This is a genomic window from Paenibacillus sp. B2(2019), from assembly GCF_008370385.1.
In the GTDB taxonomy this organism is placed as follows: domain Bacteria; phylum Bacillota; class Bacilli; order Paenibacillales; family Paenibacillaceae; genus Paenibacillus_AQ.
In genome coordinates this window covers 173,015-230,685 of record NZ_VTZR01000020.1, presented here as the reverse complement: position 1 = coordinate 230,685, position 57,671 = coordinate 173,015, and the positions used below count along the sequence as shown (strand labels likewise).

The 57,671-nt window shown below is 44.1% G+C and carries 47 protein-coding genes (2 of these 47 running past the window's edge); 32 read left to right on the top strand and 15 right to left on the bottom strand.

From position 1 onward, the window contains the following. The 5 genes in view from PAENI_RS18730 to PAENI_RS18710 are tightly spaced (at most 34 nt apart) and all read right to left on the bottom strand, a layout consistent with a single transcriptional unit that may run on beyond the window. On the bottom strand, nt 1–109 hold the start of the coding sequence (locus PAENI_RS18730) for a DMT family transporter (protein WP_262495648.1). The gene continues 233 nt to the left of window position 1, outside the view; 109 of the gene's 342 nt are visible here — the first part of the coding sequence; it begins with the start codon at nt 107–109; the stop codon falls past the left edge of the window. Further along, nucleotides 106–894, bottom strand: coding sequence for an HAD family hydrolase (locus tag PAENI_RS18725; RefSeq protein ID WP_149646300.1), 789 nt, complete (start codon nt 892–894; stop codon nt 106–108). The genes PAENI_RS18730 and PAENI_RS18725 overlap by 4 nt, the downstream gene beginning before the upstream one ends. Before the next feature lie 14 nt (nt 895–908). Beyond that, a complete protein-coding gene (locus PAENI_RS18720; protein WP_149646375.1) occupies nt 909–2,255 on the bottom strand; it encodes an ABC transporter substrate-binding protein in 1,347 nt (448 codons plus the stop codon). A 34-nt stretch (nt 2,256–2,289) separates the two neighbouring features. Then, nucleotides 2,290–3,135, bottom strand: coding sequence for a carbohydrate ABC transporter permease (locus tag PAENI_RS18715; protein WP_149646299.1), 846 nt, complete (start codon nt 3,133–3,135; stop codon nt 2,290–2,292). Nucleotides 3,136–3,160: 25 nt separating this feature from the next. Next, on the bottom strand, nt 3,161–4,042 hold the full coding sequence (locus PAENI_RS18710; protein ID WP_149646298.1) for a carbohydrate ABC transporter permease: 882 nt from the start codon (nt 4,040–4,042) through the stop codon (nt 3,161–3,163). A gap of 218 nt (nt 4,043–4,260) precedes the next feature. Between PAENI_RS18710 and PAENI_RS18705 the strand changes: the two genes are divergently transcribed. The 3 genes from PAENI_RS18705 to PAENI_RS18695 all read left to right on the top strand — a co-directional run bounded on the left by PAENI_RS18705 (nt 4,261) and on the right by PAENI_RS18695 (nt 7,400). Continuing rightward, a complete protein-coding gene (locus tag PAENI_RS18705; RefSeq protein WP_149646297.1) occupies nt 4,261–4,818 on the top strand; it encodes a GbsR/MarR family transcriptional regulator in 558 nt (185 codons plus the stop codon). Nucleotides 4,819–5,030: 212 nt separating this feature from the next. Further along, nucleotides 5,031–6,215 (top strand): polysaccharide deacetylase family protein, encoded by a 1,185-nt coding sequence (locus PAENI_RS18700; protein ID WP_149646296.1) that lies wholly within the window; start codon nt 5,031–5,033, stop codon nt 6,213–6,215. A gap of 168 nt (nt 6,216–6,383) precedes the next feature. Next, nucleotides 6,384–7,400, top strand: a complete 1,017-nt coding sequence (locus PAENI_RS18695) for an AI-2E family transporter (RefSeq protein ID WP_042184192.1) — start codon at nt 6,384–6,386, stop codon at nt 7,398–7,400. 122 nt (nt 7,401–7,522) lie between these two features. Here the strand turns inward: PAENI_RS18695 and PAENI_RS18690 are convergent, their stop codons facing one another. After that, nucleotides 7,523–7,912: a hypothetical protein gene (locus tag PAENI_RS18690; protein ID WP_149646295.1), complete on the bottom strand. Its 390-nt coding sequence runs from the start codon at nt 7,910–7,912 to the stop codon at nt 7,523–7,525. 255 nt (nt 7,913–8,167) lie between these two features. Here PAENI_RS18690 and PAENI_RS18685 point away from each other — a divergent pair, with 255 nt between their 5' ends. From PAENI_RS18685 to PAENI_RS18670, 4 genes are all read left to right on the top strand, one after another. Further along, entirely contained in the window at nt 8,168–14,023 is a 5,856-nt protein-coding gene (locus tag PAENI_RS18685; RefSeq protein ID WP_149646294.1) for an S-layer homology domain-containing protein, read from the top strand. Between the two features lie 414 nt (nt 14,024–14,437). Next, nucleotides 14,438–16,198, top strand: coding sequence for a CHASE2 domain-containing protein (locus tag PAENI_RS18680; RefSeq protein ID WP_149646293.1), 1,761 nt, complete (start codon nt 14,438–14,440; stop codon nt 16,196–16,198). Then, nucleotides 16,195–17,880 carry a FecR family protein gene (locus PAENI_RS18675; protein WP_149646292.1) on the top strand — a complete coding sequence of 562 codons (1,686 nt, stop codon included), beginning with the start codon at nt 16,195–16,197 and terminating at the stop codon, nt 17,878–17,880. The genes PAENI_RS18680 and PAENI_RS18675 overlap by 4 nt, the downstream gene beginning before the upstream one ends. Before the next feature lie 34 nt (nt 17,881–17,914). Beyond that, on the top strand, nt 17,915–19,384 hold the full coding sequence (locus tag PAENI_RS18670; RefSeq protein WP_149646291.1) for a stalk domain-containing protein: 1,470 nt from the start codon (nt 17,915–17,917) through the stop codon (nt 19,382–19,384). A gap of 62 nt (nt 19,385–19,446) precedes the next feature. Here PAENI_RS18670 and PAENI_RS18665 read toward each other — a convergent pair whose 3' ends face one another. The 3 genes from PAENI_RS18665 to PAENI_RS18655 are packed head-to-tail and all read right to left on the bottom strand — an operon-like array spanning nt 19,447 to nt 21,939. Then, entirely contained in the window at nt 19,447–20,364 is a 918-nt protein-coding gene (locus PAENI_RS18665) for a metal ABC transporter substrate-binding protein (protein WP_149646290.1), read from the bottom strand. Beyond that, a complete protein-coding gene (locus PAENI_RS18660) occupies nt 20,361–21,203 on the bottom strand; it encodes a metal ABC transporter permease (RefSeq protein ID WP_149646289.1) in 843 nt (280 codons plus the stop codon). The genes PAENI_RS18665 and PAENI_RS18660 overlap by 4 nt, the downstream gene beginning before the upstream one ends. Further along, complete coding sequence (locus PAENI_RS18655; protein ID WP_218640868.1) at nt 21,196–21,939, bottom strand: metal ABC transporter ATP-binding protein; 744 nt, start codon at nt 21,937–21,939, stop codon at nt 21,196–21,198. Before PAENI_RS18655 ends, PAENI_RS18660 begins: the two co-directional genes overlap by 8 nt. Before the next feature lie 406 nt (nt 21,940–22,345). On the opposite strand from PAENI_RS18655, the gene PAENI_RS18650 reads away from it, so the two are divergent. From PAENI_RS18650 to PAENI_RS18585, 14 genes are all read left to right on the top strand, one after another. After that, nucleotides 22,346–22,897 carry a MarR family winged helix-turn-helix transcriptional regulator gene (locus PAENI_RS18650; protein ID WP_149646374.1) on the top strand — a complete coding sequence of 184 codons (552 nt, stop codon included), beginning with the start codon at nt 22,346–22,348 and terminating at the stop codon, nt 22,895–22,897. A gap of 28 nt (nt 22,898–22,925) precedes the next feature. Beyond that, complete coding sequence (locus PAENI_RS18645) at nt 22,926–24,380, top strand: aryl-sulfate sulfotransferase (RefSeq protein WP_149646288.1); 1,455 nt, start codon at nt 22,926–22,928, stop codon at nt 24,378–24,380. Between the two features lie 22 nt (nt 24,381–24,402). Beyond that, nucleotides 24,403–25,434: an ABC transporter substrate-binding protein gene (locus tag PAENI_RS18640; protein ID WP_262495647.1), complete on the top strand. Its 1,032-nt coding sequence runs from the start codon at nt 24,403–24,405 to the stop codon at nt 25,432–25,434. A gap of 11 nt (nt 25,435–25,445) precedes the next feature. Next, the gene (locus PAENI_RS18635) at nt 25,446–26,222 is read left to right on the top strand and encodes an ABC transporter ATP-binding protein (protein WP_149646287.1); all 777 of its coding nucleotides are present in this window, start codon (nt 25,446–25,448) and stop codon (nt 26,220–26,222) included. 18 nt (nt 26,223–26,240) lie between these two features. Beyond that, nucleotides 26,241–27,017, top strand: a complete 777-nt coding sequence (locus tag PAENI_RS18630) for an ABC transporter permease (protein ID WP_149646372.1) — start codon at nt 26,241–26,243, stop codon at nt 27,015–27,017. A 194-nt stretch (nt 27,018–27,211) separates the two neighbouring features. Next, a complete protein-coding gene (locus PAENI_RS18625) occupies nt 27,212–28,324 on the top strand; it encodes an ABC transporter substrate-binding protein (RefSeq protein ID WP_149646286.1) in 1,113 nt (370 codons plus the stop codon). A 92-nt stretch (nt 28,325–28,416) separates the two neighbouring features. Beyond that, nucleotides 28,417–29,340 carry an ABC transporter permease gene (locus PAENI_RS18620; RefSeq protein WP_149646285.1) on the top strand — a complete coding sequence of 308 codons (924 nt, stop codon included), beginning with the start codon at nt 28,417–28,419 and terminating at the stop codon, nt 29,338–29,340. Then, nucleotides 29,337–30,140, top strand: coding sequence for an ABC transporter permease (locus PAENI_RS18615; protein ID WP_149646284.1), 804 nt, complete (start codon nt 29,337–29,339; stop codon nt 30,138–30,140). Before PAENI_RS18620 ends, PAENI_RS18615 begins: the two co-directional genes overlap by 4 nt. Further along, nucleotides 30,137–31,180, top strand: a complete 1,044-nt coding sequence (locus PAENI_RS18610; protein WP_149646283.1) for an ABC transporter ATP-binding protein — start codon at nt 30,137–30,139, stop codon at nt 31,178–31,180. The genes PAENI_RS18615 and PAENI_RS18610 overlap by 4 nt, the downstream gene beginning before the upstream one ends. A gap of 5 nt (nt 31,181–31,185) precedes the next feature. After that, entirely contained in the window at nt 31,186–32,061 is an 876-nt protein-coding gene (locus tag PAENI_RS18605) for an alkaline phosphatase family protein (RefSeq protein ID WP_149646282.1), read from the top strand. Nucleotides 32,062–32,154: 93 nt separating this feature from the next. Next, the gene (locus PAENI_RS18600) at nt 32,155–32,472 is read left to right on the top strand and encodes a hypothetical protein (RefSeq protein WP_060623858.1); all 318 of its coding nucleotides are present in this window, start codon (nt 32,155–32,157) and stop codon (nt 32,470–32,472) included. A gap of 109 nt (nt 32,473–32,581) precedes the next feature. Then, the gene (locus PAENI_RS18595) at nt 32,582–32,818 is read left to right on the top strand and encodes a DUF6953 family protein (RefSeq protein ID WP_042123499.1); all 237 of its coding nucleotides are present in this window, start codon (nt 32,582–32,584) and stop codon (nt 32,816–32,818) included. A gap of 15 nt (nt 32,819–32,833) precedes the next feature. Then, the gene (locus PAENI_RS18590) at nt 32,834–33,106 is read left to right on the top strand and encodes a helix-turn-helix domain-containing protein (RefSeq protein WP_262495646.1); all 273 of its coding nucleotides are present in this window, start codon (nt 32,834–32,836) and stop codon (nt 33,104–33,106) included. 171 nt (nt 33,107–33,277) lie between these two features. After that, a complete protein-coding gene (locus PAENI_RS18585; protein WP_042184221.1) occupies nt 33,278–33,859 on the top strand; it encodes a 50S ribosomal protein L25 in 582 nt (193 codons plus the stop codon). A gap of 66 nt (nt 33,860–33,925) precedes the next feature. Here the strand turns inward: PAENI_RS18585 and PAENI_RS18580 are convergent, their stop codons facing one another. Further along, a complete protein-coding gene (locus tag PAENI_RS18580) occupies nt 33,926–36,229 on the bottom strand; it encodes a UvrD-helicase domain-containing protein (RefSeq protein WP_262495645.1) in 2,304 nt (767 codons plus the stop codon). A 481-nt stretch (nt 36,230–36,710) separates the two neighbouring features. Between PAENI_RS18580 and PAENI_RS18575 the strand changes: the two genes are divergently transcribed. Both PAENI_RS18575 and PAENI_RS18570 read left to right on the top strand, forming a co-directional pair. Continuing rightward, nucleotides 36,711–37,547 carry a DUF6492 family protein gene (locus tag PAENI_RS18575; protein WP_042184227.1) on the top strand — a complete coding sequence of 279 codons (837 nt, stop codon included), beginning with the start codon at nt 36,711–36,713 and terminating at the stop codon, nt 37,545–37,547. 11 nt (nt 37,548–37,558) lie between these two features. Further along, nucleotides 37,559–38,920 carry a sugar phosphate nucleotidyltransferase gene (locus PAENI_RS18570; protein WP_262495653.1) on the top strand — a complete coding sequence of 454 codons (1,362 nt, stop codon included), beginning with the start codon at nt 37,559–37,561 and terminating at the stop codon, nt 38,918–38,920. 103 nt (nt 38,921–39,023) lie between these two features. Here PAENI_RS18570 and PAENI_RS18565 read toward each other — a convergent pair whose 3' ends face one another. Together PAENI_RS18565 and PAENI_RS18560 are read right to left on the bottom strand one after the other, a co-directional pair. After that, nucleotides 39,024–40,745 carry a sensor histidine kinase gene (locus PAENI_RS18565; protein ID WP_188114614.1) on the bottom strand — a complete coding sequence of 574 codons (1,722 nt, stop codon included), beginning with the start codon at nt 40,743–40,745 and terminating at the stop codon, nt 39,024–39,026. Beyond that, a complete protein-coding gene (locus PAENI_RS18560; protein WP_149646278.1) occupies nt 40,723–42,291 on the bottom strand; it encodes a response regulator in 1,569 nt (522 codons plus the stop codon). The genes PAENI_RS18565 and PAENI_RS18560 overlap by 23 nt, the downstream gene beginning before the upstream one ends. A 253-nt stretch (nt 42,292–42,544) precedes the next feature. On the opposite strand from PAENI_RS18560, the gene PAENI_RS18555 reads away from it, so the two are divergent. The 4 genes from PAENI_RS18555 to PAENI_RS18540 all read left to right on the top strand — a co-directional run bounded on the left by PAENI_RS18555 (nt 42,545) and on the right by PAENI_RS18540 (nt 48,360). After that, the gene (locus PAENI_RS18555; protein WP_149646277.1) at nt 42,545–44,257 is read left to right on the top strand and encodes an extracellular solute-binding protein; all 1,713 of its coding nucleotides are present in this window, start codon (nt 42,545–42,547) and stop codon (nt 44,255–44,257) included. Nucleotides 44,258–44,279: 22 nt separating this feature from the next. Beyond that, nucleotides 44,280–45,170, top strand: coding sequence for an ABC transporter permease (locus PAENI_RS18550; protein WP_042184236.1), 891 nt, complete (start codon nt 44,280–44,282; stop codon nt 45,168–45,170). Between the two features lie 18 nt (nt 45,171–45,188). Beyond that, nucleotides 45,189–46,067: a carbohydrate ABC transporter permease gene (locus PAENI_RS18545; RefSeq protein ID WP_042184238.1), complete on the top strand. Its 879-nt coding sequence runs from the start codon at nt 45,189–45,191 to the stop codon at nt 46,065–46,067. A gap of 64 nt (nt 46,068–46,131) precedes the next feature. Then, the gene (locus PAENI_RS18540; protein WP_188114613.1) at nt 46,132–48,360 is read left to right on the top strand and encodes an amylo-alpha-1,6-glucosidase; all 2,229 of its coding nucleotides are present in this window, start codon (nt 46,132–46,134) and stop codon (nt 48,358–48,360) included. A 100-nt stretch (nt 48,361–48,460) separates the two neighbouring features. Here PAENI_RS18540 and PAENI_RS18535 read toward each other — a convergent pair whose 3' ends face one another. Continuing rightward, nucleotides 48,461–49,324 (bottom strand): Cof-type HAD-IIB family hydrolase, encoded by an 864-nt coding sequence (locus tag PAENI_RS18535; RefSeq protein ID WP_149646275.1) that lies wholly within the window; start codon nt 49,322–49,324, stop codon nt 48,461–48,463. A gap of 273 nt (nt 49,325–49,597) precedes the next feature. Between PAENI_RS18535 and PAENI_RS18530 the strand changes: the two genes are divergently transcribed. After that, entirely contained in the window at nt 49,598–50,839 is a 1,242-nt protein-coding gene (locus PAENI_RS18530; RefSeq protein WP_076285116.1) for a DUF445 domain-containing protein, read from the top strand. A gap of 58 nt (nt 50,840–50,897) precedes the next feature. On the opposite strand, the gene PAENI_RS18525 is transcribed toward PAENI_RS18530, so the two are convergent. Then, nucleotides 50,898–52,001, bottom strand: a complete 1,104-nt coding sequence (locus PAENI_RS18525) for a glycosyltransferase family 4 protein (RefSeq protein ID WP_149646274.1) — start codon at nt 51,999–52,001, stop codon at nt 50,898–50,900. Between the two features lie 181 nt (nt 52,002–52,182). On the opposite strand from PAENI_RS18525, the gene PAENI_RS18520 reads away from it, so the two are divergent. Further along, complete coding sequence (locus PAENI_RS18520) at nt 52,183–52,959, top strand: YheC/YheD family protein (RefSeq protein ID WP_256716337.1); 777 nt, start codon at nt 52,183–52,185, stop codon at nt 52,957–52,959. Here the strand turns inward: PAENI_RS18520 and PAENI_RS18515 are convergent. After that, nucleotides 52,952–53,767, bottom strand: a complete 816-nt coding sequence (locus tag PAENI_RS18515) for a hypothetical protein (protein ID WP_149646273.1) — start codon at nt 53,765–53,767, stop codon at nt 52,952–52,954. The two genes, PAENI_RS18520 and PAENI_RS18515, sit on opposite strands and share 8 nt — an antisense overlap. A 280-nt stretch (nt 53,768–54,047) precedes the next feature. Between PAENI_RS18515 and PAENI_RS18510 the strand changes: the two genes are divergently transcribed. From PAENI_RS18510 to pulA, 3 genes are all read left to right on the top strand, one after another. Continuing rightward, entirely contained in the window at nt 54,048–56,249 is a 2,202-nt protein-coding gene (locus tag PAENI_RS18510; RefSeq protein WP_149646272.1) for a PAS domain S-box protein, read from the top strand. Next, nucleotides 56,249–56,872: a C39 family peptidase gene (locus PAENI_RS18505; protein ID WP_149646271.1), complete on the top strand. Its 624-nt coding sequence runs from the start codon at nt 56,249–56,251 to the stop codon at nt 56,870–56,872. The genes PAENI_RS18510 and PAENI_RS18505 overlap by 1 nt, the downstream gene beginning before the upstream one ends. A 121-nt stretch (nt 56,873–56,993) precedes the next feature. Then, nucleotides 56,994–57,671 carry the 5' end (the start) of a type I pullulanase gene (pulA, locus tag PAENI_RS18500; RefSeq protein ID WP_149646270.1) on the top strand. It continues 1,278 nt past the right edge of the window, so 678 of the gene's 1,956 nt are visible here — the first part of the coding sequence; its start codon is at nt 56,994–56,996; its stop codon lies beyond the right edge, outside the window.

Genomic DNA, 57,671 nt, shown 5'->3' with positions numbered 1-57,671 from the left:
GCCAGAGCTGAGTGAGCCCCTGAGATATTTTCATTGAGATGGTCCCTGAGAGTTCGAACACAATAGCTAGCATCAGAAACATCCATGCCCATATTCCTTCTATTTTCACAGGGAAGTAACCTCGATGCTGAGTTCAGCGTAAGATCGCACAATGAGATCTGCATCCGGGAGAATATGCGACGAAGCACTAATGTCTTCATTTTCAGTGATACCTATAGCTACCTGCACACCCGCTGCTTTAGCCATTCGCATATCCCCATTAGTATCACCGATAACTACTGTGTGCGCGGGTTCAACGGCCAACCTTTCGCAGGCAAGCTGCACCATGTCGGGGAAAGGTTTACCCTGATCCACAAGGTCTGTTCCAATTACCTCGGAGAAATAGTGCCGTATGCCGAGCCATTGGAGATGTTTCTCTGCAGCATCTGTTTCATCTGCGGTCACCACGGCGAGAGGGATACCAGCACTCGCACACTCATCGAGAAAACGATGAATACCCGGCAGCGAGTGAACGGGGCGTTTCTCTTCCAACATAACATCCGCTTCCAGACGGCACTGATGAACAAGCTCCATGGACTCCGCCCACGATAAACCTTGCAGATAACCCTGCCATGATAGGATGGCATAGAGATCACTCATAGTCCCCATAGCCAGGGGTCCGTTCCGATCATAATCGGTAATGCTTCCTTTGGCATTGTGTATAGTTCCCATTAATGCAGGGAGCTGTTCTTCTGGAATCTGTAGTCCTCTTTGCTTCATATCCTTCGTGAATCGCTCTAAAAAACACTCGCCCCAGCTGCCCCAGAGGGATACGAACTGGAGCAGCGTACCATCCTTGTCGAATAGAATAGCTGCTACAGCGTATCTGCCTTGTGGCGTGATGAGCTCAGACATGAACTCCACCGCCTTTATTTTAGTTTATCAAGCGCTGCTTGCGCCGTTTCCTGTGCTTCCTTAAGTGCCTGTGCTGCAGGAATATTCTCAATTTGCACCTTATCAGCGGCGATTTTCAGCGCATCGTTGATTTTGCCGCCAGTAGGATCTTGGAATGGTGCAGAGCCATGAGAAGCTTGCATCAACGGAACCTTAATCTGTGGATTGCTTTCACTGAATGACACAAACGCCGGGTCTTGCAATGCGGATTGGCGCACCGAAATATATCCAGTATTAATGGACCAAGAGGCAGTATTCTCGGCATTTGTGAAGTAGGTTAGCCATTTCATAGCCGCTTGTTTCTCACTGTCGCTAGCTTTAGATAGAATGCCGGCCATCAGTGCTTGGGCTACGGGTTTGCCCTCGCCAATCCCTGCCCAGCCTGGCTGCTCCATAGCAGAAACAATGCTAAAGTCGAGGTCACCTTGATCGCCACTGGAGCCGGTGTAGCCTGCGGATTGATTCTTCATTACATCATCAATTGTTTTGTACCAATATTCCCAGCCTTGACCCCCTGAATGAATCCGCATGATCTTATCCTCGTGGATCCATTTGCGGAACAAATCCCAGGTTTCGATCCACTCTTTAGAGTCGATCATGACTTGTTTCCCATCCTCGCTAAGAATAGTGCCTCCTTTGCTGAGCACGGCATCAATCATGTTCCCTGAACCCCACATAGGCTCCCAACCGAAGAAGGTGGTTTTGCCGCCGTCTTTCACGGTCATTTTCGCAGCTGCGGCAGCTAGGTCTTCCCAAGTCTTCAATGTGCTCGCATCAATTCCGTTCTTCTCAAAAGCATCTTTGCGATAGTACATAACCTGTGTTGTTCCATACATCGGCAAGAAGTATTGCTTGCCATCAACCTGGCCCTGATTTAGAAAGGTTTGGACAAAATCCTCTTTATTAAAATCTGGCTGCAATGCCATAAGCTCATCTATCGGAGCGAAATATCCTTTGCGGGCCCAATCTACGTTTGAGGAGAGAGCAGCAGCAGGCACTTTTCCTGTAGCAATGGCCGCTTGCAGCTTCTGCTCGGTTTCAGTGTAGTCTGCCTGCGCGATACCTTTGACAATGACCTCTTGCTGAGAGGCATTAAATTTCTGAATCAGTGCCTCCATATTCTCACCAAGCTTACCGCCGAGACCATACCAGAACTCAATCGTTACCGGTGCATTTTGTGTAGGCGCAGCCTCTGCGGAGGGGGAGGAAGAAGCTCCATTTGCCGCTGTAACATTACCTGTACTCGCATTTCCTCCACAAGCGGTTAACATTGTAAATCCGGCAACCAAAGATAGGGCGGACAGTCTCTTCAATACGTTCATCATCATTCTCCTCTTATTAAATAGAATAGTTAACTTATCCTTTGCTGGAACCAGCGGTCATGTTGACGCTTTGCATGATCGTTTTCTGAGCTAGTAGAAATACTAGCAGCAACGGGGCGATGGTGAATGCGCTAGCGGCCATGATCAGCGGCCATTTCAATCCGTAAGCACCTCCTTGAGTGAAGAAACTACGCAGACCGGCCGAGACCAGCTGTAGATTAGGATCTTTGGTGATGAGCATTGGCCAGAAATAGTTATTGTACTGATCGATGAAGGTGATCAGGGCTAGCACAGCAAAGGAAGACCGTGTAATGGGGACAAGAATGGTCCAGAGAATCCGCATATGCGAGGAACCATCCACTTCTCCAGCCTCTACCAGCTCATGGGGAACCTGAAGGAAGGCTTGCCGAATTAGAAAGATGGAGAAGACACTTACACAGTTAGATAGAATCAACCCAGCGTATGAATCCAGTAGATGAAGCTGGGACAATACCAGATATCCGGGAAGATAAACGGCGGTGGCAGGGACCATATAGCCGAAAAGAATGACACCTGCGAACAGCCCTCTGAAGCGGAATTTCATATGCGTAAGCGCATAGGCCATCATCCCGGAATTTATCACCTGCAAAATAACAATAGAGACGGCGACAAATACGCTATTGCCCATATATCTAAAGAAAGGGGCTTCGTGCCAGGCGGCTGAAAAGTTACTCCACAGCGGCTCTTTCGGCCAGATCGTCGGCGGAGACTGCCAGATTTCATCATTGGTTTTTAAGGCGCTGGTGACCATCCAATAGAAGGGGAAGGCCATGATCAGTGCAATAGCTGCAAAAAATAGATGGCGGGCCAGTTTGCCCACTCGTACGGTCGTTGCATTCATCAGTCGTTCTCCTTTACAGCTGTAGTTATTGATAATGGGTTGTCCGTTTACTAACCTCTAGTGAGATTACGGAGAGCAGCATACATATAAATACCAGAATCATTGCGACACTAGAGGCTTCTCCAATCTGAAAGGCTTCAAAGGCAGACTGATAATACATATAGAGCAAGGTACGTGTTGATCCCGACGGTCCACCTTGTGTGAGTACGTTAATCTGGTCGTATGCCTGTAAGGCACCAATGATCTGTACGATGAACAGAAACAGTGTCGTTGGCGAGATTAGCGGTAAAGTAATACGGCTGAATTTTTGCACAGCATTTGCTCCATCCAGTTCAGCGGCTTCCAACAGATCGGTAGGGACATTGCGTAGTGCCACCAAGTAAAAAATCATCGCCCAGCCTACCGATTTCCATATCGTCACGAGCAGAACGCCGAGCAGTGCCCATTTAGGATCTTGAAGCCAACCGATTTTTTCTAGACCTAAGAGGTCAAGTACAGTATTAGCAAGGCCAATTTCGGGTTCATAGATCCAGGACCAGACAATGGATACCGCCACGGTCGGTGTGACCCAAGGGGAGAAAAGCAATACCTGATAGAGGGTGGAGCCTTTCAGCTTCCCATTCATCAGGAGTGCTAGTCCAAGTCCGATCAGAATAACGGGCAGTACACTGCCCGCACAGAATAACAAGGTTACTCTTAGCGCTTTATAGAAGGCGGGATTGCTGAACAGATCCAGATAGTTGGTTAGTCCGACAAAGGTTTTCTCGGGGCTCATGAAGTCCCATTCAGTAAAGCTGAGATAAAATACATAAAGTAATGGCGCGAGCCAAAATACCACGAATGGAATCATTGCCGGCAAGGTGAAGAGCACCGGTTTCAACTCACCTATAAATCTTGTGCGTTTCATTATTTTGTCGATACCCCATTCCATCTTCTGTTTTTTACGGTATAATTCTGAGGAAAGCTCCTCCGTTCAAAAAAAATTGTACACTCATCGAGCAGCTGCGTGGTCAAGCGGGCGTAAAGATCGATGCGAGATTATGTAAAAATTTAAGAGATTAGCGAAAGTAGTTGCTATTTTGTGTAAAATAGAAGGTAGATTCTAAGTGGAATGAAGGTGCAGCTATGAAACAGGTAGCCTTTGGTGAAGAGAATAGAGACTTATCTCCACGCGAGCAGCTGCTGCGTCCGATGATTGATGCTATTGCTCAGACGATGGACTTATATGGCGCCAATTACTCATTCGGGCAGCTGTATGGAATTATGTTCTTTGAAGACCGGCCGATGACGCTTGAAGAGATGAAGAATGTGATGAATATGAGTAAGAGTAATATGAGCTATGGAGTTCGTTCTTTGATGGCTTCCAAGATGGTGACCAAGCTGGAGGAGAAGCGGGAGCGAAAGGATCTGTATGCAGTGGAAACAGATTTCTTTCAGACCTTTAAGAATTTTTTTGGAATGAAGCTGCAGCGGGAGATTGATGTCATGAGGCAAGCCTTGGATGTTGTTATTCCTGAGCTGGAGGGATTGGTTCATGCCGTGGATACGCCTGAGGAGGAGCGGCACTTCTGTCTGAAGGATCTGGAGAAGCTGGAGCATGCCGTTCAATATTATGATTGGCTGCAGCAGTTTGTGGACGAGCTAGGGGAAGAAAATTACTTCGTAGACAAGAGAAGATCCTAGACCGTCTATAATTACACATAGATGTACATAATTATATATAGATCTCCATGTGAGGGAGGTGTTCCTTAAGCCAGTTCAGGCATAGGGTTCGCCTCCTATTTTTATTATAAGAAACAAAATTAAAAAGAAAATGTAACCAAAAGTAGGTGGAACTGTCACCAAATATGTAGTTACATAGTGAATAAAAGATCTTTTTTAAGGAGATTCAGAGATTGCATACGAAAAAATATATGATACTTTTAGCCATTGTTCTGCTAATAAGTCTTGCTGCTATTTTCAACAATCAACACGAGTCTTCTGCAGTTACTATAGATGTGAACGGTCAAATCATTAAGACAGTAGCTACATATCCGGGCTCGCCTGATGAGCTAATGATTCCCAAGGCTGCCGCGGAACAGGCCCTTAATATGCATATCGGCTGGCAGAAGCAGGGGCCACTTCCGAAAGGTATTTACTATAGAGACCATGTAGCTGTGCTGATGTACCATCATCTTTCAGAGAAGCCAATGCCGCAGTTTCCTTGGATCTTATCTGCCGATCGGTTTGATGATCAAATGAACCTGCTGAAGCAAGAAGGGTTTCACGTGATTACGATGGAACAATATCGTGAATTTATGCTGAATGGCGGCACGGTTCCAGATAATGCGGTGCTGCTGACTTTTGATGATGGATATGAGAGCTTTTATGAATTGGCCTTTCCTATTCTCAAAAAATATGGCTATACGGCAGTGAATTTTGTTATCGTATCTACGATTGATCACCCAGATCCGAATAGTGTGCCGAAGCTCAATTGGGAGCAGATGCGGGAAATGAAGCGGGACGGGATGGGATTCTATAGTCACACGTACGATTTACACCATTATGGTATCGTGGATGCTGAGGGTGGGGAGCGGCCAGCCGCCAGTGCTTTGTTATATATCGATGATGAGAACAGAAACGAAATGAATACGGAGTACTACAGCAGAGTTACTCGTGATTTAGCCAAGGCGGAGCAAAGACTGAAGGAAGAGCTGGGGAATACCGATTCAGCGATTGCCTTTCCTTATGGATCATACAATGATCGATTGCTATCGGCATGTGATTCACTCGGAATTTCGCTAACATTTAAAATCCAGGATGGGATCAATGCGAGAACGGACCGGAATGCCTCCCGGATCAACGGGGGAAGTCAGAGTCTAACTGCAGTCCAAACTCTTGAGCAGGTTAAACATATAGATTCACCTATGGAATTAACCCTGAATAACCAAAGAGTAGCTCTGATAGGAAGTGCGCCCGAAATGAGGAAAGGGACCCTGATGGTTCCGTTTATACAATTATGCAAGGATCTACATATTGATCTCAACTACGATCAGAAGAGTCGAATCGTTAAGTTAATGAACACAACGGGAGGCTCATAAACGGCTAAGGAAATGTATGGAATGGATATCAGCTTTCCCTATGTTCATTAGGAGTTTACAAAAAGTGAGAAATTTCGCCAATTTGGGCGAATCACTAGTTGCTATAAGTGAATTCCTTACTGTAGACTATAATTAGAGTACTAATTGGTAGGCGAATGGAGAGAACAGATGGAAGTATTTAAGCGTTATTACGCGAATTTAACGGTCCGGCGTTTTTTTATTTTGGGGCTGGTTGCCCTGCTGCTATTCAGTATTAGAGATATGCTCAATTTAGTACTGTTAACATTTCTGATTGCTTATGTAATGAACAGCTTTCAGGTGCTGCTCACGAAGCGAATCAATAAATATGTTGCGGTCAACAGTAAAGTCATTATTGTTATTTTGTATTTAGCTCTGATTGCTCTGATCGTAGTGACCTTAGTGAATTATTTACCGAAGGTCTTCACACAGATAAAGCAGTTAACTAATTTTCTGACCAGTTTAACCCCTGCAAACATTCCGCAGAACGAAATCGTGCAGTATTTATTTGCCCAGCTTAAGGATTTGAACTACCAGTCTTATGTGAAAGATGGTCTTGAATACGTCCTGAAAATAAGTAATTGGGGCACAAGCTTCGTATTATCCACCATTCTGAGCTTTGTCTTTATCCTTGAGAAGAACAGAATTGTCAGTTTCACTGCCCGTCTTAAAGAGAGCAAGATTTCTTGGTTCTATGTTGAGCTTGAGTATTTCGGTAGAAAATTCATCTCATCGTTTGGTAAAGTGATCGAAGCGCAAATTCTGATCGCGCTGTTTAATACATGCTTTACGGTGATTGGACTCTGGATCTTAGGTTTTCCGTATCTATTCGCCTTATCGATTATGATCTTCCTGCTTAGTTTGATTCCAGTTGTAGGCTTTGTGATCTCCTTAATACCACTTTGTATTATTGGTTACAACATTGGTGGTATAGCAATGACGATATATGTATTGGTTATGATCGCCATACTACATTTTGTTGAGGGTTACTTCTTAAATCCAAAACTGATGTCATCCAAAATGAACCTGCCTATGTTCTACACTTTTATCGTACTTCTCTTCTCTGAGCACTATATGGGCGTATGGGGTCTAATTCTCGGTATTCCAATTTTTGTATTTTTCCTGGATATACTGGAGATCAATAGAGATAACAAGATAGAGACTTAGGAATTCAGTTAAATAGCGTTGAATATACGAAGAGGGTGATCCGATAGCCATTCAATGGCTTTCGGATCACCCTCTTTATTTTGGCGCGGAGAAATGTTATACGGCCACTATATGTATCTTTCTTAGCCGAAAGAAGTGAGAACACTCTCCGTAACGATGTCCCTCAGCTCCGCTTTGTGTGCTGCATACTGCTCGGCTGTAATGCTTCCAGAGGCTAGTCGTGAATCTAGCTGTTCCGTTAGCTGGGTTACCTGTAGATTGATCACATCTTCAATATCTGTGTTTTGTTCTATTGCAATATCTTGAAGTGATTTGCCGTCATATAAGGCGTCGTACAGATCATCATCTGTGGGTTGGTTAAGGGCTTTCAATAATAATTCGTCTTTATCCGCAACACTTGTGGTGGACCATTGAGTTGACGAGCTTGCGTTAGCAGTAAGGCTACTCCAAGCATTTCCGAAAGACATTACTATAACTACGGTTCCTACTATAATCACTCTTTTTATATCCATTAGAGTCCTCTTTTCTTATTTTACGAATAACGTTCTATGGTTTCTGTTGAAAGTGTCTGTGATGGTTGTGGTTTAACTTATTTCTATTATAACCCGGAAAGCTGAGCTGAAGCTTAAACAATATTTAAGATAACCTAAAGATTTAACATTGAAATGATATAGCGATAATATACCCCTAGTATAATTTCCAGATGATCTAAATTGCATATTTATGCAGAAGGGTCACAATCAAACTTACGGGGAGTGTTCGGAGTTTTGAGAATAACAGCAAAAGCTAAACGTTTTCTATCCAGCGTAATTGCAAGTAGTTTGATGTTGGGGATCATGGTTCCAGCAGGATTTGCGGAAGAACAGCAGCCGGATACAGAGCAGACATCTTCCGAATTAGGAGCACATTTTGATGAACAGGTTGAGCTCAACACGCTTTTAAGTCAACCGACTGTAATGACAGATGTATACGCGACACCAACCAATCCAGGCTCTTTACTTATTACAGAGGTTGTTCCGGATACTAAAAATGTAAAAGGCGCGGATGGTAGCTCTGTAGATGGATACGAATTTGTTGAGGTTTACAATAATACGGACGAGCCGGTTAACTTTAAGGATTATTATTTCTTTTATAATGACAAAGATACTTGGACACCAAATGGCGATGCGGTCATACCGGCGCATGGAAATATCGTCTTCTGGATTATGAACGGCAATAATCTGAGTGTTCCTGCCGAAGATTTCATCAAAAACTTTAATCCTTCAGCATCTCTGCAGGAAGGTGTAAACCTGTTCCGTATTAACGGTGGCGGTGGTATGGCAAACACTTCTCCGCGCAACTTACAAATTAAAAGTAAAGCAGGAGATGCTCTTATTGTCTCTGCTTCTTATGGAAAAGAACAGGTGAAGGAAAACAACGGGATTTTCTATAAGTATTCGCAATCCGACAGCTCTATGATGAGTCTCATGGCGATTTCGGGAACGGTTGCGGCTACACCAGGAACCGTAGATCCAGAGCAACTGCCTGAGCTAGTGCCTGGAGACAAGCAACCGGTAATTGAACACCACTCGCAGAGCAGTGTGGATCCAGCGGATCTTCCCATTGCTGCGAAGATTACGAACCTAGAGATTGGACCAGACGGAACGCTACCGGTAGTGAAGTTGCAATACGGCTCTCCTTCTCAGGTGAAAGATACGGTAATCACCATGACCTCAAAAAGCGAGGGGGAATATACGGCCGTGATTCCTGCGGCTGCACTGGAAGAACCAGAACTGCACTACAGCATTCGTGTAAACAATGTAACAGAGAGCTATTCTGTTCATGTAAATCTGCCTGCATTCGATTCGAATAATGTGCCGCCGCTGTTAATTACAGAGCTTCTGCCCAATTCGACGAATGTAAAAGGAACGAGCAGCGATGCTTTTGAATTCATTGAGGTATATAACAATACTGATGCACCGATTGATTTTAAAAACTACAAGATCTATTATCGCTATCCTGATAAAGGAAATGCTTCCGATGTGAAGTGGCCCTCTACGAAAGAGAGTTTTGTAATTCCTGCACAGCAGTCCGTAGTGTTCTGGGTTATTAATAGTGCTAACAGTACATACACCGCTAGTGATTTTAATACAGAATTCAACACTAATCTGATGGATGGCACAAATCTCTTTCAAATCAAAAGCGATGGGATGGCGAACTCTGGCCGCCGGGCCGTCGTAATCAAAAGTAATACCGAGAAAGAAATTTCCTCTGCGTGTTATGATGCTGATCTTACCTATGATGGTGGGGCTAAAGGTGACGACACCAAAGAAAATAAAGCCCTTCTATACAAGTATCCTGTGAATGGGCAAAGTAAAATGCTCAAGATTAGTACAGGATCAGCGGTTCCGTCACCAGGGCAGGTAGATGTTGCACTGCTTCCTAACACACCGATCCATGTGGATCCGGATACCGAAAATCCGACGGTAAATGATCTGACTGCTGTAACGGAGATTGATCAATCGATGAGTCTGGATTTGAAGGCTTTCGCGGATGACAATAAAGCCGTTACGTCTGTAGAAGTAAGGGTAGCTTCGGATAAGCAGCCTGATTTTGTCAGCCATAATCTATCCCAAGACTTTAACGATAGCTTGTATCATTATAAATTGTCGTCTGCTGATTTGATCGGCAGAAATGAAATACAGTATTATTTCGTCGTTTCTGATGGCACGAATGAGACCGAATCTCCGGTAATGAAAGTGAAAATTACAGGTGGTCCAGATCAATCATCACTTCGTTTGAATGTGAAGGATGGGCAATTCATTAATGGCTCTATGACGGTAAAAGGAACCTCTGCTACCGCAAAGGCTGATGAAGTGGGCCTGAGCATCGACAATAAGGTGCTTGGCAATAACGAGGTATATGCCGCGCTTGAGAATGATGCTTACTTTGTATTTGATGCGAAGAATGTAGATTATTATTTCAAAAACGGTATCACCATGGGACCAGAAGAATTAGGGGATGCGAGTATTCTATACACCTTTATGGACCCGATTACTACGTATACGACCTTGACCTTCCCGATCTCCTCTGCCGCTTTACAAGTGGGCAAGGATAATGTGATCTACATTCGGGCGGGCTCTAAATCATCGCCTTTTGACCCTCGTCCCGAGGAGAATAAAGATGATTTTGAAGTAAAGAATGTGCGCCTATTACTTGCAGACGGTACTGAGGTTTGGGACCCTGCTTATGCAGAACGTGATAAAGAAATTAAGATGGGGGACAGCGCAGGTAAGCATGAATCCATCGGCTTCCGGTTCGATCTGAAATCTGATTTGTTCCGTTCGAAGGCTTATAACTGGAATACTACAGAAGTAACGGACGGAGAACATAAAGTAACAGTGACCGAAGGTGGATCCAAGGTATCGTCAAACGTAGTTGTAGACAACACGCCACCATCCATTAAAGCATCGATTGAAGATGGAAAAACTTATCGTGGTAATTTCGTAATTACTGCTGAGATCAAGGATACTTACGCAGGTGTAGATAAAGTTAGCGTGAAGCTGGATGGCAATGTTATTGAACTGCCGTATGCTACTTCATCCGGAAGGTTGTCGGGTGGAGACCATACGCTTTCTATCACCGCATTGGATAAGATAGGTAATCAGGTGGAAAAGGTAATTACATTCCATGTACCGAATGAAAATCCATTTGCACCACTCCTGATCTCACCTCAGAACTGGGAGATTGGTGTGGGCACGAATCCAACTTTGAAGGTTAAGGTTGAAGATCCTAACCAGGATAAGATGGATGTTACCTTCTATAGAGGCTTCAAGTACGATGGTAACCATCCAGAGCAAGGATTTACTGGATTTAAGAACGCATCCGATACAGAACCGCCGAAGCAATCCGTTCCTGCGGGCGAAGAAGCCCTTAGCAGTGACGAATACAGCAAAATAAGTGCAGTTGACGGACAGTACTTAATTAACGATGCTGTTGATCAATTCCCATATCAGCGCTATGAAATTAAGCTGGATGAATCGGTGAAGGCTTCAGATCGTGTGGATATTGAATGGAAGGGTAATTCACTTCCAGGTCGTAAAGTAAGTCTCTACGCGTGGAGTCCTGCTGAAGAGAAGTGGATACAGCTGGATCATTTGATTGCTGGTACTGAGGATTTTGAACTGAAATCTACGGTGACTGTTGGAGAATTCGCTAGCGGAGATAGCATTGCTATCATGGTTCAGGATGAGATTGCGTCCGCGACTAAGACTGCACCTACAGTTACGCAGGATACCTATGATTTTTCTTTTGTATGGATGTCTGATACGCAATATTATTCTCAAAGCTACCCTTACATTTATCAGAAAAATGTAAAGTGGATTGCCGACAATAAGGATAATTTGAACTTGAAATATGTAATTCATACCGGAGATATTGTGGATAAATCCTATCAGGAGTATGAGTGGAAGGAAGCTGACCGGGACATGAAGGTTCTGGAGGAAGCTAACATTCCTTATGGTGTTCTTGCAGGTAATCATGACGTAGGCCATCAAACCGGGGATTACACGAAATTCTGGGAGTATTTTGGAGAGTGGAGATTCAAGAATATGCCGACCTTCGGTGGCTCTTATGACAACAACAGGGGCCATTACGATTTATTGTCTGCGAATGGAAATGATTTTGTTATTGTATACATGGGCTGGGGACTTGCTGAAGAAGAAATTGAATGGATGAATGAGATCGTTGCTCGTTATCCAGAACGTAAAGCGATTCTTTGTCTTCATGAATACCTGCTCGTATCTAATAACCGCGCACCGATTGCCGATACGATCTTTGAAAAGGTTGTAAAACCTAACAAGAACGTAATCGCAGCTTTGTCCGGTCATTATCATGATGCGGAGCTTAAGGTAGATGAGTTGGATGATAATGGAGATGGCATTGCGGACCGCAGTGTATATCAAATGCTGGCAGATTATCAAGGTGCCGAAGAGGGTGGACTTGGTTATATTCGTCTGCTTCAGTTCGATGTAGCTAACAACAAGCTTCGTGTGAAGACTTATTCGCCTTACTTGGATGATTATAATTATTATGATGAAAATGAGTTCCCTGGCAAAGATGAGTTCGTACTAGATCTCGATCTGCAGCCTGTAACCAAACGTGTAGCTACCGATTACATTGGAGTTAAGGTTTACAGTGATCAGACAATCGCGACCAATCAGCAAGTAGAGAGCGGTACGGAGACTCAGGTCACTTGGAGTAAGCTTAATCCAGAAAGCTACTACCAGTGGTATACAAAAGTCGAGGATGATAACTCTGGTAGTGTGCTTTCAGACATTTGGGGCTTCTACACTGGGAAAGAGAATGTAACACCGACACCAGAGGTGACACCAACACCGACACCAGAGGTGACACCAACACCAACACCAGAGGTAACATCGGCACCTCCAGTAGTTTTACCAGTGCCAACAGTGATTCCAACGCCTACAGCCACACCTGGAGCGGGAAAAGGAAACATTGAACTGGCATTAGGAAGTAATGGAACGTATACAGCTGATCCGTCAGCCTTGAAGAAGCTGATAGAGGAAGCTGCTACAGGGGGAAGCCTAAAGATTAGCGTAGGCGGAGCAACCTCGGCTCAAGATCAGATTAGAATTGCTCTTGATGCAGCGGCCGTTCAACAGGCTGCCGACAAGAAGCTGAATCTGAATATTGTATCTTCCAGCGTTACATTAAGCGTACCAACAAGCTCTTTACCAGCGATCCCGGCCGGAAGTGACATGCTGCTGCTGAGCGTTGATACAAGTACGACAGCTGTACAAAGCAATGTCGCTGGAATGAGTCCATCCAAGGCTACCGTGACGCTGAACCTCAGTACCACAGCAGGAGGCAAAGAAACGGCTATCCACCAGCTTAAAGGTGCTGTTACGATTACCCTGACGCTGACGAAGGAACAGCTTGCTAAGCTCGATACAGATTTTGCGGGTGTCTATTATGTAAATGGCAGTACCTTGGAATATTTGGGTGGAGTGTTTAAAGGCAATACCGTTACCTTTACAACAGATCATTTCTCTTCCTTCGCGGTACTGGAATACCATAAGCAATTTAGTGATACCGCTGGTCACTGGGCAGAGCTGTACATTTCCAAGCTGACGGCTAAGCATGTGATTAAGGGTATCGACGATACGCACTATGGTCCACAAGCGAATGTAACCCGTGCAGATTTTGTTACACTAGCCATTCGTTCACTCGGATTGAATGAGACAAGTGAAACTACGGGGAACGGTGCTTTTGCTGATGTATCAAAAGATGCTTATTATGCATCATCGATAGACAAAGCTGTCCAGCTTGGACTCATCCAAGGCAGTGATGGCAAGTTCCGTCCTAAAGATGCAATTACACGTGAAGAAGCGGCTGTTGTCCTGCAGAAATTAATACAATACAAAGCTGGAGTGCAGTCTTCCATTGCTGCTACTGCAAGCTTTAAGGATATGAACAGCGTATCAGAGTGGGCGAAGCAAGCGGTAAGTGAATTGAAAGCTAAGGGAATCCTTGACGGTAAGGGCGACAATAATTTCGATCCTCGTGGCAAAGTAACCCGTGCTGAAATTGCAAAACTGTTATATGGAATAATCAATTTATAAGAATAGTATGGCAAAGGCAGGCAGAGGTAACTCTGGCCTGCTTTTTGTCATTTTTTGCACTCTATATTCCTTTTCTTCTAGCAAAGCAGGAAATTCTTACTATTCATATGATTTTTCATATATAATATTTTTGAATAAATTTTTAATAGACAAAATCTAGCTTCCTGCTGGCAGTCATAATAATATCTTTCGTTGTTACACTAGTTATTCACGATGATCCGGCAGTTATTCTCCTTGTTACGGCACTTCTTCCAATTGGCGCAGGAATGGATATTCATCCATGATTGCTTGTATTCCTTATTCTGATATCCACTGCCCCCTTCTTCTTTGCTTATCAATTACCAACGTATTTGAACGCTTATTATAGCGCTGGCTCGGACTCATTCCATAATACATAGATTGGAGAAACGAACCTTGAGAGTAAAGTTAGCACATATTTTGCTTCTACTTACGGTGATTTTTGCGGTTCTACTGTATAGAGGGAGTCTTGACTCCATTGATCATCTGTTACAAGACCGCGTGATGCAGCACGAGCGGTCTGTGGATACTACGATTGCTATCATCGGGATAGACGATCAGAGCTTGGAGGACTTTGGCAGCTGGCCGTGGAGCAGAAATGTTCATGCACAGCTGTTAGATACGCTCTCCGAGGGACATCCAGCAGTGATCGGTTTTGACCTTACGTTCCCTGTAGGCTCGGAGGACCCGGAGGCGGATACAGAATTCGCTGCGGCTGTGGCCCGTGCGGGGAATGTAGTTTTGCCGGTATATGGCACATTTGCGCCAAATACCGAGCAGGGAAAGATCGAAGCGCTGGAGCTATCCCAGCCGTTTGAGGCTTTGCGGAAGGCCGCGGCTGCAACCGCCCATATCAATACTATTACCGATACTGATCGAGTGGTGCGTAAGGCTCTTTATTCTTTTGACTATGAAGGGGAGTCTATTCACAGCTTGTCATGGACGGTCTACCAGAAATATCGAGAGGCGATGGGGGGCACTGCTGATCCGCAGAAACTCCCACTGGATGACTTTGGGCGCTTTTATATCCCTTATTCAGGTGGCAATGGCGACTTTGAGGAGATTCCTTATTCGGCGGTTCTTAGCGGAGAGGTTCCACCATCTTATTTTGAGAATAGAATTGTGCTTATAGGGCCCTATGCTACAGGGTTTAAGGATGACTTCCTAACACCAATTAGCGGAAAAAATACGTTATATGGTGTGGAAATTCATGCAAATATCATTCAATCTCTACTGGACGATAATTATAAGCGGGTACTGGATTGGAAGTGGAACGAGGTAGTGTTGCTTTTTGTTGCGCTCCTAGCCTATCTACTATTCCGTAAAGTGAAGATGCTATATTCCTACGCGGTCATTGTGGTCATCATTGCACTTCTTATCTTTGCAGGTCGTTTTTTCTATGACCAAGGGATAGTAATTTCACTGGGTTATGTGATTCCCTTTCTAATCGTTAGTTGTATTATCGTAATAGCTTTTCAATATTTAGAAGAACTGATGGAGAAACGTAGAGTTACGGATATTTTTGGTCGATATGTTGCTCCGCAGGTTGTCGATCAAATTCTCAAGAACGGTCAAGAAGGGCTGAAGCTGGGAGGAAGCCGCAGAGAGCTAACCCTGTTATTCGTTGATATTCGCGGGTTCACTCCGTTATCGGAGGCTGCTGAACCAGAGGAGATTGTTGAGATTCTGAATGAGTATCTGGATCTGACTGCGGGTTGTATTTTTAAGTATGATGGCACGCTGGACAAGTTTATCGGGGATGCCACGATGGCGATCTTTAATGCTCCGTTGCTGCTGGAGGATCATCCAATGCAAGCGGTGAAGGCGGCGTGGGCGATGAAGGAAGGCTCGGCTGCGGTGGAACAAAAGCTGTTCGAACGGTTTGGTCTTGTAGTGAAATTCGGTATCGGGGTGCATACTGGTCCAGCTGTATTCGGGAATATCGGCTCCAAGACCCGGATGGATTATACAGCGATTGGCGACACCGTCAACACGGCAGCCCGTCTGGAAAGCAATGCGAAGCCTGGACAAATCCTCATCAGTGAGGCTACCTACGCTTTTGTAAAAGATAGAGTATCAGCCGTTTCATTAGGAGAGATCAAGGTAAAGGGCAAGGAACAAGGAATCAGTGTCTATGAACTGGAGGGATTGAGATGAGGTCGTTAAAGCTTACACTGTCGTTTATGCTGTTGTTCAGTATTCTTTGGCCAGCAGTTGTCACAGAGGCGAAGGATAGCGTCAAAGTTGGGAAAATAACTGCGGTCTCAGGCAAGTCTGAAGTGAAAAAGAGCGGCGGAACGAAGAAATTCAACGCTTTTAAAGGAATGGCGATTACCCAAGGTGATACGATTATAACAGGCAATGATGGGCAAATTAGCCTCGATCTTGATGCTAACAAAGAAGTTACGATCGGAGCTAGTACTACGCTTACCATTAGCCAATTAGTAGAAAGCGCAAAGGCATTGGGCGGTAAGACAAGTCTGAAGCTGCAAAACGGGCAAGTCTTGATCAAGGTGAAAAAGAAACTGGAGGGCGATTCCCGCTTTGAGATTGAGACACCAACGGCTATTATGGGCGTTATGGGTACAGAGTTTTTTGTTAGCGTTAATAGCCAAGGTAACGTAGTCCTTAATAATGGGATAGGGAATAACGGTGATTATCTGGGAGTTCTGGAAGGAACGGTTCATGTAGTTTCGACTATTGATCCCACGCTGATTGAGCGTATGATAACAGCCTCCCAGCAGTTAATTATGGAGAATCAACAATGGATAGAGTCGCAGTTGTCCCTAAATGCATTACCACAATTTGCGCTAGAGCAGCATTTGAAATATCTGAACGAAGAAGATGTATTGGAATTCGAATCGGCTAAGAAAAAAATCGAGCAACTACTCGAGCAAATCAAAGCCGCTATTCCCGTTCACTCAAGTCCGCCTATTCCAACAATTCCACCTCAGATTAACTATGATCTATCTAGTTCAGCTCCCTTAGATATGACGAGACCAACACCGCCGACGAGACCTACACCAACGCCGACACCGGAACCGACGTCAACACCGACGCCGGAGCCAACAGCAACGCCGACGCTGGAACCAACACCAACACCATCGCCGGTACCAACACCGGAGCCAACACCAAATCCGCTAGGTGCGCCTGAGCTAGACCAGCAGGAATTTAGAGAACATATCTATGACTATCTCGTCCGTGATAATGAGATTGTTTTGCCGTTTACAGCACCGTTATTCTTTAATATCGCAGATGACACTAATCCTAATGCTGCGAGGGATGGGGTGAGTGTTACTTTGAATCAAAGTGAGGACAAGCTCGATTTAGGTGAGGTATATATTCGAGAGAATAAGCTTCACATTCAGCTGCGTGAATCACTTCCTTATAGCTCTTTCGTTCAAATCAAGGTGAACGGCGGTTTGTTAAAGAATGCCCTTTCCGGGGGTGAAGTACAGGAAGAGGATCAACTGATAGCAGATGGCGGTTTTACCTACAAGGGAATGATCACTCCGAGTTATTTTAACCATACTGGCCCTATAGGTGAAGGTGAAGCACCAGAATTTATCATCTATTCGCTGGGTTATGATGTAGGGGAGATTAGATATCATTATGAATATTCTGAGGGAGTTCCATCTCCACTAGAAGATACAGATTATGTACTGGATCGTAACGGTGAGAATACCTTTGTGCTTAAACTTACTCCGGAGTTCTTGAATGGATTATTTCCCGAACCTTATATCGTTACCATTCCTCTCGTGAGGATTGAAGATACAGAAAACGGCCCTGTAGAGGTAGTAGTAGACAACCTCCAGATTAGATTATCTTTGTTATTTTAAAGGCGCAATAACCTTCGAGAGGAGAACAAACATAATGAAAAAGGAACTCATCTCCATCGTTTGTGGATTTATGCTCATAAGCGCAGTACCATCTAGCATCGTTACCGCAGAGGCAGTACAACCCGTAAGCGGCAACGTTCAAGGGAGTATAAATCAGAATATCTCTTCTAACGCTGTACTCTCTCTTAAACAGCCATGGGGATTGACTGCTGTATCTGGCAGCAATGATCTCATTATCGTACAGTCCGGAAGCGGTACTATCAGCAAGTGGAGTAATGGTGAGCTGCAGACAGTGGCTGGACAAGGTGCAGAAGGATATATCGATGGGAAGAGTGCAAAGGCCTTGTTTAATCATCCGACGTATACCGCTTCTGACAGTAAAGGCATTATCTATATCAGTGATACCGACAATCATGTCATCCGTAAAATTAAGAATGGAGAAGTATATACCTTCGCAGGAACGGGAGCGGCTGGCTATAAAGATGGACAACCCAATACCGCGCAGTTTAACGCGCCGGGTGGATTGGCAATAGACAGTAATGACAATGTATATGTAGCCGATACGCTGAATCATGTGATTCGCAAAGTTACACCGGAAGGTATTGTGACTACTTTTGCAGGTCAGCAGGGTAATATTGGTGCTTATTTAGATGGTTCGGTAGCTTCGGCCAAATTTAATGAGCCCGTGGGTCTTGTGTTCGATGAAACCGGTAATCTCTATGTGGCTGACAGTGGGAATCAGATGATTCGATTGATTAAAGGCAATATGGTTGAGACCTTTGCGGGCAAAGCAACGACAGTTGATCCAGTGACTGGATATATGGCTGGAGGGTTCCACAATGGAGATCGTCTGTCTGCGCTGTTCAATCGTCCTCGTGGACTCGCCTATGCCGATGGAGTCTTGCTGATTGCTGATAGTCTGAACCATAGGGTTCGGGCCATTCAGAAAGATGGAAGAGTCATCACAGTTGCAGGGCAGGGCACCTTGGGAGATCAAGTTGGAGCATTGGATAAAGTGATGTTTAATCAGCCTTCCGGTGTTGCGTTTGCTTCCGGGAAATTGTATGTGACGGATACGCTGAATAACAAGCTGAAGGTATTGAGTCTCGATTTGCAAGCCCTTAAGCCACTTCGTAGCGAGGGTGATCTGCTCGATGCAGTCTCGCTACTACCAGTGGGTAAGGAGATGCAAGTATGGTTGGACGGAGTACAGGTGAAATTGAATACTAACAATCTACCACTTGAGCAATCCGGCAAAATTTATTTACCGGTTAGAGCGCTATTTAGCGCATGGGGAGCGGACATTCGTTGGGATTCGGCAAGCAAAGAGACGATGATTAGCAAAGGGGAGTGGACACTTTCCCTAAAGCCAGATGCAAGTCTTAATGTGCAAAACATAAAGGGCACTTTGTATGTGGCAGCCGATTATTTGCCGACGGTTTCAGCTTTTATGCAGGTATATGATGAGGACAGTCACGCAATTGTGCTGGAAAGTGGCCAATAATCATTCGGTTTATCCTTTAAAAGAGAGTTAAGGCTGTCGAGAAAAATCTCGACAGCCTTTTTTTATGACGACAATCCTTCAACGACTTTATCAATATTCCATTTAATCATCTTAATGTATGTGTCGCCTTCTTCGCCTTTCTTAGCTAAAGAATCGGTGAAAATCTTAGAATGTATCGGTAAACCCGTTTCATTGGAGATGGTTTCCATTGTTTTCGGATTAACGCTCGTTTCCAGAAATAAAGCCGGCACTTGATTTTCATCAATGACTTTAATTATATTTTTCATTTGTTCTGGGGTTCCTTGACTATCGGTATTGATTTCCCAAATAAATGCGGATTCAAATCCGTAGGCTTTTGAAAAATATTTAAATGCCCCTTCGCTTGTAACCAAAATACGTTTCTCCTGCGGGACTTTTTCTACCGATTCTTTTGCATATTGATCCAATTCATTAAGTTTCTTAACATATTCTGATTGGTTATTTAGATAAAATTCTTTGTTGTCCGGATCTTTTTCGATTACATGTTTAGTGATGATATCTACATATTTAATAGCATTCTGAACATCGAGCCAGGCATGAGGATCTTCTTGAGTTTCTTTGCCTTTTTCTGTTAGGTACATTGGAGTTACTTCATCTGAGACGGCAAAAGCGACATCCTTTTTATTAGTGACATCAAGAAGGTCTTGGAACCACCCCTTACCTGTTTCCAGGTTCAATCCGTTATAAAAAACTAAATCTGCGCTAGATACTTTACTCGTATCCTTCGGTAATGGATCATACATATGCGGGTCTGTTCCGATGGGAACCATGCTATAGACCTCGGCTTTCTCCCCTACAATGTTTTCGGTCATATCCGCGATAATGGAGTAGGTTGCAACAATCTTCAACTTGTCATGGTCTGCTTCTCCCTCACTAACATTTGAACATGCGGTAAATAGCAAGATGAACATTGTCAAAGAGAGCATCTTTATTGTTTTCATCCTTGTTTCAACCCTTTCCTTAGAAAATTATTTTTGGGCGAGATAATAAATGATATAGCAAACAAACTTACGCCTACCAGAACAATGGTGGCACTTGTAGGTAAATTGAATCTAAAGCTAATGATCACACCTATAATTCCAGATACAGCGCCGATGGTAGAAGCCAGGACAATCATGTGGATCAGCTTATTCGTCCAAAGATAAGATGTAGCTGCTGGAATAACTAGCATTGCAATCACAAGCACAATGCCTACTTGAGATAATGAGGACACAGTAACCACGGATAACAGCATCATCAATAAATAATGATAGAATCCCGTTTTTAAACCAAATGCCTTAGAGACGACAGGATCAAACGAACTAATTAACAGCTCTTTATACAACAACGAAATGATGGCTATAACAACAAGCATGATAATAAATGATTGCGTTAACTCAGACTGCGGGACGGCCAAAATGTTACCAAATAAAATATGGGTTAGATCAAGCCCGCTCTTGGCGAAAGTGATTAAGACAATTCCTAGAGCGAAAAATGAGCTGAGAATAATTCCGATCGAGGTATCACTTTTGATATTGCTGCGACTTGTTATGAATTGAATGAGGATGGCCGCTAAAAGTCCAAACAATGAAGCTCCCACAAGAATGTTAATCCCTAAAATATAAGATAACGCCACACCTGGTAATACAGCATGAGACAAAGCATCGCCCATTAATGACATCTTTCTGAGTACAATAAAACTTCCTAAAACCCCTGAAACAATACCAAGAATGATAGCAGACAATCCGGCGTTAAGCGCATAGATCGGAATGTTTAATAATGATGAGAAATAGTCAATCATTTTCGGTGCCCCCCATTCCTTTGATTACAAGATTACCTAAGGAAGCCCCGTAAGCATTGAGGATATTGTCGGCTGTAAAGGTGTCTTTCACATCGCCAAAAGCAATAAGCTTTTTATTGAGAATGATTACTTTGTCAAAGTATTCTTCGACTTCATGTAAATCATGATGAACGATCAATATGGTTTTCCCTTCTTCGCGAAGCTGTTTAAGCAGTTTTACAATAATTTTCTCACTGACTAGATCTATGCCGACAAAAGGTTCGTCTAAAAAAAATACATCTGCTTTTTGGGCAAGCGCTCTGGCAATAAAAACTCTTTGTAGTTGTCCTCCAGACAAATTACTAATTTGTTTATTTGCAAGATCACTTATATCTACCATGGCCATACATTCCTCGACGCGTTGCCGCTCTTTTTTCCCGGGGCGCTGGAAAATTCTTAAGTTTGGATAGGTTCCAGTTAGCACTGTATCGTTCACTGTGATTGGAAAAGTAAGGTCAATATCATTTTTTTGCGGTACATATGCGATCTTCCGTTTATACTCAGAAATGTCTTTTCCCTCTACCCTCACCGTTCCGCTTCTTTTCTTGATTACTTCTAACAATGACTTAATGAATGTCGATTTTCCTGCACCATTTGGCCCGATAATTCCGATGGTGTACCCAAAGGGGATATCGATATTTACATTTTCTAGCGCTGAATTACCGAAATAATCCACGTTTAGGTTTCTAATTTCAATCATTAAAAAGCTCCTCGTCTTGAAATTTATTGATTTGTTTCCTATTGGAAACATTTATTTTAATTATCTAATTTGTTTCCCTGGGTAAACATTTATTCTTAGGTACAATATATTTAACAATGGGCAAAATGTCAATGAAAAAGCTTAAAATTTATTTGATTTTGAATTAGTACAAGCATGCGATCTGCACCGGTATCGGGGTAATTTTTTTAGAATTAAAAATACATACTTGACAGGTAGGAATAAAGGGTTATATGATATCATCAATACTTAAACACTAATTAAATGAACAGTGAAATAATTTATCTGAGCCGATTGGACCGCCAAAGGCTCCCGCACTTTTCCCTTGCCAGGGAGTTGTGCTGGGAGTCTTTTTTTGATGGCTATGGAGAGAGATGAGGTAAGAATGAGCGATACGTATTGGAGACAGCTGGAAGAGACGGACTGGGTATTCCGCAAGGTGGTCCGCAGATTTGTAAAGGAACGGGATAAGGTTACAGTAGCAGGCATCTCTTTACCCGGCATGCTGATTCTACATAAAATCATTCGCGAGGGTGAACAGCGGCTTGGGGATTTAGCAGATGAACTGGACTTTACGTCAGGTGCGATCACAGCTTTGAGCGATAAGCTTGAGGCAGGCGGATTTACTGTACGCAGACGTAAGGAAGGGGACCGTAGGACGGTGATGCTGGACATCACAGACAAAGGCCGGAAGATGGCAGAGCTTAACAGCAACATTGGGGAACGATGTATTCCGCTTCTGTTTGAGGGGTTCACGGAAGAGGAATTGGTGCAGCAAAGTCACTTTTATCAGCGGATCATTAGCAATCTCGAAGGATTCTCAGACATCTTGCTGAAGCTGGTGAAGGAGAATGCTGAGGCTGAAGCTGAAGCTTCTCCAAAACTTGAACAGAAGCCACGAGCAGTCACAAAGAAAAGTAATTATCTTAGCTATTAAAATAAATTAAATGTAGGAGAGATGAACGATGGGACATTCAACCATATTTCCAACTGGAGCAACCGTATATAATCCGAGCAAAGCGTGGAGTGGCTATACCGTATTTCAAGCGGGTGAAGAAGGCGTTGTACTGATTGATATGAACGGTAAAGAAGTGCATTTGTGGAAGGGGCTGCTCGGGTTTCCGGCTAAAATCTTCCCTGGTGGTTATGTGCTAGGCAGTACAGGAAGGAGAGATCCCAAATTTGGCATTCAGGATAATGTAGATCTGGTGCAGGTCGATTGGGACGGTAACATCGTATGGAAATATAACAGCTATGAACATATAGAAGATCCGGGTTATGAACCGCTCTGGTATGCCCGCCAGCATCATGACTATCAGCGCGAGGGCAATCCAGTAGGTTATTTTGCACCAGGGCTAGAGCCTAAGGTTGACGGTGGCAAAACCCTAATCCTCGCTCACAAAAATATCTACAACCACCAAATCTCCGACAAGCAGCTGCTGGATGACACGATTATCGAAGTGGATTGGGAAGGGAATATCGTTTGGGAGTGGGCTCCGAATGAACATTTTGCAGAGCTAGGCTTTGATGAAGCAGCGAAAAACGTCTTATTCCGTGATCCTAACTCTCGCTCCTTCGGGAATCTGGGGGGCGGTGTGGGTGACTGGTTGCATATTAATTCAGCTTCGTATGTAGGACCTAATAAGTTTTACGATGCAGGCGATGAGCGTTTCCATCCAGATAACGTGATCTGGGATGCACGGGAAGCGAATATTATCGCAATTACAGATAAGCGTACCGGGGCTATCGTGTGGAGAATCGGTCCAGACTACTCACTGCCAGAATTGAAGCATATCGATTGGATCATTGGCCAGCATCATGCGCACATCATTCCGAAGGGCTTGCCGGGAGAAGGAAACCTACTCGTATTTGATAACGGAGGTTGGGGCGGTTATGGTCTTCCCAATCCATCTTCACCCTTTGGGCAAAAAAATGCACTTCGCGACTACTCTCGAATTCTAGAGATTAATCCAGTGACACTCGAAATTGAATGGCAGTATACTGCGGCAGAAGCAGGATTCTCTGTTCCGACGGATTCTTATAAATTCTATAGTCCTTATATTAGCTCCGCCCAGCGGCTTCCGAATGGCAACACCTTAATAACGGAAGGATCTAACGGTAGACTTTTCGAGGTTACGCCAGAGCATGAACTGGTCTGGGAATATATCTCACCGTATAACGATTCCAGAAATACAAACATGGTTTACCGTTCCTATCGTGTGCCTTATGCGTGGGTACCACAGCTGGAGAAGCCGGAAGAACAAGCGATTGAGCCGATAGATGTCACGCAGTTCAGAGTACCAGGGGCCGCGCCTAAAGGTTCGGATTCTGTAGTAAGCGTGGCGACCACCCTGCCGTTTGTTGAGGGGGCTGCTTGTGTGGCGACGACTGATGAAGGTAGTAGCCGCAAAGCCAACTAATACATTTGAGGGGGATGTTGTTGTGAAAAAGTCATGGATCAGCTCAAGCTTTCTGCTCTTATCCTTATCCGTTGTTATCCTATTATCAGGTTGCAGCTCCAAAGGTGATGCGTCGTCCTCTAAAGATGGAGCATTGAACGGCAAAAAAGAGACATTGAAGATTAAAATCGCTGACATCAATACGAATCCAACCTTTCGTGTGGCATTAGATAAAGGTATCTTTGCTAAACACGGGATAGACGCCGAACTAGTCAACTTTGGTTCCCCGGCAGAAGGTGTAAATGCACTCTTCATTAAACAGGTAGATGTGGCTTTCGGGGCGGATTTTCCCCTGCTGAACGCAGTGTCGAAGGGAGATTACGCTATCATCGCCTCTGCGGGTCTGGCGACAGATGAAGCTTCTACAGAATGGAAGCTATTCGTACAGGATGATATCAAGACAGCTGAGGAATTGAAAAGCAAGAAGCTGAGCTTTATTCGTGGAACCTTCATTCCGTACCTTTGGGATGAATATTTAAAAGAGCATAACATCGCGCTCAGTGATGTGGAATTGATAGGGCAGGGAGCCTTTGACGAATCTTATATCGCTTTGAAGCAGGGGGCTGTGGATGGTGCATGGTTCTATGGTTCAGTTCTTAATGATAAGCTGGGTGCCCTTGCAGGCGTACATGAGCTGACGGATATGTCCAAAACAACCGTACGGTTAGGGATGGGCATTGTAGCAGGGAATGATTTTGTAACGAAAAATCCAGAGGGGATTGCGAACTTTCTCGCAGCAGTGGATGAAGCAGGGGGCTATGCCCAGGCCCATCCAGATGAGGTTGCTGATTTGATGTACGAGGAAGTGAAGCAGCCTAAGGAATCGACGATCAAAGATCTTCCGAACAATCCATGGGCGCTCGGATTCACACAGGCGGCGTATGACAGTCTGACTAAGCAGAAGAAATATATGGTCGACACTGGAATCATTGAGAAGGATTTCGATCTGGATAGCAAGCTGAATCTTGAACCGCTTACCAAAGCTTTGCCGGAAGAAGTCACGTATAAGAAATAGGAGGGTTCAGCATGTCATTACCTGCTAAGCAGCACACCATTCATATTGAGCGGCTACGCAAGAGCTACAGTGAGCCAGCCGCTGGAGATGTGCATTATATTATTAAAGATGTGGATCTCGTAATCAAAGGCGGAGAGTTCTTCGTTCTACTCGGTCCAAGTGGCTGCGGAAAATCGACACTGCTGAATATGATCGCCGGATTTGTTTCCAAATCCGGCGGTAACCTTCGGGTGGATAACGAAGAGGTGAATAAGCCTGGCAGAGATCGGGCAGTTGTGTTTCAGCAAGCAGATTCCTCTTTATTCCCTTGGCTGACGGTTCGAGAAAATGTGGAGTTTGGACTGCGAATGAAGAAAATCGCAAAGGCTGAACGGCGCACGATATCGGATAGGTTTATCGGACTTGTAGGACTGAACGGGCATGAGGAAAAGTTCCCGAAGGAGCTATCAGGAGGCATGAAGCAGCGTGTACAGCTGGCACGGGTGCTCGCCAATGATCCGGCAATCCTGCTGATGGATGAACCCTTTGGTGCACTTGATGCGATGACCCGGAGGACGATGCAGAAGGAACTGGTCAACATCTGGCAACAGACGCATAAGACGGTGATTTTTGTAACCCATGATATTCAGGAAGCCTTGCTGTTGGGGGAACGGATCGGCATTATGTCTGTAGGCCCTTCCTCTAACATCACGGACATTTATGACAATACGCTGCCTTATCCACGGGACGTAGCCTCAGCGGAATTTTACTCGCTATACAACCAGATTCAGAGCCATTTCGAAGAATAGGATAGGGTGGGACAGATGATGAAATGGGTGGAAAAGAAATGGGTTTCTGTATCCATACTATGGATTGCCGCACTCTGCGTCTGGCAGCTTGGGGCAATGATCTACGGTCCTGATGTGATCCCTGGACCCTGGAGTACGCTTAAGGGTGGACGGGAACTGCTGGAAGACGGAACTTTGATGCAATATATCGGGATTAGCTTTTACCGGGTGCTAATTGGCTGGGTACTCGGCAGTTTAATGGCAATTCCCGTAGGTCTGATTATTGGAAAGGTGAATGTGATTCGTATCTTTGCAGAGCCTTTTCTGAACTTTATTCGTTTTATCCCGCCGATTGCATTCATTACATTGTTTCTAGTGTGGTTTGGCATTGGGGAGCAGTCGAAGATTGCGTTGATTATGTACGCTACCTTTTTTATTGTGGTGCTGAATACCTTGACCGGTGTGATGTCCGTAGAGGAGGATAAAATCCGCTCAGCCCGCAGTATGGGCGCCAGTGAGTGGCAAATTCTGATTCATGTGATCGTCCCGGCGACGATACCGTATATTTTTACAGGCATCCGGTTAGCGATGGGAACCTCGTATATGGCGATTATCGGTGCGGAAATGATTGCTTCGAACGAAGGTGTAGGTTATCTGATTTGGAATTCCAGGTTGTTTTTCCGGACAGATTGGATCTTCGTAGGGTTATTCTGTCTTGGCTTTATGGGCTTTTTCACGGATCGGTTATTTGGCTGGTTCGGCAAGAAAGTGCTCTATAGATACGGCGTGGTAAGTGTGGCGGCGCGTAGAAGGTAGTATAGCTTTAAGCATAAACACGAGAACCGCCTGAGTGGATCAGGTGGTTTTTTGGTATGTCTTACTTTTTATTTACAAATATTCCTATCCTCCTTAATGCCGCGAAAATAGTACACGCCTATACTGCAATTGGGTGCCTAACAGTTGGAGCATAGAGAAGCCCGCAAATAAGAAATAGGAGTGAAGGGGAAATCATGAAAAAAGGGATCAAAAATCAATTATCGATGGGTCTAATGTTATCCTTGCTCGTCCTGTTGCTTGCTGCTTGTGGAAATTCGGCTAAGGCTGACGAATCAACGAATGGAAATGCTGGCACCAAAGAATTAAGTCTGACCGAGATCGAGAGTAAAGCTAAAGAAGAGGGCAGTGTTATCAGCGTGGGAATGCCGGATTCCTGGGCGAACTGGAAAGATACATGGAGTGATATGAGTAGTAAGTATGGTCTTACACATTCAGATACGGATATGTCGAGCGCGGAGGAAATTGCCAAGTTTGATGCGGAAAAAGATAAACCAACGGCTGACATCGGAGATGTAGGGATCGCTTTTGGATCGGTTGCCGTGGAAAAAGGAGTAACACAACCTTATAAAACGACCTACTGGGATGAGATCCCTGATTGGGCTAAGGATAAGGACGGAAATTGGATTGTCGGCTATCAAGGGACGATTTCGTTTCTGACAAACACCAAGCTCGTGGCTAATCCACCGAAGAGCTGGGAAGATCTGAAGAACGGAAATTACAAAATCATCGTAGGTGATGTAACCAAAGCTGCTCAAGCGCAGATGGCTGTATTGGCCGCAGCGATTGCTTTTGGAGGCGATGAGTCGAACATTGAACCGGGGATTGCTTTTTTCGAAGATTTAGCTAAAAAAGGAAGTCTCTCCAATGCAGAAGCTTCTCTTGCTAACATTGAAAAAGGGGAAGTAGAAGTTACCCTGCTGTGGGATTTCAACGCTTTGAACTATAGAGATCAGATCAACAAAGATGGCTTCGCGGTAGCCATTCCGAAGGAAGGCAGTGTGGTGAGCGGTTATGCAACGATCATCAACAAATATGCGCCGCATCCTAACGCTGCGAAGCTGACACGTCATTACATCCTTAGTGATGAAGGACAGATTAATCTTGCCAAAGGGTACGCTCGTCCGATCCGTGACAGTGTAACACTGCCGGATGATGTTGCGGCTAAACTGCTGCCAAAAGAGGAGTATGTTAACGCTAAGCCTGTTGGCGATTACAAGGTATGGGAAGAAACAGCGAAGACCATTCCACAGTTATGGCAGGAACGTGTGCTTGTGCATTTGAACTAGAATTGTTCTTCCCCCAAAAAAAGAAACAGGGCGCCTTCGTTACGATGCCGTAAGGTGCCCTTGTTCTATTCCCGCGACAAGGAGTGAGGAAGTTGAAACAGAAAAGCCGCGGTGTGATCCTGGCACTCATTCCGTTTGCACTGATGGTGTTGGCATTTCAGCTGGTGCCTGTATTGTCCATGCTGACGGGAAGTTTCCAAAAGGCAGATGGAACTGGACTTACGCTAGGCAATTACCTTCATGCACTGCAAAGTGCCTATTACATGCAGGCAATCAAGAACAGCTTGCTGATCTCTTTAACCTCAAGTCTGATAGGGATCATCATCGGACTTTTTTGTGCATATTGTATTACTCGGTTCACTCCAAGGGTAAGGGACAGACTCTTAATGCTGTCGAATATGACCTCTAACTTCGCAGGAGTTCCGCTGGCTTTTGCATATATTATTTTGCTAGGAAATAACGGGGTATTTACACTCTTATTCAAACAATGGGGCTGGAGTGTTTTTACCGATTTTGATTTATATAGCTGGTCTGGTTTGATTCTGGTGTATGTATATTTTCAGGTTCCATTAGCCTTACTGCTCTTGTATCCATCCTTTTACGGAATTCGTGAGCAGTGGAGAGAAGCGGCGTCCTTGCTGGGGGCAGGACCGTGGCAGTTCTGGAAGACGATTGGGCTGCCAATTCTAACTCCGGCGATCTTCGGCACACTGGGAATACTGTTTGCCAATGCGATGGGTGCTTATGCAACGGCATATGCTTTGGTTGGCGGGAATTATAATCTGCTGGCGGTACGTATCGGTTCACTGGTTGCTGGAGATGTGGTTACTCAGCCAGAAATGGGGAGTACGCTTGCTGTTCTGCTGGGTCTGACTACGATTTTGGCCGTCTATTTGAATCATCTGATGGTTCGGCGAACGGAGAGATTTGGAGCTAAAGCGCTCAGTAAACCGGATGTGAAAACCAAATCTTCTCGGCGCTTGTGGACGGCAGCTAGTGAGGAGGTGGGGCAATGAATATACGTAAAGCAGGCTTCGCTCCGCGCACTTTCATGCTAATGCTCATGGTGTATTTATTACTTCCACTGTTAGCAACCTGTATTTATGCCTTCGCGCAGGACTGGCAAAATACCTTATTGCCTCAAGCTTGGACACTGAATTGGTTTGGAGAAATGTTTAAGGATATTCGTTTTTTGGAGGCGCTTTGGACCTCGCTGTATTTATGCCTGATTAGCGTGGTGCTGAGTCTGGCCGTGATGCTGCCAGCTGTTTTTGTCATCACCATTTATTTTCCGCGCTGGGAGAGCTTTATGAAAGTGATTGTTGTTCTGCCTTATGCGGTGCCTGGTGTAGTGGCTGCGGTGGGACTTATTCGTACCTATTCCTCTGGCCTCTTTGATATCGCTGGAACAGCTTATTTATTGGTGGGGGCGTATTTTGTGGTCATTCTTCCCTATATGTATCAGGGCATTCGCAATAGTCTGTTGACCGTTAACGCTGTAGAACTGCTGCATGCCGCAGAATTGCTTGGAGCCCGCCGCAGAACGGCTTTTATGAATGTGATTTTGCCAAATATCTGGCCTGGCGTTATCGTCTCTACCTTATTATCATTCTCCGTTCTGTTCGGCGAATTTGTCCTTACAAACATGCTAGTTGGCGGGCATATTCAGACGATTCAGGTGTATCTATATCAAAGAATGGGCGAAAGCGGACATTTAGCCAGTGCGATTGCCATCTCGTATTTTCTGTTTATTCTAGTCCTTTCGATGGTACTAATGAAGCTTGGCAAAAAGATGGGAGGAGGCGTTAAGGGATGAACGATTATCTGAAGTTGCAGGGAATACTCAAAATGTTTGGTGAGACCTGTGTGCTAGACAATATAGATTTGGAGATTCGTGAAGGGGAGCTTGTGACGCTGCTAGGACCTTCCGGTTGCGGGAAAAGTACGTTACTTCGCTGCATAGCTGGCCTTTCGGAGCTGGATGGCGGCAGAATCCTTCTAGAGAATAAAGATCTGGCAAATCTGCCGCCCCGTAAACGCGAGGTGGGGATGGTGTTCCAGTCTTATGCTCTATTCCCTAATCTGACGGTGAGCCAAAATATTGAGTATGGAATGAAGATGCGTGGTTTGTCCAAAGCCGCCCGACGTAGCCGCTGTGAGGAACTGCTGGCATTGGTCGATCTGGAGGAGAAGCGGGACGTCTATCCGCAGTCACTCTCCGGTGGACAGCAGCAGCGGGTAGCGCTGGCCCGTTCTCTAGCCGTGCAACCCAAAGTATTACTGCTGGATGAGCCCCTGAGTGCACTTGATGCCAAGATTCGTAAGAATCTACGTGCCGAAATTCGTGATATTCAGAAGCGCTTTAACATGACGACCCTATTCGTTACGCATGATCAGGAAGAAGCGCTGATTCTATCCGACCGCATCTGCATTATGAATGGTGGACGCATCGTCCAAGATGGAACACCGGAAGGACTGTACACCGCGCCGCGCACAGAGTTCGTTGCCCGGTTCATGGGCAGTTATAACGTATTGACTCGGCCAGAGGTGATGGCGCTGTTCCGTGGCATAGATAGTGGTATGGACAGCTTTGCCATTCGCCCTGAAGCCGTAACGTTACTGCATGACGGGGCGGGTCAGCAGGAGGCTGCTGCCGGAGCACAACTGGTGAATGGAATGATTAAATCGGTGTCTGTGCTAGGCAATATTATTCGATGTACGGTTGAGGCTGAAGGAATCCGCTTAACGGTTGATCTTTTAAATGATGGACGCTGGCTGCGGGTTGGAGAAGGGGACAAAGTCACATTGGCGCTGAACCCTTCCGAGCTTTTACATTTAGAGCGAGAAGGAGCGTGAGTAGAATGACGGATATGACCAATAAACTCATTGTGGTTGTCTTGGACGGACTTAGATATGATGCTGCTCGCAAATACATGGGCTATCTGGAGCATCTTGTGGAGCAAGGATCCTTATCTTGTTATCGAGTACAGTCGGAGTTACCCAGTCTATCACGCCCGCTTTATGAAGTGCTCTTAACGGGTACACCCGTGTCCAAAAATGGAATTACGGCTAACCATATTGTGAGACCTAGCCATGAAGAAAGTGTATTTCATTTGGCAGTAGCCGCTAATTTGCGTACAGCTGCTGTCGCCTATCATTGGGTCAGTGAGCTTTATAATTCGGCACCCTTTGATCCACTGGCTGATCGCCATCAGCATAATGTGATGAAGCCAATTCAGCATGGCAGCTTTTATTTCGAGGATCACTATCCTGACAGTCATGTGTTTGCCGACGCTGTGTATTTACGGAGTGCCTATGATCCGCATTTTCTATTCATTCACTCCATGAATATAGACGACGCCGGGCATCGTTATGGCGGGGAGAGCAAGGAATATGAGCTTTCCGTGCGTAACGCCGATGGACTGCTGGCCACTGTTTTGCCCATTTGGATGGAGCAGGGGTATAAGATTCTGATTACGGCAGATCATGGAATGAACGAAAATGGGTACCATGGAGGGGTCACCTCTTCCGAGCGGGATGTGCCGTTATATACGTTTGGAGTAGATGCATTGCCTCTGGCAAAAGAAGATCAAGCAATCCCCCAATTAAGGCTGGCTCCGTTAATATGCCACTGCTTAGGGCTTGCTCCCTCAGCTGCAATGAGCAAGGAAGGATTGCCCCCTTTTGTGCAAAAGCAACCACTTCATGAGGTGAATGAACCTGTGATTTTAGGATGAAAATAAAATAGTAAAGCAAGATGAAAATCATATACGGGAGCACTGGGTTTTTGTATAATAAATTGTATATTTTACCTATTGGGAGGTTGTCTTTTGAGTGCTTCTAAAGCTATGAAGTGGATTACAGGCTCGTTTGAAATTATTTTGGCAATTCCATTTCTGGGTGCTACTATTGTAGTGTTCAGTGGGTACTCTGTACTGGGATTTATGTTTATTCTTCATCTAATCACTTTGATTTTATCTTTAAAGAACAATGAATCTATCTATGGTTCAGTGCTCGGAATTGTAACTTCTTTATTGGCTTGGATTCCAATAGTGGGATGGGTATTACACTTGATTACAGGAATTCTGTTGATGGTAAGTGGTGGACAGAAGACTCGTTATCCTTCGAATCATACCTATCCACAATAATTAAGACATCCTAATACAGCCCGATTCGGACGTTTGTCCGGTCGGGCTGTATTCATGTTATAATGAGGGCACATTTTAGCATGAAGTACATGAAAGGAGGCACATCCATATGGAAGTAACAGCACAAGATGTAGCGGAATGGATGGTTAAGGAAATTCGGTTTACGGGTACCTTGTATCAGACCGCGGCGATTGAATATGTGAAAGAGAATTTTGGGGAACAATTTGTATTTGTGAATGAGAATGGCAATGCCTCACTGTCCAAGGAAGTAAAGAAAGCTTTCCGGAAGCTGCACGGCGGCAAAATCGCGTGGGATCGCGATGGGTTTTTGTGGGCGTGGACTTAAGCTGGAGGTGAATATATGCCGGTTATCCGAAGTAAATTAAGTGTGGTCATGGAGAATCATGATCCCAAACTCTCTATACGAAAGCTTGCTAAGGATATTAATTATCACTTTGATTCGGTTCGCCGTATGTATAAGGATGAGATGGTACAGTATCCCAGAGACTTGCTTTTAAAGCTTTGTTTATATTTTAATGTACAGCCTGGGGAACTCATCGGAATCGAAGAGTTGAATGAAAGTGATTGTACAATAGAAGAAGTGATAGGTGAACATGGTTTAAGTAAGCGTTAAATAAATTGAGAAAGTGCAGTTGGGAAGAGTTGAGGAATGGGAAGTTGAATTCACTCAAGTCTTCTTTTTTGTATGGAAAAGGGAGATTTCTGCTAAATTTGACTAGATTATATGGTCATGTTATACTTAGACTGACAAGAATTTATGGTCAAAGAGAGCAGGAAATAAAAAATGAGTAAATTTATTCAATTAAACAAGCGTACTGGCGAAACAAAGTCCCAAAAGAAATTAGCGAGAAAACAGGGACGTATCCCGGCTGTATTGTATGGAGTGGGTAAAGATACTCTGAACGTAGAAGTGGATGAAAAAGAGCTGTTGGGTACTTTGAAAAAAAATCCACGGGCTATTCTGCAAGCAAAAACAACGGACGATGAAGCAATGCCGATCATTGTTCAGCATATTCAAAAGGATTCTCTGTCAGGTAAAATCTTGCATATTGATTTCCAGCATGTGAACATGTCTGTAAATATGGATAGTAAAGTTACGATTCATTTTGCAGGGGAAGCAATCGGCGTGAAAGCCGGTGGCGTATTGCAAGTGGAATTGTATGAAGTAGAAGTTCGTTGTATGCCGGGCGTTTTGCCTACTTCTATGGAAGTAGATATTAGTAAACTTGATATTGGCGATCAGCTGCTAGTTTCTGACCTGATTTTCCAAGATGGAATCGAAGTGCTGACCGATCCGAATGCAGTAATGATTCAGATTAAGACTGTACATGAAGAAGTTGAAGAAGCAGTAGTAACTACAGCTTAAATATATATTTATATTAAAAAAAGCAAGTTTCCAGGGAAGAGGAAACTTGCTTTTTTTGCGTGTAAATCATACGGGAACTTCTCGCTGATCCTTTGCCATAGGTGAGCTACATAAAGGGCAGGGCTTTGAGGTTAGATGATCCTCAGCTCCGCCAGCTTTCATGCGTGTCCAACCAGGACAACTGTTGCCTGTGCAGTTCCATACCGGAACGACATAGGTTTTTGTTTTTGTCGTGGTCGCTCGGCTGGTCGGCAAGGATCTTGTTGTCACGGTTCTACTCACCGTAGTTGCCGCTGTGGAAGAAACCGCTGAACGGAAGGCGGATAACATGAAGCGGGAGACCTCCGCTTTTTTACCCCGATGCTGTGCAGGTGAGCTGATGAATAGCTCCTCTCGGGCTCTCGTAACGGCTACATAAGCCAGTCTCCGTTCCTCCTCCAGTGCTGCTAAGCTTGAGGCTCCGTTGCTTCCGGCAGCAAGCTTGCGGTCTTTTAACCGGTCGCCCTCCAGTGCAGAGCTATGCGGAAGAATTCCCTCAGACGCTCCAATTAAAAAGACTACAGGAAACTCTAGCCCCTTTGATTTATGAATGGTCATTAATGCAATCCGATTGCCTTGCTCTTTAGTACCTGGTTGGCGATTATGCTCGTTACGCTCCGTGACATTATCTATGAAATCAAGAAAGGCAGGGATGCTGTCGAAACGCGCCGCGGAGGATTCTAGCTCATCTAGCATTTCTTTTAATGTCTCTCTATGCAGCGTCGCTTGATGCCGTTCATTCGCTTCGATGAAATAATCATAGAATTGGGTACGAATCTGCCGGATTGCTTGTATTGGGGTCAGTTCGCGTATATTACGGATTAGATCGAGCCGATCTCTTAGTTTAGTCCCTTTGAAGTCTTCCATGCCAGGCATAGACAATAGGTGGATTAACGGTCCTTGCTTGGGCTGTCTAGCTTCCATCTGGCGGATGTGATTCATGCCTTTTTCACGGTTCATATATAGCGTCGGCAGGATATTCTCCATCGCTGCAAAATTTCGCCGATTCACGGAGAGTCGCAAATGATCCACTACCGGAGAGATCAGCCAGTGCTCGTACAATAATTGCCCCTCTCCGTAATCGATATAGGGAATATCGCGTAAAAGGAGCAGTTCGAGAACGGCCCGATTGCTGCTCGACGCCCGGTACAACATGGCGAAGTCGCTATATTCTCTTTTGCCGCTAGAGACCTCGTTTAAAATATGCTCGACCATCTGCTCGGCTTCTTCATCTGCAGTTTGCGGACGCATATATCGTGGCTGACTTCCACTACCTTTTGCGGCTTGCAGGGTTTTGGAACGCCGACGTGTATTGTGCTTGATAATGCCGTTCCCAAGTCCAACGATAGCTGGGCCTGAGCGGTAATTAATATCGAGCGTAATAACCCTTGCTCCCGGATAGAGCTTCTCGAACTCTAGAATGAACTCACTGCGCGCTCCGTTGAAGGAATAAATCGTTTGGTCATCATCACCAACCACCATTAGATTATGCTGTGGGTGAGCGACCATTTTGACAAGTTCGTACTGCAAGGCGTTTGTATCCTGGAACTCATCCACCATCAAGTACAGATATCTCATCTGCAACTCTTGCAAAAGCTCCGGACGCTCCTTCAGCATCCGATAAGCAACTAAGAGGACATCGTCGAAATCGATTTTGAAATTGTCTAGTTTCCATTGTTCGTATATTTCCAGAATGGACTTCATTTCTTTTTCGGCGGTGGTGCCTTCTGGTAGATCTTCCACGGTGCCCATGTTCATTTTGCAGGAAGAGAGCAGAGAGAGTAGGGTTTCCGGTGGATAAGCATCCTTCGGCAGTCCGAGCTCACGCATGATCTGCTTCAATAGGATGTGCTGGCGCCGTGTCTCACTGAAAATTTCCTGTTGCAATCCTTGTCTGCGCAAGAAAAATAAGAAAAAAGAATGGAACGTACGGGCCTGAAGTCTTGCAACGTCCGCTGTGCTGACTCCCGGGAGCAGGGCGATTCGTTCGCGCATTTCTGCCGCGGCTTTACTCGAAAAAGTCAGCAATAGCAGCTGACTCGGCGAGACGCCGCGCACGGACAACAAATAACCGGTTCTGCAGATCAGAACCGAGGTTTTACCGGAGCCTGCACCGGCCAGTGTCAGTAGCGGCCCTTTATGATGCCGCACCGCAGCAATCTGCGGGCGGTTGAGCAGGATGCCGCCTTCCTCCAGCCTGCGGAAATAAGCGGAGTCCCCCTCCTCCCGCTTCACTAGCTCCTTGCTGGTCTGTGCTGAAGCTACTGCCGCTTGCGGGATGCGTTCGCCGGTTGCTCCCAGCGGGATATTATGAAATAAGAGCTTATTCAATAGATTCACCTTCATATATTTCTGTATAGAGTGAGCTCAACAAAACTAGTTGGAGAATGGTTGAGTTCATCTTAAAATGTGCCGATTAAAATACGCCGAAAATTTAGCCAATCTACAATATACCATCCCAGCCTTTTTACTGCACAGAAAAAAATGCTGGATATAGTATGGGGGAGTGTGGAGCTTGGTTGTGTGAATGGGGATTGGTGGGCAAGATGTACGGTATAAATCCCGTAGAAAAGCTAGAATTGGGCTCTGTGGGCGGAATGTACGGTATAAATCCCGTAGAAATGTGGGAATTTGGCTCCGGCGGCGAAAAGAACGGTATAAATACCCCAGAAGTGTGCGGAATTGTCTTTATGGGCGAAAAGAAAGGTATAAATCCCCCCCCCTTGTCCTCTCTTAAGTTTACAGTAAAGCCCATTCCCTTTCCTTATTATCCTCATATCCTAAAGCAAAATCATGATATGGAGATGACCGTATGCCCTCGCCTAAAAAGGTCCGCATAAGACATGCCGTTACCATAGATGTACTGATTCCGGCTATCGAGAAAGATTTGGCTACACTCCCCTATGTTATTGACGCTGTCCGAACACATGTTAAGCATCCGATAGGTCGTATATTGATTGTTGCTCCAAAAAAGACACGTATACTGGATTTCTGCCGAAAAAAAGGCTGTACCTTTGTCGATGAGAATACAGTCCTCCCGATTACAAAAAAAGATATCCATTACCGTTCACGGAAATGGGAAAGATCCGGTTGGTTGTTCCAGCAATTGTTGAAACTGAATGGTGACAAGCTGTGTACGGCTGACTATTTTTTAGTCATCGATGCAGATACGGTCTTAATCGCTCCTCATCGATTCCGTGAGAAGGGAAAGACGATTTTTTACAGCCGTAATTGGAGTCAGCCTCAGTACTTTACAACCTATAGGAAGCTAATGGGTAAGAAGGCGGCATCTGCTTCTTCTTTTGTGACGCATTATATGCTGTTTGAACGCAGCCAATTGACTCAGATGAAAAGAGAGATTGAAGCAAAGCATCAGAAGCCTTGGTATTCGGCGATTATACACAGTATGAACCGCACTAAGCAATTTGCTTTTTCTGAATTCGAAACTTATGGGAATTACCTGTATTCGAAGGATCGTGGGGGCATGAAGATCCAAAAAGCACGCAATAAAGGCCTCCATATGAATGCAGGTCAGCTGTCCAAGCAGAAGCTGAATGAGCTGGCAGAAAAGTATAGATCATTGTCTTTTCATAAACGGAAGGGGTATGTGAGAACACCGAGTAGTAAGTCCAGCGCAGGGGGGCGATAGCGTTGCAGATCGTGCTCCTTTCAGGGGGATCGGGGAAGAGGCTGTGGCCGCTGTCGAATGAGATCAGGTCAAAGGCATTTTTAAGACTTCTCCCAACAGAAAATGGCGGTATGGAGTCGATGATCGAGCGAGTATGCAGAGGGCTGGATGAGGCAGGATTGTTAGATTCAAGCTGCATTGTAACCCATCGTAGTCAGGTGGAAATTACCCGCAAATCTGTTGGCAATCAGGTTGCTTTACTGGCGGAGCCACAGAAGCGGGGAACTTTTACTGCAGTTGCATTGGCAGCGAGCTATTTGCATTCCGTGAAGAAAATAGACCTTGAAGAGATCGTAGTGGTCATTCCGGTGGATTCATATGTGGAGGCTTCTTTCTTCAGACAGCTTCAGCAGTTTCCCAGCGTGTTGTCCGAATCACAAGCGGATATTGCCCTGATCGGTGTTACACCTGAATTCCCATCCACACAGTTCGGGTATATTTTACCGAGTGAAGGTTCAGGCGGTACGTCCTTTCTAAATGTGAAGCAGTTTGCAGAGAAACCAGATGAACTGGCGGCGGCCGAATTCATTTCCAGTGGAGGACTGTGGAACTGTGGAGTATTCTCCTGCTCATTAGGATACTTGCTCTCAAGTATGATGGAACGGAAGCTTTCGGTGGATTACATGGAGTTATTGGAGCGTTATGACGAATTGCCAGAACGAAGTTTTGACTATGAAGTGCTTGAGCATACGCAGCGAGCGGTAGTTATTCCTTACACCGGAGTTTGGGCGGATATTGGTAGTTGGGATGCGCTTACCCCTCATTTGCAGGAAAAGGTAATTGGCAGGGGGAGCATTTCTGAGGATTCAAAAGGAACCTATTTAGTGAACGAACTCTCTTGTCCTGTACATGTCATCGGTGCCCCAGGTTTGATTGTGGCGGCGGGTGCGGATGGTATTTTAGTTGCTGGGATCGAGCAGGCGAAACGGATTAAGCAGAAGCTGGAGGGTCATGCCGCGAAGCCGATGATTGAAGAAAAGCGGTGGGGGAGTTCACGCATTCTGGATTTCTCACGAACAGCAGCAGGAGTTGAGGTTACGACTTCCAAAATCACGATGTTGGCAGGGAAGCACACCAGCTATCATTTTCACAGGCATACCAAAGAAATATGGTCTTTTCTTTCGGGGAATGGAGAGTACCGTATGAACGGCGTTCTTCACGCAGCTGCAGCCGGAGACACAGTCACAGTACCTGCCGGTGCGAGACATGGTTTACGGGCGATTACACCGCTCGAATTGATCATTATTGAACTGGTGACATCTTCTGATGTGGGGGATTATGTACGTGTTTCTGCCGAATGGGTGGGGGAGGAAAGCGCTCCTGATCATTTGTAATTCAATAGATTGAAAAAAATCAACCGGGTTTAATCCAGCGTACATGTCCCGGTTGAATTTAATTTTAGAGTGTAGCTAGTTAACATCACTGCATTTAAAAGAGTTATAGATCTGAGCCACCTTCGTATCTTTTGGATGGAAATCGAAATGTGACCTCCGTTCCCAGTCCTAGAATACTGGTAATGGACAAGCCATACTCTGGTCCGTACATTAGCATAGCCCGGTCATTTACATTTTTGAGCCCATAGCCTATAGACTGGGATTTAAGCAGAAGATTGAGTCGTTCTTGTGGGATGCCAACGCCATTATCCTTTACTTTGAAGATGATACACTCCTCCACCATTTCTCCGGATAGAATAATTTTGCTTCCTTCTTCTTCTCTATTCTCAATACCATGAATAATAGCATTCTCAATTAGAGGCTGAAGCATCAGGTTAGGCATGTAATAAGAGAGAATAGCCTCGTCGATCTGATATTCTATCTCAAAGCTGTTGCTATGCATGTTAAGCTGAATCTGTATATAAGATTGTACATTCAATAGTTCATCTGAAACCGAAATAATATTATTCCCTTTATTCAGCGTAGTCCGATAGAACGTGGATAGAAGCTGCGCCATTTCACTTATATCTGTTGCATGGATTCGGATGGCTCTCCAATTGATGAGCGAAAGAGCATTATATAGAAAATGAGGATTAATCTGAGCCTGTAGGGCTTTCATTTCATATTCTTTTCGTGAAATTTCCTCAATGTAGACTTTATCGATTAACACTTTTGTTTTGTCAACCATATTGCCAAAGCCTCTGATTAAATCCCCAATTTCATCTTTGGATGTGCTGGTGACGGTAACTTCCAGGGATCCCTCTTCTACGGTGCGCATATTATTGCGCAGACGCTTAATTTGTGAATTGAACTTTCGAGAGAATAGATTGGCGGTTATAGCAACGGCAGCAATACAGGCAACAATAACAAGCCCGACTGTCGAAAGGATTTTCCAAGCAGAATTCGTAATCATCTTCGTAGGTTTGCATAACATCACTGTCCATCCTGATATAGGAACTTCAGATTGCAATACAGTGTACTTTGTATTTTTCCATTGCAGCGTATCTAAGTTGTCTGTGCTATTGGAAGGAATATATCCTTCTATACCAGGCGAGGCATAGATCGACTTTCCATCAGCATCTTTGACGAGAATCTCTGAACCTTGAGAGAGTAGGGATTCAAAAGGTGTGAATAACGAATCGTAATTCACACGTGCATACAGCACATTTTCTTTTGGATCTTTCTGTTTCGTATTAATAATGCGTCGAACAGCAAAAATCTCCTTATTATCCGTAAACCACAGGACATCGACTGACTTCATCAACGTCGGGTACCAAGATTTCTGTTTAATATCATTTAGGGCTCGGACGGTATTGCCATGTGCCAAAAGATTGGTTCCTGTATACAGAGTGATTTGTTCTATACCTGTATTTAGATACCGTGCAGTATTGAAATTTTGGTCAATCACATGGGTTAACTGATCATACATTTCATACATACTTGTGTAGGTATGATTAGCTGAATTAATAATTTCCTGATTAAAACTCAAGAAATTCATGAGTTTATTGTAGACATCCAGATGACTATTTAAAGCTAAAGCCCCTTGATTTAAGGCTGCTTTCAAATCAGATTTGGATTGCTTAATGAGGGATGATTTGGCTTCTTGATAGCAGAAGCTGCCCAATACAATCACAGGAATCATACTGATTAACATAAATGAAAGCATGATCTTGGTTTGAAACTTCAAGTCGCGAATATTTTGCTTAAGTGTCTGCCAAAGTTGCATAATGCTCCTCCCGATATACAGAGGACTTCTGATTATACTGTCTATATTTTTCTGGTGTGTACCCATAGAAATCCCTGAAATTTTGGCAGAAATATGAAATATTGCGATAGCCCACTGCGGTGCAAATATTTGATATTTTTTGATGCGTATTTGTTAACAACTCTTTTGCGTTTTGCATGCGGACATTCTTAATATATTTATTAAGCCCACAGCCTGTCTGCTTCTTGAATATGGAGCTAAGATAATGTGGAGACAAATACACTTTAGCAGCAAGCATTTCCAGACTGAGATCATCTGCATAATATTGTTCAATATATTGTTTGACGGCATCGACATCACGGTTCTGAGTAGGCTCATGGTTAGTAGAGTTCTGATCAATCCGAGCGATACCTTCAAATATGATATCTTTGATATCCCGCAAATCTTCAGATCCATATATGATCTCGACGGCAGTCTGCAGCTCCATTTCTGATATAGGTGCAGCTTGTGTCATGATCTCTTGATAGATTGTGGAGAACATATACTTCACATACAAATGTGAGTACTGTACTTGATGTACGTATTTTTGATATAAAATCTCAGTATTTGCTCGTAAGCTAAAAATATCTTGATCCTTCAGATTATTTCGAATCTGATCTAGTAGATGGCTATCTGTAAGGTCTGGATACAAGGCCTCAGAGAAATGTAAGTCATTTTGTGTATTAAACACAAAGGTATCTGGGAGAAAAAAACGATATTCCATCAATTCTTCTAATGAAGTCAAAAGTGAACCTAAATCTAGTATTGAGGTTAGTTCCTCTTTCATAGCGAGATAACAATTCACTTTATATTTATCAAGGATACAATGATGCAGGTGCATCGCTGAATTATTATCAAACCGGGAAGAAGGGGACTCTTGCTCGGGAAACAGTAGTAGACTCTGACATCCGTTTAGATTTAAGTAATCAGCAGATGTGTCTACTAAACCAAGAACAAACTCTTCGAACTCCGAATCCACAGATTCAAAAAATGGCTTATCGAATTCTAACAAAAGCATTTTATTGTAATGGCTGGGTAATTCAATAGACAGCTCTTGAAGAGGAGGCGGGCTTCCGATGCCATTAACTAGAGAGAAGAGTAGATGTTTTCTCACATAGCTTAGCTTTCTTTGTGACGCTTCTTCTTTTTGTTGCTGGTTCTTTAATTCTTGAATAACTTTTTCTAAAGTAGTTTGGAATGCTTCAATGTTAACCGGTTTCAAAAGATACTCGGATACGCCCAGGGAGAGGGCTGTTTTGGCATACTCAAATTCAGCGAATCCACTGAATAAAATCACCTTTAATTTGGGGTGCAACTTTAATGCTTCCTTTGTTAGCTGTAATCCATCCATTATAGGCATCCGCACATCGGTAAATAGAATATCGACAGAGTGTGCGCTTACATATTCAAGTGCTTTACGACCGTTTTCTGCAACATGCAATTGGAGGGGGAAGCCAAGCTCCTTAATGAGGAAAGCAATCCCCTCTCGCTCCTCCTTATGATCATCTACCACCAATATGGATAACATTATTTACCACCTTTCGACATGTAGTGACATTGATATTGTAGTATAACATCTTCGACCGTAGCAATTATTCCTCGATATTATCGTTAATGATGAGTATTTATTTGTGTAAAACATAATTTTTTTGCGTTTACGATGGATAGCAATAATCTATAAACTTAAGGAAGTAACAATATAAATTTTTTTTGAAGCTGGCCGGCGCTTTGAAATCGTTTTCTAATACGAGTTTTTTTATAGAAAAAGGGAGGCTCTTATAATGAAACATAAATTGAGAAAATCAAGCTCCATAATATTAGCATCACTATTAGCTGTTGCTATGGTAGGTTGTTCAAGTTCTAATAATTCTTCAGCATCTACCCCAAAGACAGATGCGAGTGATCCTGCATGGAAAGAAGCACAGACGACTCCATTTGGCGCCTATCCTGAAACAGTTACTTATTCTGTTGGACAAGTGGCAACGAGCTATTCAGCACTTGCAGGAACGCCTCATGAGAAAGATAATGCCACAAACAATGTGTGGACAAGATATTTCAAGGATAAGCTGAACATTCAAAATACGACCTCGTTTGAGTCCAATGATGGTACAGACTATAGTCAGAAAGTTTCGATGGCGATTGTAAGCGGTGAAATCCCTGATCTAATGGTGGTTCCTGACTACGCGACATTGCAACAGCTTTATGAGAACGATCTGATTGCAGATTTGACCGAGGTTTATGAAAATACTGCCAGCGATCGAATTAAGGAAATTTATGATTCCTACAGTGGTCGTGTTCTGGATAGTGCAAAGTTCGATGGCAAGCTGATGGCCATACCAACTACTGAAATCTCACATGGTCCTGGTATCCTCTGGCTTCGCAAAGACTGGATGGACAAATTGGGACTTGCTGAGCCGAAATCAATGGCTGATGTCGAGAACATTATTAAGCAATTTGTAGAAAAAGATCCAGGTGGTAACGGAGCGGGTAAGACGCTAGGTCTTGTTGTCGATAATGAAAACGTTGCCGGTGTCTCTGGTGGACAATTCTCATTTAATAATATCTTTTCACTATATGGTGCGTATCCAAAACAGTGGATTGATGATGGAAGTGGAAAGGCTGTATACGGATCTGTTCAACCAGAGATGAAGCCAGCACTGACCAAGTTGTCTGAAATGTACAAGAATAACTTGATTGATCGTCAGTTTGCAGTACGTACTGGTGATGACCGCAAGGCGCTACTTACAAGCGGAAAAAGTGGGTCGTTCATGGATAACTGGTGGGGAAGCTGGACTGTGGCTGACACACTTAAGCTGAATCCAGAAGCGGAATGGGTATCTTATGTTGCCCCACAATCAGAGGATGGCTCGCTTACAATGTTCACTGGAAATCCTTCCAGCAGTTATTTGGTTGTTCGCAAAGGCTTTGAACATCCTGAACTTGCAGCCAAGCTTGTGAGTGTTCAATATGACTATCAGCGTTACCAAGAAAAAGATGAAAAAGCTTTGAAAGAATTTGAAGATTATAAGAGCATGAATGTTGGCGGATCTCCGCTCGCCATTAATATCGATTATTATGACGCTTTCTATCGTAACGTTGACATCATGAAAGAAGCATTAGAAACAGGCGATACAAGTAAATTAACTAGCAATGAGGATTTAACGGCTTATAACTCCTATAAGAAATTTCTGGATAGTAAGAAGAATGGAGAAACACCAGACTCCAATGCATGGGCTGGATATACTTCCAGTATTACGACAGCTAGTTTGGTGAAAGCCTCAAATATTAAAGAAGTGAATCCACTATTCTTTGGAAGTACATCATCCATGACGTTGAAATGGCCGACACTTACTAAAATGGAACTTGAAATGTACTTGAAGATCATTACAGGTGAGCAAACACCTGACGCGTTTGATAAGTTTGTAGATAGCTGGAATAAAACTGGCGGCGAAGTAATTACTAAGGAAGTTAACGAAGCGATAGCAACCAAATGATGTTGAAAGAGATGATCCGTAAATGAAAAATAAAAAAGATCAGACAGCATTCCATCTCATGATGGCGCCAGGCATGATTTTCCTAATTATCTTTTCGTTTATTCCAATGTTCGGTATTATAATGGCTTTTCAAAATTATGTTCCGGCTAAGGGAATGAGTGGTTCATCCTGGGTAGGTCTTGATAATTTCAAATTTATGCTCCAAATTCCTGACAGCAAACAGATTTTCAGTAATACGATCGTTATCGCGTTATGGAAAATTATCGTGGGTACTTTTACATCCATCGTGTTTGCCCTGTTATTAAATGAAATTCGGGTAAAGTTTGCTAAGCGATTCATACAGACGGTTGTTTATCTGCCGAACTTCTTGTCATGGGCGATCTTAGCTACTGTAGTCATGAATATCTTCTCTTATGAAGGTCCTGTTAATGCCATGTTAAGTTGGTTTGGGATTGACCCGGTCTTGTTTATGGCCAGCAATACCTGGTTTAGACCGATGCTAGTATTAACAGATGTCTGGAAGGGTTTTGGGTACGGTTCAATCATCTACCTAGCTTCCCTGACATCCATTGATCCCGGACTTTATGAGGCGGGCTCCATTGATGGAGCCAACCGGTTTAAGAAACTGTGGCACATCACGTTGCCAGGCTTAATGCCAACTATTTTGCTGGTTACAACCTTGAACTTGCCGAATGTATTGAATGCTGGTTTTGATCAGATCTTCAATCTGTATAATCCTTTGGTGTATGAATCTTCGGATATTATTGATACCTACGTTTATCGGGTGGGTCTGGTAGAAAGACAATACAGCTTAGGTACAGCAGTTGGCCTATTACGGTCGGTCGTTGGTATCGTACTGATTCTTTCTGCGAATAAATTGGCCCAAAAACTTACGGATTATCGTATTTTCTAAAGAAAGGGGGGTTCTCCCATTTACGCATCTAACATCAAGGGTCGTATTGCAGATGTTATTATCTGGGTATTTGTTCTAGCGTTCGCCTTGTCCTGTCTCATACCGTTAGTCAATTTAGTAGCCATCTCTTTCAGTGATAATGCGGCGGCTTCCGCAAATCTAGTAAGTATATTCCCGGTTAATCCGACGTTTAGCTCCTATGAAAAATTATTGTCTGACAGCCAGTTTTGGCGTTCATTCATGATCTCTGTAGAACGGGTAGTGTTAGGTCTGCTTGTGAATATGGTACTGATGATTCTTACAGCCTATCCATTGTCTAAAAGTTCACGAGTATTCACGGGTCAGAAGGTTTATATGAATCTCGTTATCTTCGCGATGTTATTCTCAGGCGGATTGATTCCAACCTTTATGGTAGTCAAAGAGCTTAATCTTTTAGACTCCATCTGGTCATTGATCTTGCCGGGTGCAGTACCGATAGGGAATGTTATCTTGCTGATGAATGCTTTCCGCGCTGTACCGAAATCTCTAGAGGAAGCAGCGAATATAGATGGAGCTTCACAGTGGAGAATATTAGGGACAATTTATCTCCCAATAGTATTGCCTACGCTTGCCACCGTTACGCTCTTTACTATTGTGGGCCATTGGAATGATTACTTTGGTGCCCTGGTTTATATTAATAAGACGGCGAATTATCCATTGCAAACCTATATCCAACAGCTTAGCGTTGAGGTTCAGAACATTACGGATCCTGAAAAATTATTGGAATTAGCAAAAGTTTCGAATAAGACTTTGAACGCTGCTAAAATCGTAGTTTCTACGCTACCATTGTTGTTGATTTATCCGTTTATGCAAAAGTATTTCGTATCAGGGATTGTCGTTGGTTCGGTTAAAGAATAAATATTAGTAGACAGCCGCTATGAAGCTTCATAGCGGCCTACTATTTTCAAATAGGAGGCTTACAATGAATAGTAATCAAGTTCATACATCAATTCTGGATGACATGAAGACATTTGTCTCTCGAGAAGCCAATCGGAGTATTTCATTTACGAATAAAGAGGCAGCATTTTATTTTACGCAATCCCATCATACGGATCATGTGGAACATGCATTTTTTGAGGGACTTAATATTGCTAAGAATAGAATTTTCGGTGGATACACCTTATTCGTAGGTGAACAGAAGCTAGACAATCGACAATCTGAAGTTTGGGCCTATCCTTATAAAATGGTGCGTAAGCACGCCGATCTTACAGAAGAGCTGTGGTTGTTGGATTATCATAATCTATTAGAAATTAGTCTAGCTAATGCTAAGGAAGACATAGGCATCGTTTTAAGGGGAGAGAATGTTAGCTATATAAACCAACAGGATCATCTCGCGTTCTTTAGCGCTATCGAGGGAGATTGGGTGATTGCAGTTAGTGCTATCAACCTTTCACCTTTGCATATGGATAATGAAGTTCTAATTGCCGATGCAAACGCTGGGGGTTATTATATCGCTGCAGGTAAGACATCCGAAGAAGCAGCAAGCTTAATCCTTAAAGCTAGACAAGATATTAGTACTTTGAAAGATGAACGTGTTAAGCGGATGGAAGATTTCTTACACCATAATGCCCATCTAACCAGCAGTGATGATACGTTTACTTTAGCCATGAATTGGTTGAACATCACAATGGATCAGTTGGTTACTAGACAGCAGGGTGATGGTATCTATGCAGGACTACCATGGTTTAACGAATATTGGGGACGGGATCAATTCATAGCTCTTCCAGGCGCTGTGCTCGTTACAGGGCAATTCGAAACGGCTAGAAATATCTTGCTATCATTCGCAGAGTTTCAGAATACGGACGAAGATTCTAAATACTTTGGTAGAATTCCAAATATCTTGTCTCCTGGAAAAGTGGATTACCATACAACGGATGGTACGCCGCGATTCATTATCCAGTTGCAGGATTACGTTAAGTATTCAGGAGATACAGCGATCATTAAAGAGCTGTATCACAATGTACAATATAGTATTGAAGGTTCCATAAAATATTGGGTAGATGATAAAGGGTACTTGAAGCACGCAGATAATGAAACTTGGATGGATGCCCGGGATGGCAATTTGGAGTCATATTCTCCTCGGGATACCCGTGCCAATGATATTCAAGCACTCTGGTATAACCAATTGCTTGCTGGTGTTTACTTTGCTGAATATATGAATGACAAGGTGAATGCTGATAAATGGAAGGGCATTGCTGAAACCTTGAAGCGCCATTTTGAGGTCGATTTCATTGATCAAGCGCATCCTTATTTAGCAGACAGACTGGATGCAGAAGATAAGCCGGAATTCTCCCTGCGCCCAAACCAGTTATTTGCTTTTGAAATGTTTGATGATAACGATTTTAAGGCTAGAGCGATTCGTACCGCGTGGGAAGAGTTGGTCTATCCATGGGGTGTTGCTTCGCTAGATAGACATCATCCATTGTTTCGTCCGTTTCATTTAACATCTCATTATCCGAAAGACGAGGCTTACCATAACGGTGCAGTTTGGATTTGGCTTAATGGTATTGCGATGCAGCGTATGATTGAAGCGGGGCAGGAAGAAACGGCCTATCAGCTATTCAAGAATATGAACTGGCAGGCCTTGAATTTAGGTGTTGTTGGTGGACTTTGTGAGAATATGGATGCTTATCCAGAGGAAGGTGAGAGCTGGGCGAAGTTGACGGGTGCATACCTGCAAGCTTGGTCCAATGCTGAGCACCTGCGTGTGTGGTACCAATATTTCTTAGGTATCCGTCCAGACCTGATTAACAATACACTGACAATTGCTCCAAGAATTCCGCAACAGCTTGAATCCTTGGCCTATAATGTGAACATAGGAAAGGGACAGATCGAAGCCACGTATAACCGTGGACTTGAAATCACTTACGCCTATACATTCAAGAATGTGGGACTGGAAGTTATCATCGATATGTCTCCTTTCGAAACGGTATCGCTTGAAGTTAAGCCCAATATGGAGCTGGTTGTAAGACAAGATGATCATACACTGGCAGTTACCTTATATGATGAGAATCGTCAAATGCTCAAGGAGATTCAGTCAGGGCTATCCGAATCACGTGTTATGCACAATAAGCGGAATAACGAGTTATTAAAAGACGTTGAGTTTGCCAAGCCATTGAGCTTGGACAATCATCCTTGTATAAAGCTGTAGCTATAATTAGTTAAGACAATCTTAAAAAAACCTCTGACCCATCCTCAGGATGCTGTCAGAGGTTCTTTAGCTGTTTATGATTTAAGCCGGGCATGTTGGCTCAGAATTTAGCCATAAGATGCTCAAGTCCTGCCGCCACTCCATCTTCCGCATTACTGACGGTAACAAATTCAGCCATTTCCTTTAGAACCGGTGCTGCGTTAGCCATGGCAATCCGGTAGCCTGCCATCTCGAACATCGGTTGATCATTATAGCTGTCACCCATTACGGCTACATCTGTTAGCGGGATGCCATAGTGGGCGGCGAGCATAGCTACACCGGAGCCTTTGTTGGCGTCCTCATGGTTAATTTCGATATTATTGACATGGGAGGCTGTAATAATGAGGCCAGGGATCGCGGCGAAGCGGGTGGAGGCTTCTTTGAGCAGTTCCCGGTTTAGAGAGAAGGCTAATGTTTTATAAATGACGTTTTCTTCTTTACTCCAGATCTCTTCCATACTTTCGACGTAAGTTACAGCCGCTTGTTGAAACTGCTGATCGATCATTGCTTTTAGCAGCCAGCTGACTTCCTCAGGCACTTCTTCTTCACTTAGTGCAGATAGTTTCTCTAATCTTACCCGTTTATTGAGCTCCACGTATACGTTGTCCTCTGTGTATACCTCGTAATACAAATCCGGAATTTCGTTCATCCAGCGTAATGCAGGAATGATGTCTTCCTTCTTCAGCGGTTTACTTGCTGCCAGCGTGTGGTCAGACAATGTAACCACTGCGCCATTCAGACTGACTACAGGGCATTCCAGATCTGCCAGCCGCAGCTGTCGTTCCGCATCCATAAAAGAGCGTCCCGTAGCAATAATTACGATATGACCTAAATTTTGAGCCTTTATAATCGCCTCGCGGTTCTTTGGGCTAATTTGTCCTTCTTCGTTCAGCAATGTTCCATCCATATCTAAAGCAATCAGCATAGTGTATGATCTCCTTATCCAGTCATATTTGTCCCCTTCGCGGGCCAGTGAGAACGTTACTTGTATCTTATCATTAATATTCTGAAAACCAAAAACACCTTTTCATTCCTAGTCTAATCGTATATTTTTAGAAAATAGTTCAGTCGTGGTACAATAGTTGTTAAACTAATCGACTAGCCGAGTCTATCGTCAGTTCATGTTCGTGGGACGTGATCCGTCGGTATTTTTCCTGCGTAAGGACATCGGCAGCTGTGTATGTAAGGGGGACTAATCGTGAGATCCAAAAACTTGGCCACCATGTCACTAGCTTTTATGGCATGTGGGTTTCTGATTACACTATTTCTACCTGAAAATCTCGCTGTAATTCTACTAAGAGGTGGCTTTGAGGCTGGGCTGGTTGGGGGGATTGCCGACTGGTTCGCGGTAACCGCGTTATTCCGCCATCCGCTCGGGCTGCGTATTCCACATACCTCACTGCTGCTCAAGAATCGGGATAAGATTATTCAGTCGTTAATTACCGCTATGGAGACTGAGCTGCTGAACAAAGAGAGTATTGAGAACAAGCTGCGCAAGTTTGGCATTATGTCTATGAGTTCCAAGCTGCTGACGAAGTTCTTTAGCAAGAAGAAGGCGAGAGCCCAGATCCTAGAGCAACTTAGCGAATTCGTGTCACGTCTTCCGGTAGAGAAAGCTGTACCTTTTCTTCAAAAGGCAGCCTCTGACTATATTCGTGAAGCGGAGCTTGGAGTTGCGGCTGATAAGATTGTCACTAAATTAATGAACGATGGAAAAGATGTAGCGGCTCTGGATTATGCGCTGGAAGGGGTATCTAACTGGAGCGGTCGTCCTGAAACGAAAGCTATGCTGGGTAAGATCGCCAGTGAGAAACTGGCTGAAGTAAAACTCGGTGGACTGAAAGGGATGGCTTTTCAGGCTTTCGTTGGATTCATGGATGCGGATATGCTTGGTGAAATGCTGCAAGGCATGCTGCAGTCCGGTATTCGCGATTTTCGTGAAGAGGATAGCCCTTATCGTGAAGAGATCATCCGGGAAATTCGGGTGGCGTTGTTCCAGATTGTTAATGATGAGGCTAGAATGACTTCTGTGAAAGAATGGGCACTACAAGAGCTTGAGGGAGAAGCGGTAACTGCTTTTCTGCATACTCAATTGGAGAACGTACGTAGTAAGGCGCTCTCCTTATTAGAAGAGGACCGGGCAGCTGGCGGACGAAAACTATTTGCACTATACACCCTTCTTATGCGCCGTATTAGTAAGGAACAAGAGTGGATCGGTAGCTGGGAGGAGCGGATTCGCGCTTCATTGATTGCATTTGTAGAGGCTAACCACTTCCGAATCGGTCTTTTGGTGAAGGAGAATCTGGATAGCATGGACGATGCTAGTCTAGTGAATATGCTGGAGGATAAAGTAGGTAAAGATCTTCAGTGGATTCGTGTGAACGGTGCCTTATGCGGTTTTGTTGTAGGGCTTGTACTTACGGTTGTTCAATTTATTTAAATCAAAGTAGTCCGTCTCCAGTGAATGGAGGCGGACTACTTTTTTATGTTTGTAGGGTCTATCGCTGTACTAAGGCAGCTTGATAAATCCGCTCCAAATCAGTTGCTGTACGTTGCCAATTGAAGGCTTCAAGCGCATCCGCTCGTCCTTGTTTCCCAATGGTTGCTGCTACCTCCGGATTCCGGCCTAGTCGCAGCAAATCTCTAGCAAAGGGCAAGGCCTCGCGATATCGTTCCACCAGATATCCGTTATGGCCGGAGTCGATAATCTCACGGATACCACCATTGCTAGAAGCGATGACCGGTAGTCCCGAGGCCATAGCTTCTACATTAACAAGCCCAAAGGATTCATGATTCTGAGAAGGACATACGAAGCAGTCGGCTGCTTGATAAAGGGTATGGATATCCTCATGAGCTACATTTCCAAGGAAGGAGACGGATACGCCTAGTCGCCGTGCAAGCAGCTTCAGCTGTCGCAAATATGATGGTTTCCCTTTGCCTGCAATTACAAGATGAGCGGGAAGGTGCTTATTTAAATGGTACATAGCACGTATCAATACGGGCACCCCTTTGCGGGGAATAACTCGACCGACGAACAATACGGTAAAGATCCTCGGGAGTCTGTAAAGTTTGCGAAGATGGTATTTTTCCTGTAGCGCTACAGGAGTGAATCGATCAAGATCTGCTCCGAGCAGGACGATACGGATTTCATTGTTCAATTGCGGGAAGCGACGGGTTAATCTTCGCTGTAGAGAGTGGCTATTCGCAATAATCAGATCTGCTTTAGCCAAGGCCCTCGCAGTCTTAACTGTGTCCGGTGTGAATGTAAGAGAATGCAGAAATAGAAATACCGGAAGTTGAGGGAGCCGTTTCTTAACAGCAGACATAAGATGAGGACGATTATCGATCTGAACGATATCAAATGACTCATTCTGAATGTAGTCTAACACCGAAGTACGATAATGAACGGGAGTACTTGCGGGTAAACGAATGATTTTGACCTGCTCCAATATGGAAGCATCGGGCAGTCCCGGCGCTCTGCGGCTCACAATGGTAACCCTATGTTTCTCAGCCAGCCTTCTGGCAATGGCCCAAATGCAGATTTCTACTGACCCGTCTCCCGGAACCGGGAGACGTTCCGGCGCAATAATACAAATATGCATGGTTCATGCCTCCTCTGATCCGCTAATGGTTATCCTCTTCCCACCATATGCAGCTTGAGTATCTGGAGATACATCTGAGAGCGGAGAGGGCGTTCAACCCATTCCATTCATATAGTCGGAGCATAAAATACTAAGGTTAAGCAAGGCTGTGATCATTATTTAGTGACAGGGGAGAGGGCAATTGGGAACGAAGTTAAAGTCTGCGTTGACCAGCAAATGGATTAAAACCAAGGTGCTCATGCAAAGTTCCGAGATTTCACCGCTCATTCCAGAAACAGTGAAGTTTAGTAAAGCAAACTTAAGAACGATGCTCTTGAAATATGGGATGATTTACGTTAAGCCGGAACATGGCACCTATGGTAATGGTGTAATGAAGGTTGAACAGAGTAAGGATTCTCATGGAACAGAATACAAATACCAAAGTGGAACAAAGATAAAAACCTTTGGAGCCTATGACACCTTTTATTCATCCCTTAAGAAAGCGACACGCGGACGCAGTTACTTGATTCAGAGAGGGATTGTTTTGCTAAAGCATGGAAAGCATCGTTTTGATATCCGTGTGATGGTCCAGCTCAGTCCGCGTGGCAAATGGGAAACTACCGGATTGATTGGCCGAGTAGCTGAGAAAGGCAAGATTGTTACCAATTATCATAACGGTGGCACGCTAATGTCTATGGAAAAGCTGCTGTCGCCTTATTTGAACGATGCTCAGCAAGCTCAGATGCTTAAGATATTGCGAAAGCTAGGTGAGGATACCGGACGTTTCTACCATAAGAAATATCCTGGCTTTAAACAGATTGGTGTAGATGTAGGATTAGATAACCACATGACGCCTTGGATTATTGAAGTGAATACGAGTCCAGATCCATATATTTTCAAACATCTTTCTAATAAAAGCATGTACCGCAAAGTGATGGCATACCGCAGAGCAAATGAGAAGAAGAAGTCCGCTAACTGATTTGCTTCTTCGTATTTGCAATAACAAGGGAAACCTTTTGTTCGAGCTCAATTATTTTTTGCTTATGGGTTGCGATCTGACGGTAACCGGAGACCAGGGCAGCTAAGGACTGGTTGGTTAGGGTAAGGTTTTGTTTGCGAATCGCTGCTTTAAAGTCAGTCCAATCTGCTGAGACACGTTTGTTTAACGAGGTGATCACGCTCTTGTTAGATTTGATCGTGATTTGAGGACTTTCAATGCCAGACAAGGTTTTACGAGCTTCGGCTATCTTTTGGGAACGTTTCTTTTTCGCGGCGTTCAGCTGATTCTGCTTGTCACTGATCTCTTGGCGTGCCAACTGAACCAAGATCTTCATAGCATCACCTTGGGCACGCAGTACGGTATTCAAGGTCTTGTCCTTAAGTGACTTGGCGATACTAATTCGCTTGTTAAGTGCACTATACTGGTCAAATAAGGGCTGATAGCGCTGCTTGCTACTCTTAACGGAGGCCTCCAATCGGGTCACTGCTTCAAGATCAATCCCTATAATTTGTTGACGAACCACAACTAGCGATTGCTCATTATTGTAGTGAAGGATTCGGATTTGCTCCTCGCGCTGATCATACTGCAGCTTTAAGGTGGATAAATCATTGTAAAGAGAAGTCAGCTTAACCCTGGCAGGACCATCTGCCGTTGCGGCCGTCAGATCAAAAGCCGCTTTAACAGAGGGGGTTATTTCTGTTGTAGATGCAGCAATAGCTCCTGATGATGTGCTTAGCAGTAGCAGGATCGTAAGCAGTAGTAAGGGCACTGACTTAAATATTTTCATTTATTCTCCTCCTATTGTCGTTACCTAATGGCAACAAAAAAAAGCACCCGTAGCAAAGGCAAAAGCCTTTATTACGGGTGCTTCCAGCGTAATAGGTCACGAACGATATTATTATGTTTAATAATAGTTTGCCTCAGGCCATCCAGTCAATATTTAAAATTAAACTATTCCCTATTCAAAATAATACGCAGGGCATTTCTATACTCACTTCTCTTATCGTATACTGAACTTAGGATGGAATAAAGGATGCAACGTTCGCAACAAAGGAGGTCTGGCGTAGATGGATAACGCGGTAGAATATAGCACAATGTTGGAACATGCATTTATGAGGTCCCCAGAGGGAATAGCCGTACTGTCTTTAAACGATGGTAAGGGCAACTGGCTGAAGGTCAATCCGGCTTTTTGCAATTTACTTGGCTTTACGGAAGCTGAGTTTCTTGCTGGGGCTATTTTTGCAGAAATGGAAAATAGACAGACGTCTTCGAAAGAGCTTTCCTATAGATTGGTGATGGACGAGCTTCAGAATTCTCCAGCAGGGAGCTGGAAGAAGGAAGAATGCTTTTACAAAGGGGATCAACCGGTATGGCTTTCCCTGACATTCTCAGGATTTGTAACAGCAGGACAAGCCCCTTCATGTATTATTGTGTACGCCGAAGATATTACAGACCGAAAGATTGCAGACCAACAAATGGCAGATCAACGAGATCTAGAGGAACAGATTTATCAAAGTGAACGTAATTATAGATTGATTTCCGAGAATTCGCTGGATTTAATCTCGCGTCATGCAGTTGAAGAGCGCAAACAGTTCGAATTCAAGCTTCAGGAGAATGAACAGCGCTATAAATCCTTATTTGAATATAATCCCTCTGCTGTGTACTCAATGAATTTGCAAGGGGATTATTTAACAGCCAATGCGAATCTGGAGAAGCTGACCGGGTATTCGCTGGAAGAACTGATCGGAATGTACTTTGGTCCCGTTGTGCATGAGAAGGACATGGAGAAGACGCTGTATCATTTTAACTTAGCTGCTAAGGGCTATCCCCAAAGCTATGATCTGACGCTTATTCATAAAGACGGGCATTTTGTAGAGATTAATACCACTAATATTCCGATCATTGTAGACGATCAAGTGGTTGGTGTATATGGTATTTCCCGTGACATTACGGAACGTATAAGATATACAGAACAAATTGAGAAGCTAAGCAATGAGTACACCCTTATATTAAATGCAGTATCTGAGGGTATTTTTGGACTGGATATGGAGGAGAAGGTGACCTTCATCAACCCTGCAGGTTTGCATATGCTCGGCTATGAACATGATGAGATCATGGGTCATACCTATCTAGATCATATTCAGCAGACAGCGCTTGATGGGATCCATTACCGGCCAGAGGAGTCGCCACTTATCAAAGCCATTAGGTCAGGGGGATCTTACCAGAGCAAGGATGCAGTCTTATGGCGTAAAGATGGTACAAGTTTTCTTGCGGAGTACCAAGTAACCCCTCTTTTTGATAAAGGTGAACCTAAGGGTGTTGTAGTCGTGTTCAGGGATATTACAGATGAGAAGGAGATCATTCGGGCGAAGGAATCTGCGGAAAAAGCGGACCAGGCTAAATCAGAGTTTCTAGCCATTATGAGTCATGAAATACGCACGCCGATGAACGGCATTGTGGGGATGACTGATCTGCTTGCCGAGACAGAACTAGATGAAGAACAACGTGAGTACACAAATATTATTAAGGAGAGCAGTAGCTCTCTTCTATATATTCTGAATGAAATTCTCGATTACAGTAAAATTGAGGCCGGAAAAATGATGATCGTAAATGAGCCCGTGCATCTTCGAGAGGTACTGGACAGTGTAACGGATCTATTTATGGCTAAGGCTTTGGAAAAAAATCTTGAGCTGTCTTACAGCATGGCACCAGGAGTTCCTACGTTCATTATGGGAGATGCAGGACGATTACGTCAGGTATTGGTTAATCTGGTCAGCAATGCGATTAAATTTACTGACCGAGGTAATGTTTGTATTTATGTGGAGCAGAAATTGTCCGTGGTTTCAAAGAAATCGACTTTGAAGTTTAATGTCAGAGACACGGGGATAGGTATTCCTTTAGAAAAGCAGCATCAGTTGTTTCAATCATTCTACCAGCTCCACTCCTCGTTTAATCGTAAGTATGCCGGGACGGGTTTAGGACTAGCCATTTGCAAGAAGCTTGTCGAGCTGATGGGCGGAGCCATTGCGGTGGAGAGTAGCGAAGGAAACGGCTCTAATTTCTATTTCACGCTACAGATTAATCCTGAAAGTAAATATGAGGGCGATGAGGAAGATATTGCTCAGGCAGAGCAGAAGCCCGAACAGGAAATGGAATCACGATCTAATTCCGAGGGATCTATGGATGTTGGTGAAAATGTGATTTTACTTCCGGAAGGCCCTGCCCTTTCAGCTTCTAAGCCGAACTCTTCAAAGGGAGAACCATCCTGATGAGGCATAGAAACTCCAGTCTCAGTAACAAACTATCGGTAGATCCATACACACAGTGGGAGGCTGGGGTTTCATCCCCGTCTTCTGCATGTGGACCAGCTACGCTGGCAGCTTTAACCGAGTATTGGAATACCCAGCTAGGAATGGACTTTATTCGTGGCAAAGGTCATTTTCACTCTAAAGCAGCTCATATTAATTACATATACAGTCATCACGGAGGTACCCCTTTGGGGATGAGTACACGTAGTTTTGTAAAGGGGATCACAGCTTATATCCACTCTTCAATCTCGCCAAAAGGGGGACATAAGCTTTCTGTCTCTACTTTTAACGATTTCGATGTGTATAAAGTGGAGATTGATGCAGGTCGGCCAGTAGCTGTTAAATTTGATAAATGGTTTAATTTTCGGTGGAGAGGGAATTTTGCTTACGATTACCATTGGGTATTAGGAATAGGATATGAAGTACCTGATAACGGGGATCGTCCAATCCTCATCGTTCAGGATAATGGCGTGAGGTATAAGGATGGAAGGATTGCTCTTTGTAAAGAACGCCGCATCCCATATTATGCAAATAAAGACATCATTACGATGGTGGGAATGAATATCTTAGAAACGCCTAGTTAATCGTGATTTAGCTATGCAATTACCCTGGAAAAATGATCTGGTTATTTTGAGTCCAAACGTTTGCACAAATTCGAGGATCATACTATAATCCAGTTAATAACTGGAAAAGGGGATAGGTGCTTTGTCCGTACAAAAGGAAATGAAGGAACCGATTTATTATGGTGATCCTGCGACTACTAGAGGGATTTCCGTATTCGCTCAGGAGTTTGATCAGTTGTTTAGTTATGACGGGGATGATCTCGGACTTACATATTCATCGGCCTGTTCATCATTTTGCTTGTGGGCCCCTACGGCTCAGGAGGCAGAGCTAGTAATTTATGATTCATGGCAGGGAGCTGCGGGGTCCAAATATGCTATGATTCGCGATATTCGGGGAACGTGGAGAGCTACGGTTGACGGTGATTTAGATGGCAAGTTCTATACCTACCGAGTGCGTCTAGGTGAACAGTGGAATGAAGCAGCTGATCCTTACGCGCGTGCTGTCGGCGTGAATGGGGACAGAGGTGCTATTCTAGATTTGCGCAAGACGGACCCTGAGCGGTGGACGGAAGATAAGCCGTCGTTTGAGGATCCTGTAGACGCTATTATTTATGAGCTTCATTTGCGTGACTTATCCATTCATCCAGCAAGCGGTATGGCTCATAAGGGTCAATATCTCGCTTTGGCGGAAGAAGGAACCCGCGGACCAGAGGGCATTCTCACCGGACTCGATCATATCGCAGATCTCGGTGTAACCCACGTGCAGCTATTGCCTATTTATGATTATTCTACAGAGAGTGTAGATGAGACGAAGCTGGAT

Coding starts and splice junctions, on each gene's coding strand:
- PAENI_RS18610 (WP_149646283.1), top strand. CDS start 30,137: ATGAACGATTATCTGAAGTTGCAGGGAATACTCAAAATGTTTGGTGAG.
- PAENI_RS18590 (WP_262495646.1), top strand. CDS start 32,834: ATGCCGGTTATCCGAAGTAAATTAAGTGTGGTCATGGAGAATCATGAT.
- PAENI_RS18725 (WP_149646300.1), bottom strand. CDS start 894: ATGTCTGAGCTCATCACGCCACAAGGCAGATACGCTGTAGCAGCTATT.
- PAENI_RS18510 (WP_149646272.1), top strand. CDS start 54,048: ATGGATAACGCGGTAGAATATAGCACAATGTTGGAACATGCATTTATG.
- PAENI_RS18630 (WP_149646372.1), top strand. CDS start 26,241: ATGAAATGGGTGGAAAAGAAATGGGTTTCTGTATCCATACTATGGATT.
- PAENI_RS18695 (WP_042184192.1), top strand. CDS start 6,384: ATGGAAGTATTTAAGCGTTATTACGCGAATTTAACGGTCCGGCGTTTT.
- PAENI_RS18555 (WP_149646277.1), top strand. CDS start 42,545: ATGAAACATAAATTGAGAAAATCAAGCTCCATAATATTAGCATCACTA.
- PAENI_RS18635 (WP_149646287.1), top strand. CDS start 25,446: ATGTCATTACCTGCTAAGCAGCACACCATTCATATTGAGCGGCTACGC.
- PAENI_RS18670 (WP_149646291.1), top strand. CDS start 17,915: ATGAAAAAGGAACTCATCTCCATCGTTTGTGGATTTATGCTCATAAGC.
- PAENI_RS18705 (WP_149646297.1), top strand. CDS start 4,261: ATGAAACAGGTAGCCTTTGGTGAAGAGAATAGAGACTTATCTCCACGC.
- PAENI_RS18660 (WP_149646289.1), bottom strand. CDS start 21,203: ATGATTGACTATTTCTCATCATTATTAAACATTCCGATCTATGCGCTT.
- PAENI_RS18605 (WP_149646282.1), top strand. CDS start 31,186: ATGACGGATATGACCAATAAACTCATTGTGGTTGTCTTGGACGGACTT.
- PAENI_RS18505 (WP_149646271.1), top strand. CDS start 56,249: ATGAGGCATAGAAACTCCAGTCTCAGTAACAAACTATCGGTAGATCCA.
- PAENI_RS18535 (WP_149646275.1), bottom strand. CDS start 49,324: ATGCTGATTGCTTTAGATATGGATGGAACATTGCTGAACGAAGAAGGA.
- PAENI_RS18560 (WP_149646278.1), bottom strand. CDS start 42,291: ATGTTATCCATATTGGTGGTAGATGATCATAAGGAGGAGCGAGAGGGG.
- PAENI_RS18525 (WP_149646274.1), bottom strand. CDS start 52,001: ATGCATATTTGTATTATTGCGCCGGAACGTCTCCCGGTTCCGGGAGAC.
- PAENI_RS18665 (WP_149646290.1), bottom strand. CDS start 20,364: ATGAAAACAATAAAGATGCTCTCTTTGACAATGTTCATCTTGCTATTT.
- PAENI_RS18585 (WP_042184221.1), top strand. CDS start 33,278: ATGAGTAAATTTATTCAATTAAACAAGCGTACTGGCGAAACAAAGTCC.
- PAENI_RS18550 (WP_042184236.1), top strand. CDS start 44,280: ATGAAAAATAAAAAAGATCAGACAGCATTCCATCTCATGATGGCGCCA.
- PAENI_RS18690 (WP_149646295.1), bottom strand. CDS start 7,912: ATGGATATAAAAAGAGTGATTATAGTAGGAACCGTAGTTATAGTAATG.
- PAENI_RS18625 (WP_149646286.1), top strand. CDS start 27,212: ATGAAAAAAGGGATCAAAAATCAATTATCGATGGGTCTAATGTTATCC.
- PAENI_RS18715 (WP_149646299.1), bottom strand. CDS start 3,135: ATGAATGCAACGACCGTACGAGTGGGCAAACTGGCCCGCCATCTATTT.
- PAENI_RS18595 (WP_042123499.1), top strand. CDS start 32,582: ATGGAAGTAACAGCACAAGATGTAGCGGAATGGATGGTTAAGGAAATT.
- PAENI_RS18720 (WP_149646375.1), bottom strand. CDS start 2,255: ATGAACGTATTGAAGAGACTGTCCGCCCTATCTTTGGTTGCCGGATTT.
- PAENI_RS18565 (WP_188114614.1), bottom strand. CDS start 40,745: ATGCAACTTTGGCAGACACTTAAGCAAAATATTCGCGACTTGAAGTTT.
- PAENI_RS18515 (WP_149646273.1), bottom strand. CDS start 53,767: ATGAAAATATTTAAGTCAGTGCCCTTACTACTGCTTACGATCCTGCTA.
- PAENI_RS18645 (WP_149646288.1), top strand. CDS start 22,926: ATGGGACATTCAACCATATTTCCAACTGGAGCAACCGTATATAATCCG.
- PAENI_RS18675 (WP_149646292.1), top strand. CDS start 16,195: ATGAGGTCGTTAAAGCTTACACTGTCGTTTATGCTGTTGTTCAGTATT.
- PAENI_RS18650 (WP_149646374.1), top strand. CDS start 22,346: ATGAGCGATACGTATTGGAGACAGCTGGAAGAGACGGACTGGGTATTC.
- PAENI_RS18540 (WP_188114613.1), top strand. CDS start 46,132: ATGAATAGTAATCAAGTTCATACATCAATTCTGGATGACATGAAGACA.
- PAENI_RS18575 (WP_042184227.1), top strand. CDS start 36,711: ATGCCCTCGCCTAAAAAGGTCCGCATAAGACATGCCGTTACCATAGAT.
- PAENI_RS18615 (WP_149646284.1), top strand. CDS start 29,337: ATGAATATACGTAAAGCAGGCTTCGCTCCGCGCACTTTCATGCTAATG.
- PAENI_RS18710 (WP_149646298.1), bottom strand. CDS start 4,042: ATGAAACGCACAAGATTTATAGGTGAGTTGAAACCGGTGCTCTTCACC.